We start from the raw sequence: 42,557 nt of genomic DNA, 5'->3' as shown, positions 1-42,557 counted from the left end.
AATCTGCAATTCGCCAGCTGGTTTACACTCGTTGGTTGCCATTTTAGAAACCGTTTTATTAATAGATAAACCAAAAGAAATCGGTAAACCTATTTGTTTCAATACCGAATGACGTAGTTCTTGAGCAAATTTCATGCAACCGAAAAATCGATCCATACCCGTCATATCTATATAATGTTCGTCTATACTTGCTTTTTCTAAAAGAGGTACTTTTTCCTGAAGTAATTCTGTAATCTGATGGGAATACTTACTATAATCTTCCATACTGCCCTTTAAAAAAACTGCATGCGGGCAAAGTTGACGAGCCATACGACTAGGCATAGCCGAATGAACACCAAATTTACGAGCTTCATAACTACAAGAAGCCACTACTCCCCTGTCCGATAAACCTCCAATAATTATAGGCCTACCAATCAAGCTGCTGTTTTTAAGGATTTCTACAGACACAAAAAAAGCATCCTGATCCATGTGGATGATATGTTTATCGCTATATTCCATAAATTACTAACAAATATAATACTAATATTTTTAGTATTAAAAATAAATTATCAACTAATAATAATAGTAGCGGTATACTGATTTTGAAAGGATACAGTTAGTACATGTTAAAATGAAAAGCTTGAAAATAAGCAAGATCAACCTTTATAAAATTAGTTTAACTTGTCGTTAACTATCAATTAACTATATACAAGGACGCTTGCGCTAGATGAGCAGAAGACAATAGGTTATAACAAAAGACCTGAGCAAATATTCGCCCAGTTTTAATTAAGTTGTTTTCTTCAAAAACTTATCAGCTTAGCTATCGGCCGCCTTAATGAAACAGGTTGAGGATAATTCTTCACATACCCCGTTCGTAATATAAACTGCACCGAATCATTTAAACCGATAGATGCCCTTAGACCTTGACGAACAGATGGTTCTTCCAGTATTTAGGTCATTGGATGTATGGCGATATTTTTATCTCTTACTTTTAAAAATAAGCGTTGCATCCGTCTACCAGTTTCAATCAGGCTGGCAACAGAAGCATCCTTACTTGTTAGTAAAAACCAGCCCCCAGAAGAAGCGACCTGTTTTTCGACCTGATGAATATTTTGGTCCCGAAAGCTTTTGCCCATTACATTGGATTTACCATAGAAGTTTCTGACTATCCAACCCGAAATACCTTCAATTTCCATACTGCCTGTGGTAAGGCCATCTCGATAGGTTTCAGCATCGGTATTGGAAAACCTGATCCAGTTGGCCAGTTCTTTTTGCGCTGCATTGCGATAAGATTGAATCCTATTGGCTTCAATGGTTTGCTCGTTAAGATAGTGGTATGCTTTGGCCGTTCGCTGTATAAAGTGAACGTAATCGGGTTCATTATCAATAAGCAGATGGACATCATCTGCTTTTAGCCCTTCAGAAAGTATGTTTGATCGTACTGTACGGCGCTGTAAAATACTAGTGCTGTTATACCTAAACAAATTGCCCGATCTGATCAGTTTTACATCCATTACTTTTTCATCCTGATTGGTGTTGGCCATTAAACTAAATTCACACCTATAGCCTCTATTATGAGCGGCATATTCCAAGTTCTGAATAAATGCACCAATAGATAAAATCGTTTCCCTTTGCATCGGATCTACAGCAGGCAACCATTTGCGCTTATCATTACAGATAATCCAATGCAAAGGCTCAATATACTTAATTAACCAGGGTTGTGTGTTATGTCCACTTGGAGCTAAGGAGGAAAGATATAGGATATGCTGCTCATCTGCTGTTAGTTGTGTTTTAACTTGGCTATCAGACCCTATATCTGCCCTCACAAAATTACTTTTATCGCTGAAGCCATAATAAGTTGCACCTGCAATAATAATTGTTCCTCCAGTTAGGCCTAAAAACTCTTTTCTGTTCATGATGAAATTTGGTACAAATCTGATAGTTAATACGCTACTAACAAATGACAAGCAGCATAAGAAGGTTTGATTTCCATCACTTGAACAGCATTGATGAAATGATTAGTCTATCCCAAATTTTAAATCACCCCCTATTTTTCCCAGTATTGTTTTCTCTTACCGAATTTCAACTTCTTTATTGAGTTTAATGATAATAAAGAGGATGAGTGAACTTAACAGGGCGCCAAAATAACACCATACCGAAGTGAGGTATTGCCAATAGATCAATGCAGTAAATATGTAAGACCCTACAAGTACCCATCCCAACAGCCTGAGCTGTTTATGGCTAGAAAAAAATGGAGAAACGGCTGTTGCCAGCATATAGGGAATTCCACGCAGCAACATGCTTTGAAATGGAAATTGAAGGGCATACTGAATGTGGTGCTCTTGTATCTTGGCAGTGGCTTCGAAGTTTAACAGTGCGTAGCCCAAATAGGCGGCGGTAAGAATTCCAATGCCCAAAAAAACAAGTAGGAACTTTCTTCTGACCGGTTCTTTTTCAAAAAGCAAGATAGCCAGTGGAACTAGTATAGGCCATACTAACTGCGCAAAGCCCAAGAATAGATAAATTGCCCATGGGAGCCAATGGGCATAAGCCGGATCCGATAGGCCTAACCAAACCACTCCTTCTAGGCTCTGCTGTACCGCAAATAAAATAGGGATACTCGATAATACATATTGGGGAACAGTTTTCGACTTTACTACTGCAGCACTACCTACCAGTAACAGGCCAACACCTGCTACAAAACTTGCCGGAGCAGAAAAACACATCAGCTATTTTTTTTAATGCCTAAACGCTAAAGCAAGCACAAGGTAACTTAATTAAACTGTTTCAGTAGTATAATTAGATATATCTTATAAATTTGCGAAATAGGAAGAATTAGCAAAATGGAATATAGCATGAAAATCAGCGTAACTAAACCAATTATATTCCTGCTCATCACTTCCAAATAGCCTTTCTTACCGTACCTTTAGGCATTTTAATAATGAGTTTACAATTGGCACGCCCCAAACATAGGCAATGCATCAGCAGAGCGGCCTTCAAGTAAATAAATTTAAAAAGAAAACACTACATATCACATGCAAAATATTAAGGTTCGGGTAAAAATAATACCGCAAGTATGGGATACGTATCAACAATTTGTTGAAAGTGCCATTTTATCCCCTAGCTATTCCAAAACATCAGAATCAGAACACATCTCAGATACTGTATTTCTACATGCAATTACGTATGGCATACCGTTAGGCTTAGTGGTAATTCTCTTCGGATTAGTATTAAATGCCAGAATAGGCATCAGTCCAATGGCAATGTATGGCCTATTTTTTTATCTGTTTACTGTTAGTATATCCCTCATACGTCAGATAAACCTGCCTTTGCGAAAGTTCTTATCCTCAACACCTCTAGTAATCATCGGCACCCTCTCGTTTTTATATCAAGGCATAACTAGTTCTGGATTTATTTACCTATTACTCTTTAGTGTTTTTTATGCGTTGCAGGTAAATGGCAGGTACGCGTATTTTTCCATTTATCTTAACATGATGGTCTGCCTTTTCATTGCTTGTATCATTAAATTTCATATCAATAGTGGAGTCGGCAATGCGTTGAACTTGAAAATATGGTTAAAGCAAACGATCAATTTCCTTTTTCTTAATATTGTAACGGTGGTGATGATTCGTCAAACGATAAAAAGCTTGAATCGAATTATACAATCAAAAATAGTGATGGAAGAAAATTTGAAGCAGGAAATTCTTCAAAAAACAGCGCTACATAGTTCACTAGATGCTACAGAAGATCGATATAAAAAGTTATTCCACATGAGCCCTTGTGCACAGCTTATCTTTGATACTGAATCGAAGCGTTTTATAAAAATTAATCAAGCAGCCTGCGCCATTTATGGATATTCAGAATATGAATTTCTTAAGCTGAAATTATCCGATATACTCATTCCCGAAGATCATCAGGATTTGATAAAAAAGATGGCAGACGAAAGCTCTGCAGACTTAAAAACGCCGCTATATTACAAACACATAGGTAAGGGCACTATCATGCTTGATGCGGAAATTTTATGGGGTGATATAGATTTAAGGGGTTCAAGAGCTACTTTGCTTATTGTGAATGATGTGACCTTGCAAGTTGCACAGTTTGGCGCTATCTCTAGGCAAAATACGCTATTGAAAAAGATAGTACATATTCAATCTCATAGTATTAGGCAGCCACTTACAAAAATTATGTCTTTAACAGAACTGATTGCGGATGAGCATGCAACTGAAACAAACCAACTCCTATTCGACTATCTTTCCAAATCGGCCAAGGAATTAGATCTACTCATTCATGAAGTTATAAAAGAAAGTGAGCTGATCTTAAAAGATCTAGACACCTCTGTACCCCCAATTGGTTAAGTGTTCCAAAAGATCACTTAAATCCATTTTAAAAACCTAGTTTTCCAAACAGGATTGGTAATAGCCATTACAGAAAACCAAAATACAATACTTTAATAATTGAGCGAGCCTTTGCCCTAAAAAATGTATATTTAAAAACCATTCCGTATTACAACGATTTTCCGTTACAAATCTTAATTTTTTCTTACTGCTTACCGCGACACTATGGCGACCTTATAGCGACCTTACCGCGACTTATGTTCTGGAAGAGTTCTTGTTTAGTTCTGTATTAGTTTGGGTTGCGTGCTGGTTTTGGTGTATACTGGTATTCAAAATTGTACATTTAGTAGAACAAGACTCGGACTAAGTAGGACGTTGATAAAAAGAAGATAATTTGCAAACACAAATGAATGTCGATGATGGTTAACTAAAATATCTCCGCTCTGAGGCGAGCGTCCTACTTTTGGCTAAATTAATCAACCTACAACTATTAAACTAATTCGCTTAAACCAATAAGTTTAGCCTAAATAACAAACTACACCCAGTCTATGCCCTTCTTAAGGTAGTTTTGAGTAATTTCTTCTTCGCTATTAGCTATAATTTGAGGATTGTAATTCCATTTAGCAGTTGGTGGCAAGCTCATTAAAATACTTTCGATACGGCCATTGGTTTCTAATCCAAACTTAGTACCTGCATCATACACTAAATTAAATTCGGCATAGCGGCTTCTGCGTAAATACTGCCATTCTTTTTGTTGATCTGTATAAGAGGTATCACGATTGCGATCTATTAATTCGGTATAAACAGGTAAAAATGTATTGCCAACAGCTTCTGAAAAACTCAATATCGAAGCAAAATCTAAACCTGTATTTTCTGGTTTTAGTCTATCGTAAAAAATACCACCCACTCCCCTTGTTTCTTCACGATGTTTGATGAAAAAATAGTCATCGGCTGTTGCCTTAAATTTAGGATAAAAAGAAGCATCGAAGTTATCGCAGGTTTGTTTTAAGCGATGATGGAAAAAGCGAGCATCTGTAGGGATAACATAATGAGGTGTAAGATCTATACCACCACCAAACCAACGTGTTTGCTCATCCATTTCAAAATACCTGATATTCATGTGTATAATAGGCACAAATGGGTTTTCTGGGTGCATAACGATAGAAACGCCAGTTGCAAAGAAGTCATCACTATCAACTTTAAAAGCTTTTTTTACTGCTTCGGGAAGCTTACCATGTACTGCAGAAAAATTTACACCACCTTTCTCTATCACGTTCCCGTTTTGCATAATACGGGTTCTACCTCCACCGCCTCCATCACGTTGCCAAAGCTCTTCTTCAAATTTTGCTTTTCCGTCTGCCTGAACCAAACCTTCGCAAATGCTATCTTGTATATGCTGATACGCTGCCGCTACTTCGTCCCTAAACATGCTTATTGTTTTAAAGTTGGAATGTTTGAAAGTTGAAAATTAACGTTGCAAACATTTTTATATCTGACACAAAGTTAAGGCTATTACTAGCTAATGCTAACTGAAAGTTTAGATAGTACATTTTTTTGACATAACCTCGCCCTATTAAAGTTCCTGTGATTTGTTCTGTACTATGCTCTCTCTGTCCTTTAGAATACTGTGTGGACGCAAATATTTAGTTTGTTTGTGCGCTATGCCGCAGGGCATCAAACTTTTGAAGCATCAAAAGTATGCAAAAATGCTTATCAATACCCTGATGTGCCTTTTCACATATTCCCACCCACACATCAAAAAAACAGCTTCACATCGTTTTGTTAGTTAGTTGTGAATGAAAGTATTTGCAAAATTGAGCACAAAACCACTACGTTTAAGGTTCGGAAGTGGTAATTGTTCTTTTGTACTACTGTTTTTTTGATTTGGCTGGCACTGGGTATTGACAATCGCTCTTGGCTCAGGGCAATGTTTTTTTGAATGGAACCTTGTAAATAGCCGAAGAAAGATGTTTAAAAAGATTACCCACACAGTAACCTTAAGGGGCGGGAATTAAATGTTGAGCTTAAACTTCTACGTAATCTAACTCTTTATGAAAGGTCTCCTTTAACTGACTTAAAGCTACCAATGCGATAATTACACAGGTAAAACCGACAATTAGTGCGCTTTGCAAAATCCCAACTTCGCCTTTTAAAAATTGAAAAGAAAGTGTAACCGCAATTACAGATCCGCGAATAAAATTGGGCACAGTTGTAGTTACTGTAGATCTTAAATTCGTGCCAAATTGTTCTGAAGCAATAGTGACAAAGGTGGCCCAATAACCAGATGCAAAGCCCAAAAATAAGCTTAACCAAATGAATGTTTCAGGACTTAGTCCTTTAGCATTTAAATACACAACAATTGCAACCGCTGTTAATAGCAAAAATATCAGCATTACTTTTTTACGTGATTTTAATAGTTGACATAAAAATCCAGCTACCACATCGCCTGTTGCAATACCGATGTAGCAATACATTACACCTTTTCCAGCATTTAAAATGCCTGTGGCACCTAATGCTTTACCAAATTCTGGAGAAAAAGTAATTAATACACCTACCACAAACCAAAGTGGTAAACCTATTAAAATACAGCATACATATTTTTTAAAACGACTAGCATTGTTAAAGAGCATCCACATATTACCTCGTTGCACAGTTGTTTCTTTTACATCCTTAAATAAACCAGATTCTGCTAAACCTACACGTAAAAACAATAATAATAAACCCATGCCACCCCCAATAAAGTAGCTAGTTTGCCAGGTGTAATGTCCGCCGATTAATGCAGCAGCAACAGCACCAAATAAACCAACTCCCGCAACAATCATGGTACCGTAACCCCTATTTTCTTTCCCCATGCTTTCGGTCACTAAGGTAATTCCTGCACCTAATTCGCCAGCTAAACCTACACCAGCTATAAAACGAATAATGGTATAGGCTGTTACAGAACTTACAAATCCGTTAGCAATATTAGCAAGTGAATACAATATAATAGAGCCAAATAATACACTTAATCGCCCTTTTTTATCGCCTAAAATACCCCAAAGAATACCACCAATCAGCATTCCAAACATTTGACTATTTATAATAGTAGCACCAATGCTTAGCATATCATCATCGGCTACGCCTAAATCTTTTAGACTTTTAACCCTAACTACCGAAAAAAGGATAAGGTCGTAAATGTCAACAAAATAACCTAGTGCGGCTACGATAACAATGAGGGTAATGTTTCGCTTATTTGAGGCGTTCATATAATACAGTTTGGAGCGATTAAACTACAAAAAATTATATAGAATTAAAAAGCCCTTCCTATAAAATAGAAAAGGCTTTAAAAATTAATTATTTAAAACGAAAAGCTTATTTTGGCATTAAAACACCATCAATAACATAGGTTACGCCATTGCTAGAAATTACATCTGCAATGGTAATGTTAGCGCCATTCACCATCCATTTACCATCTTTTGTAGTAATTTTAAGTTTCTGACCTTGAACAGTTGTTAATTCCATTCCATCTTTTAAATCGGATGATTTTAATGCTCCAGGAACTACATGATACGTAAGAATTTTAGTTAAATCAGCTTTCATAGCTGGTTTCATTAAATCATTTAAAGTAGCTGCAGGTACTTTAGCAAATGCTTCATTAGTTGGGGCAAATACTGTAAAAGGACCAGCCCCACTTAAAGTTTCTACTAATCCCGCTTGTTTAACAGCAGCAACCAATGTGGTATGATCGTTAGAACCCATTGCATTTTCTACAATGTTTTTAGAAGGAACCATCATTGCTCCACCTACTTCTACACCAGCTTCAGTACTCATAGTAGTATCAGCCATGGTAGTATCCATTGCGGTACTATCTGCCATTGAAGAACCTGTTTTAGTAGAATTACAAGCAGTTGCCATAGCTAAAAATGCTACACCCATTGCTACGCTTAAGAATTGCTTTTTCATAAAATTTTATTTTTGTTTTTAAGTTGTTGTTACCCTACTTACGAAACAAATCACTGAATGGTTTTTAACTTTATTAAATTTAAATATTGTGCATATTCTTCTTTCCAAAAAACTGAATAAAGCTTAAGCTTTACTCTTTGAGCAATGTTAATTAGAACAGCACAAGCATCTATATTTAGTATTATACCAAAGAGCGTGGCCTGAAAGAACGGCGAGCCAAGTGTAGGCCTAAGGGCGGAAGCATCGTTCTTTCTTGATCTGTTGTTTCTTTTCTATCAAGAGAAAAGAAAGAGCCCCTCAGTGGCGGCAAACTGAGGCAAGACCCCGTGTTGGAAAACCAATAACAGTAAAAAATCGCATCGGTATGCTTTTCACAAATTAAAAAATAATAATTAGAGGTTATGAAAAATCAATTTAACTATCGTGATGTATTTTTAATTTATCCAATAATTCTGGCGATATATTTTCAGCATACGCACCATAAGCATCAATTAAAACACCTTTTAAATTGCCAACTGGCGATGAAATCGCATAAATAACTGCACTGTCTCCAGGATCAGTCATGCCTTCGAAGCGATAAAATTCATCAATTTCAAATTCTTCTGGCATTAATTGAAGATCTAATGATTTACATTCAATGCAATCTTGGGCTAATGTAAAATCATATTCGTAGCCTCTTTTCTCTAAATCGGCAACTGCAGCGGTAAGTGTGTCATAAATATGCATAACACCAATTTACTACTATTTTTTAATAACGCCTATTAAAATAAATAACCCTTAACAATACGTCTATTATTAAGGGTTTACATTTACTTAAACATAGGTAGCCTAATGTTTTTTTCACGTAAATATGCTCACCATCCAGTGAGTGTAATTAATTAACTATTACGCTAACACGTTGGTAATTAAAATGTTTTACCCAAATCAATGAATATTCTTAAAGGTTTTACTTTTTATTATTCTACTATCATATACCTGAATACCTAGAATAAACTTTTAAAGCTCAATTCTATTTCTGATATTTAAGCATCATGATAGTTTCGGAAAAAACCCTTAAATGGGCTATGTGTTTATATCCTCCTTTATTATTTCAACGCATTTGGGTTAAGAAATTTCATCCTGATTTTAGAGGCGTCGATGTTAAAATTAGCAACAGCTTTTTAAACAGAAACTACAATGGTTCTATATTTGGTGGCTCAATTTATGCAGCAACAGACCCATTTTATGCTATTTTATTTGACCAACTTATGCAAAGGAGGGGTTTTAAAGTGCGAGTTTGGTTAAAAAGTGCATCCATCCAATACCTTAAACCAGGTTTAACAAGTTTGTATTTCACCTTAAAAGTTACTGATGAAATGATTGCCGAGGCTGAAGCATCTTTAACAGAAACTGGAAAATTTGTGAAATCGTACCCGATGGAATTATTTAATAAACAAGGCGAATTGTGTGCTACGGTAATGAATGAGATTTATTTGCGAAATAAATTTCCAGGAGAAAAACAGAGAGTTGCTATATAATTTAATGCTGAGCCATGAACATCAAAAGATTAATCCTAGAAGGCGAAAATGTGAGCTTGGACTTTAAAAAAACCATTAGCAACAACGAAAAAATTGCCAAAACACTGGTTGCATTTGCAAATAACAGAGGTGGTAAGTTATTAATTGGCGTGGCCGATGATGGCAGTATTAAAGGTGTAAAATCTGAAGATGAAGAAAAGTACATGATTACTAAATCGGCACATTTATTTTGCAAACCAGCCATAGAACCAAAGTTTGAAGAAATTTATGTAGATGACAAACTTGTTTTGGTAGTTGATATTCCTAAAAGCGATACCAAGCCACATTACGCATTAGATGATAACAAAAAATGGTGGGTATATTTTAGAGTTAAAGACAAAAGTGTATTGGCTAGTAAAATTATTGTTGATGTTTTGAAAGAGGGTAATCATGAGAATGGACAACTCCTCTCTTATTCAGAACATGAAAAAAAATTATTGAGTTACTTAGCAGAGCATGGTCGAATTACGTTAAAAGAATACAGCAAACTTACCCGCAGCGCTTATAAAAAAGCTCAAAAAATTATCGTTAGTCTAATTCTTACCGGTGTAATTTTACCACATACCTCAGAAAAAGAAGAATACTTTACAGCAGCAGATATAAAATAATTGAGTTTATTTTTATCATTCGACAAGTTCAGGATGACAAATAGAAATAAAAATGCGAATTTGCAAACCTTATGCTTAAAGCGCTCTACACTAAATACAAACCGTACTACAAAGAAAATCTTATTCTTGCTACTCCAATTGTAGTTTCACAAATTGGCCACATGGCCGTACATATTGCCGATAGTGTAATTGTCGGGCAGTTTGCGGGTACCGTTCAATTAGCTGCTGTATCTTTAGTAAATAGCCTTTTTACTATCATTATGGTGTTAGGCCTTGGCTTATCTTATGGTTTAACCCCATTAATCGCCAAACAAAACGGCAGTAAAAATTATAGTGAATGTGGTCGACTACTTTCTAATAGCTTATTAATAAATATCGTATCAGGTATTATCCTCTATCTATTATTGCATTTTGGAACCCTATCTATCATTGGTCATTTAGGACAATCACCAGAAGTTGTGGCTTATGCTAAACCCTATTTAGGTCTGCTCGCTTTTTCAATTATCCCTTTAATGGTGTTTCAAACCTTTAAACAGTTTGCAGAGGGATTAGGGTTTACTATGCAAGCCATGATGATCTCGATTTTCGGAAACATTTTAAACATTATACTCGGAATTATTTTTGTGAAGGGAATGTTTGGTATTGAACCAATGGGCGTTAAAGGCGTCGGTTTAAGTACATTAATTGATCGTACGTTAATGGCTTTGGTGATGGGTATTTATGTGATGAGATCCAAGAACTTTAAAGTTTACCTTGAGCATTTTAAACTGTATGCCATTGATAAAATTAGAAGTGTTCAAATTATTAAAATTGGGGCTCCTGTAGCCATGCAATATATTTTTGAAATTAGTGCATTTAGTGGTGCTGCCATCATTATTGGCACCATCGGTGCTGCGCCTCAAGCTGCTCATCAAATTGCAATTACATTGGCCGCGTTAACCTATATGGTAGCAAGTGGTATTGCTTCTGCTGCCACCATAAAAACAGGTAATTATTTAGGGCAAAAGAATTTCACAGATCTTCGTCGCTCTGCAATAGCAAGTTATCATGTAGTAATAGCATTTATGAGTTGTACAGCACTCCTATTTATTCTGGCCAATTCTCTTTTACCCTATTTATATACAAGCGATTTGAAAGTGATTGAAATTGCTGCACAATTATTGATTATAGCAGGCTTTTTTCAATTATTTGATGGCACACAAGTAGTCGGTTTAGGTGTTTTACGTGGTATTGGCGATGTAAATATGCCAACCTTTATCACATTTTTATCCTATTGGATTATTGGTATTCCATTAGGTTATTTATTGGGTTTTCATTTTGGTATGGGTGTAAGAGGCATTTGGTATGGTTTAACTTTTGGACTTTTAACGGCTTCAATTTTACTTTTCTTCCGATTTCAACATAGAACAAGATTATTAATTCAAACTTCATTAAATTAATTAAATTTGTATTTATATTTATATACATGAAAAAACGCATCTTAGTTGTTGAAAGCAATAAGGATATTTTAGAATTGATTTCAATAGTATTGGACGAAGCTGGATATGAATCTAGCCTTTATGCTAATGAAATAGATATATTCGAGCACATTACGAAATTTAAACCCCATGCTATTTTACTCGACATTGTTAGACCAACGGTACAAGGGACTGAACTTTGTCGCCAGATAAAAGCAGCTGAAGGAACCAGTCATATTCCAGTGATTGTATTATCAACCCACCCTCAAATAGAACGAGTAAAAGAAGTTTGTGCAGACGAAGTGGTACCAAAACCATTTGATATTGATACCTTATTAGAAACTTTGATAGATCAATTAGGCAGTACTAATTAATTTTTCCTAAAAGTTATTATCTCAAGTCTTTACATTTCAGCATTTTAAATTCGCATAGCTTTTAAGAGTATGCCAAACATTAGGTATGTGTTGTTGTTAGTCATTTTAGTACTAATAATATTCAAATGGTCGCCTTGGTATTACCTATCAATACATCAAATTCTAAAAAGCAATTACTTCATGAAGTAAACTCTTTGGAAACCATTCTAGTGAATGGCATTAAAACAGGTGATAAAAAAGCTATAAGTCAGTTGTATAAAATGTATTCTTCTTCCCTAATGGGGATAATTACTCGAATTGTGAAATTTGATGAGATAGCGGAAGATATTCTACAAGATACTTTTATTAAAATTTGGAAATCTATTGAACAATACGATGCTTCAAAAGGAAGATTATTTACCTGGATGGCAAATTTGGCTAAAAATACTGCTATTGATCATTTAAGAAGTAAGTATTGTTCAAATTTAGAGAAGACAGATGATCTAAATGAAATTCCTACACTTATACTTGATAAACAGAGTAATAATCAGTTTAACCCAGAAATAATTGGTTTAAAACAATTAATCCAAAACTTAAAACCCGATCAAAAGAATATTCTCGATTTGATTTATTTTGAAGGGTATACCCATGTAGAAGTCGCAGAAAGGTTAAATCTTCCTTTAGGTACAGTAAAAACTAAAATTAGACAATCTATATTAACGTTAAGGAAGTTCTTTAACGTGACAAAACCAATCATTAAATCGTTAAGGATTAGTTAAACATGTTCTTCATCATGTTTGTTAGGCTTTATTTCTCGCTGATTAAGCTCGTTTTCTAATTCCTTTTGGTCTTTTTTATTACGTTTAATGATAAAATAAACAAAGGCCAAAACCGCCACAATTACAATAGCTATGATTATAGTATTTACTTTCATCGTTAAAAAGATTAGACTTCTATTAAATCAAAAATACAATTAATTTGTTTCGTTAAAATTAACTAAATGTTAAGTGTTGGGTGTAGGGAAAAGTGTAGGCTGATAATTATTGTACTTTATTTTGGGTTTAATTTCGCCAAAATTAGAGAAGGAAACACCTAGCAATCTAATTTTTCTATCGCCTAATTCTAAATGATCCAATAATGTTTTAACGGTTTCTAATACCTGATCTAATTCTGTAATTGGGTTGGTAAAGGACATACTTCTTGTTATGATTTTGAAATCTCCGAACTTAACTTTTAATGTTAGGGTTCGGCCATATATTTCATAATGTTGTACCCGTTTAAAAGCAGACTTAGCAATTTGCACTAACCAATCAGTAAGCTCTTCCCCCTTGTCTAAATCGTAAGAAAAGGTATCTTCTGCACTTATAGACTTGGTTTCTTGGTGTGGCTGTACCTGTCTATTATCTATGCCCCTTACTATGTTATAGAAGAATTTCCCTGTTTTACCAAATAGCTGTACCAAGCGTTGTTCGGTTAATTGTTTTAAGTCTGCACCAGTGTGTAAACCTTGCCTTTTCATTTTCTCAGCAGTAACTTTACCAACCCCAAAAAACTTTTCAACAGGCAATTGTTCCATAAATTTCTCTAGCCGAGAAGGTCCAATGAATGTTAAACCATCAGGTTTATTCATATCAGAAGCAATTTTAGCAGCAAACTTGTTAATCGAAACTCCAGCAGATGCGGTTAACTGTAATTCGTCCTTAATAGCTTGTTTAATTTGTTCGGCAATGCTTATCGCAGATCCGATGTTTAGTTTATCTTCAGTGACATCTAAATACGCTTCATCTAGTGAAAGAGGTTCGATTAAATCGGTATAGCGACTAAATATTTCTCGTATTCTTTGAGAAACTTCCTTATAAGCCGCAAATCTTGGTCTTACAAATATGGCATATGGACAAAGTTGTTGTGCTTTTTTAGCTGTCATTGCAGAGCGGATCCCAAATTTGCGAGCTTCATAACTTGCAGTTGCCACCACTCCACCTCTACCTTCAGGTGACCCACCTACAACCAAAGGTTTACCTCTATATTCTGGAAAATCTCGCTGTTCTACCGACGCATAAAAGGCATCCATATCAATATGGATAATTTTACGAATCAAATTTCCACTTTCATGTTCCATGATTACTGCAAAACATACTGTTGGTACGCCCTATCTCCCCAAAACTGATAATCTTTATCTTGATACTTTGTACCATTAAATAGTAAACGGATAAAACCATTCTTTTCCACCAATACAGTATGATAAATTTTACCCTCTGGGTTTTTAATCAAAGAGAAATCGATGAGATGATTCAGATTATACCAATTCATCCGATCTGCCAAATCGTATTTCTTTAAGTTAAATTTGGTTTGCAAATCTTTAGCCATTAATTGGCTCCTATACCATGTTCCGCCAGTTGGCGATACCAGCGGTTTGCCATTATAAACCACCACGCTATCGTTGTATGCCATAACTTGCAAAGATTTATTCCTTGTTTTTAGCCAATTTGTAAGCTTCTCTTGATGCTTTTCCGTTTCGTAGCCATACGTTGCATCCAAAAAGCCAATGCGTTCTATAAAAGTTGGTATTTGAACTTGTGAATTGATATAACCAAAAATTAAACTTCCTCCTCCACTATGGCTACTTAATGTAATTTTAGGTTTATACTCTTTATAACGTTTTGCTAAACCATTAACCAGTTCACCTATTTGCTGATCTCCAGTTAAAAACTTCCTTCGCCAACCTGGCCAACTTTTTAATTCATTTTCTAAGTAAACAACAATGTAATTTGTGTTTCGATCTGCATTACGAATAAATGCAGTTTGGGCACCAATATGTTGGATATCAAAATGCCAATCATCACCATTGGTTAATTTTTTACCAAAAGTTTGCGCAGTAGTATTTCCGTTTGGTAAAGCAAATAAGATAAGTTTAGTGGGTTTTTTGGGATTTAACTGTGCGGGTTCATCAAATGTTAAAGTAATACCGCTGTCAATATTTACCTTCTTTAAGGAGAAGAAATATTCTTTAAAAGTAGCTTGAGCTTTTAAATCTGCTTTAAAAACAAATAAGCATAAGATTAGTAGATAGTACCTCATGCTAACAAATTTACAATAACTTCTTATTGTTTTTTAGCAGTTCTCCCTAAATTTACAACGGCTCCAACACTAAATACAGAATTGCCCGCATTTAAGAACTTGCGGTTTTTTAAACCAAAATTGCTTCCGCTAGTGTATTGTAATTGTACTTCATCGCTTAAAATCATTCGAGTAAAGAAAACTGGCTCTAAAAAGATATTATCTTCATTGGCTTGTTGTATGTTATTTCTGAAAAAATCATTGGTCTTAACGAAGCTCATACGCAACGCCGTACCAAAGTTTAATCCAAAGTTCACACCAAATAGGCGGAGGTTATCTCTCTTTTTAGAGCTATAATTCACCTGAATAAACTTCTTATCATATTTTGCTTTCTGATGATCTATACTGATTAGATTTTTGTTATCATCAAATTGTCTGAACAACCTATCGCTTTTACCACTACCAATACCTCCATAAATCTCTAATATTCGGTTTTTATTTGGTCCGAAAGTATTGAAATACCCTCCGCCAAACTCTACCATTTTATGTTTAATGTCTTTTTTGGTGCTTTCGTTGTTCATATAAGCACCGTTAGCCAGTATGGCAAAATGGTTGCTTACGGCGTAAGCCGAATTAAAATTAGCATTTCCTTTTAGTGAAATATGTGCACCAGCAGCAATTTCGCCTTGTGTGGTTAGCATAGGCGTATTAGGTACACTTGGTATGTAAATAGAAGAACAGCTGCTTAAAAAAAGAATAAGCAACACGGGGGTAAATCGTGAATATGTAATCATAGATGTAGTAATAACAGCTTTTAGATAGCAATTATTATACTAGCTGGTAAATTTTAGCACATCCATCATTCTATTAAACTCATCGTGAAGTGTTGCTTTTAACTGAATTCTTTGTGTGGTTACTGGGTGACTAAAGCTAAGTTCTGATGCATGAAGTAGCATAGTTGTCATTTCGAATTGTGTGGCAAAAAATCCATTCTGTTTATTGCAACCATGTTTTCTATCACCAATAATGGGATGAAAGATATGTGCAAAGTGCTTACGAAGCTGATGCATTCTCCCTGTTGTTGGTGTGGCTTCAACTAAAGAATAACGTGAGGTTGGGTGCTTACCAAAAGGAACTTCGATTTCCGCTCGTTGCAAAGTAACAAATGAAGTAAATGCTTCTTGTAATGTTCCATTTTCCTTTTTTAAGGGATAATCAATATCCAATTGGTCTGGTGCATAACCGCGTAAAATGGCTAGGTATTTCTTTTCGACTAAACTTTCTTGAAATTGTTTTTGCATAGCAATTTCTACTTCCTTGGTAAATGCAAAAAGTAAAAGTCCACTTGTTTTTCTATCTAAACGATGTACTGGATTAACATGCTGACCTATTTGATCGCGTAAAAGTTGTAAGGCAAATTCTGTTGCATCATTTGCTATTTTCGAACGGTGTACGAGTAATCCATGGGGTTTGTTAATGGCAATTAAATATTCATCTTGATAGATAATTTCTAGCATGTAGCGAAGGTAAGAATTTAATAAAATAAATCTCTCGCTACGCGGAAGGTATTGCAATGTGCATCTACAATGGTTTTAATATTAGGAGAATAGCCTCCCCCCATACTTACTTGAACAGGAACTTGATGCTGTATACAGGCTTCAAAAACTAATACATCGCGTTGCTTACATGCATTTTTACTGAGGGCTAGTTTACCTAAACTATCTGTTGCTAATACATCTACTCCGGCCAAATAGAATACAAAATCTGGTTGCTGTTTTTTAAATACATAAACCAAAGCTTCTTTCAATTTACTTAAAAAAGTTTCATCATCTGTACCATCTTCTAATGGAATATCTAAATCTGATTGTTCTTTTCTGAAGGGAAAGTTTTTAGCGCCATGCATCGAAAATGTAAAAACGCGTTGTTCATTTTGAAATATTTCTGCAGTTCCATTACCCTGATGAACATCTAAATCTATAATTAAGATTCTATTACTTAAATTATTTGTTAACAAATAGTTAGACGCAATAGCTTGATCGTTTAGTAAACAAAATCCCTCCCCCCAATTGCTACCTGCATGATGTGTTCCGCCAGCCACATTAAAAGCTACTCCGTTCTGTTGGGCAAACAAAGCTCCATCAATTGTTCCTTGTGCAATTCTAATTTCACGCTCTACTAACTTTGCGTTTAAAGGAAAGCCTATCCTACGTTGTTCTTTAGCTGGCAAAGTGAGGTTTTTGAGTTGTAACCAATAGTCTTTATCGTGTGTGGTTAAAATGTTTTCTTCCAGTGTTGGCTCTGGTGCAAATAAGTTTTCTTGTTGAATAGTGCCCTCATGAAGTAATTGAGCTGGTATTAATTCGTATTTGAGCATCGGAAACCGATGCCCTTCCGGTAAGGGATGTGCGTGTATGGGATTATAGGAGATTTTTAACATGCTTCTGAAAAATCAACTCAATATCTCTCTAACGTGTTTTTCAATGTTATTGCAAATTTCATCTACTGGTAAATCATTTGCGTCCTGATTAAATGGGTTTTCTATTTCTTCAGCTATTAACTCCAAACTCGCTAATACATAGAGAATAAAAGGCACAATTGGCACCACGAAATAACCTAAACTAAATACCCAACCAATAGGTAATGTTAACACGTAAATGAAAATGAATTTCTTGATAAAAGCACTATATGAATACGGGATTGGCGTATTTCTAATCCGTTCACAACCACCACAAATATCTGTAAACTGACTTGCATCCGTATTTAAGGTAATGAGTTGTTCTTGAGAGATTTTATTCGATTTTTGTAAAGCATATATTCTGCTTACCATACTTGTAGCAACTTGATTAGGAATGTGTTTACCACCATCAATCTCTATTAAAAAACTATCCTTTCCGAAATACTGTTTCTCCCTTAAATGTTCTTTTAAGGCAAATGCATATTTTGGAATGGCGTATTTAAAAAATTCAACGTCTTCTTGATCTAAGTTTAATGCTTTGATTTTGATAGCTAAATTTCTACTTACATTGGTTAATGCACCTAACAATTTTCTTCCGTCCCACCATCTATCGTATGAAGTATTAGTTCTAAAAACCAATAGCATGGAAATGACAAAACCTAAAAGGCTATGCATCATCCCTACATTCTTGATATAAGTAGTTTCCGCTAGTTTTAAATAATTAAGTTCTAGATACGCTAAACCAGCAGAGAAAGCTGCTACACTCAGCATTAAAGGCCATAATTTTCTAAATGTATCTGCTTTGTGAATGTGGAAGATGAAACTCATCCATTCCTTGGGATTGTAATTTATCATTTTATGGATTGGCTAATGGTTAATAACAACTCTCCAATTTTGTACACATCTTCAAAACTATTATACATAGGTACAGGACTTAAACGTATTACATTTGGTTCACGCCAATCGCCAAGCACATTGTGAGCAACTAATTCGTCAAATATTTTCTTTCCTTTTGCCTTTGCAATGATAGAAACCTGCGCCCCTCTGTCATCTTCTGTTTGAGGCGTTATTATTTTATACTGCTCCTCTCCTAACTTCTCATTTACCTGATTTATAATAAAAAATAAATAAGCAGATAAAGTTTTACTTTTTGTCCTTAGGCTATCCATAAAGCCTACTTTTTCGAATAATTGTAACGATGCATGGTATAAAGCCATTGGCATTACTTGTGTACAACTTACCTGCCAACCGTCGGCTCCAGCTTCTGGAATAAACCCTTTTTCCATTTTAAAACGTTGTTCTTCGTTATAACCCCACCATCCCGCAAAGCGATTTATAGGTGTATTGAAATGTTTTTCATGAACAAAGATTCCGCTTATCCCACCGGGCCCAGCATTTTGATATTTGTACGAACACCAGCATGCAAAGTCAACATCCCAATCGTGTAAGTGTAAAGGTACATTTCCAGCAGCGTGAGCTAAATCGAAGCCTACTAGTGCACCAATTTCATGTCCTGCTTTAGTAATTGCCGGCATATCAAACCACTGACCTGTAAAATAATTAACCCCCCCGAACAATACTAAGGCTATTTCCTCTCCATTATCTTCTATTGCTTTAATAATATTTTCGGTTTTTAGCGTGTATTCTCCTTCAGCTGGCTTTACTTCAATTATAGCATCCTTTGGATCGAATCCATGAAAACGCACCTGGCTTTCTATTGCATATTGATCTGATGGAAATGCACCAGCTTCCATGATTATTTTAAAACGTTTCGCCTTTGGCTGATAAAAGCTAACCATCAATAAATGAAGATTGACAGTTAACGTATTCATTGGACAAACTTCAATTGGTTTTGCACCAACTAGTGGTGCCATCATTTTTTTGAGCTCTTTATGATAAAACATCCACGGGGAATTTCCATCGAACCAACCTTCAACTGCTAAGTTTTGCCAGTTGTTTAATTGAACTTCTAAAACTTCACGTGCTACTTTAGGTTGTAATCCTAACGAATTACCGCACAAATAGATAAATGGTTTCTCATTTTGTTGAGGAAATAGATATTCATTACGCATTTCTCTGAGTGGATCTTGCTGATCTAAGGCTTGAGCAAAGGCTAAGTTATTCTCGAAATTCATGCTTCAATATTAACAAAAAAAAGCCTAACCATAAGGCTAGACTTTTTAATAACATCTTATTAATTACTAAAACTTTATCTTCTCGTGTTCTCCTAAATCAGGAGTATCGCCAGTTACAATTGCCTTTAACATATGAAATGCAACCACCATTTTGCTAGAACTTGAATCCCAATATTCAGCAACATTTGGGGTAACTTTAATTAAGATTAGGTTAGGGTCATCCGCTCCTTCTGGAAACCAAGCTTTAATAAATGGAGAAAAGTAAGCTTCTTTTCTGGCTTGATCGTCTACTAGCTCTGCTTTACCATTTACGTAGATATATGTATTGCTTGATGGTTCACTATAACCCAAATTAACTTCATTATCTCTTGAGATTTCTTTAGACTTTGGAGAATATTCATTTGTGAAAAACCAAATACTTCCATCTTCTTCAATTTTTGCTGTTCCCATTGGGCGACTATGAAATCCATCATTAGTGATGGTATTAAACATACAAATTCTAACTTTTTCTGCCATTTCTTTAAGTATGGCTATATTTTTTTCATTTTTCATGCTGATGTTTTTATTAATAAACATCAACTAAAATGAAATGGTTTTATTTTACTTAAGAATTCGGTTTACTCACAAACTTATTGCCCTTTATATAAAAGCGCCAAGGTAATAAGGCATGGTCTTCGGCATAATCTACACCAACTCGCGGTGAAGCTACTATTTGCTCTTCTTTAAAATGAACGCCGTTGTCTTCAATCCAAACTTCATCACCGAGTAAATCTTTACCATTTAGGTTTTTGTCAATCCCTAATGCTTTAGCTAATGCACCTGGACCAGCAGTAATTCTGGACTCCAATTTTTGCATATTTCTACGTTCCAGCATAGTTGAAAGTCCTTCTATAGGCTCAATACCGCGAATTAAAACCGCATTTGGATTGTTTTTAGTGTTGGTGACAACATTAAATAAATGATGAATACCATAACACAGATAAACATAAGAAACACCACCTGCTTCATACATAGTTGAAGTTCGCGGTGTAAAACGACCATTGTAGGCATGGGAAGCTTTATCTATAATTCCATTGTAAGCTTCTGTCTCCACTATTGTTCCACCAGTTAATTTACCATCAATTAAAGTAAATAATTGTTTTCCTAAAAGCTGAACAGCGAGATTGATTACATCTTCCTGTTGGTAAAAAGAATAAGGTAATTTAGGCATGTATTAAATTAACAATTTGATTTAAGTATTTAGCGTCAATCTCATCAAAATGAGCAAGATATTCACTATCCACATCTAATACGCCTAATATGTTTTTACCGTTGTAAAGTGGCAATACGATTTCTGATTTTGATGCAGAAGCACAAGCAATGTGACCAGGAAATTCATCCACATTTGGAACAATAATAGTTTCTTCTTTTTCCCAAGATGTACCACATACGCCTTTTCCTTTTTTAATTCTGGTACAAGCTACAGGGCCTTGAAATGGACCTAAAACCAATTCATCATTCTTAATTAGATAGAAACCAACCCAAAACCATCCAAACTGTTCTTTTAATGCAGCACAAACATTGGCCAAATTAGCTATTAAGTCTTTTTCTCCATAAAGCAAGGCTTCTATTTGGGGAATAAGTGATACATATTGTTCTTCTTTAGTACCAGTTTTTGTTATTGTTAAGTCTTCTGCCATTGGATTTTAATTGAATTACAAAGGTACAAAATGATTAAATAATCTGGTTTTGTAGCGAAGAATTAACATTTCTATTACTATTCCACATTGTGGTTTTACTTTAAACAAAATACTTAGATTTGACGATTATAAGCATTAACACAACAACATGAACAAGAAAACCTTATCAATTACTTTACTAGTTTTAGCTGGATTATTTCAGTTTTCTTATAGTCCACCTGAAGAAGGAATGTTTCCATTAAGTGAAATACACAAGTTAGATTTAAAAAAAGCAGGTTTAAAAATAGATCAAAACGAAGTTTATAATCCTAATGGAATAAGTTTGGTTGACGCTTTGGTAAATGTTGGAGGTTGTACAGGTTCTTTTGTTTCTAATGACGGTTTAATTATTACCAACCACCATTGTGCATTTAGCGCTGTACAATTAGCAAGTACGCCAGAACATGACTATTTGAACAATGGATTTGTAGCTAATGGTCGTGAACAAGAGATTGAAGCAAAAGGATTAACCTGCCGTATTACTGATAGTTATGAAGATGTATCTGATAAAGTTTTAGGTGCGGTTGCCCAAGTACAAGACCCTGCTTCACGATTACAATTAATCAATAACGTGATGAAGAACATTGTAATTGAAGCAGAAAAAAAAGATCCAAGTATTAAAGCAGAAGTCTCGGAAATGTTTATTGGCAAAAGCTATGTGTTGTTTCGCTATAAAACAATTCAGGATGTGCGGTTAGTATACGTACCTAATCGTAAAATCGGAGAATATGGTGGGGAAACTGACAATTGGGTTTGGCCACGTCATACAGGCGATTTTTCTTTTATGAGAGCATATGTATCAAAAGACGGTAAACCAGCTAAATATTCTAAGAATAACGTTCCATACACCCCTAAAAAGTTCCTAAAGGTTAACCCTAATGGAACTAATGAAGAAGATTTTGTTTTCATTTTAGGATATCCTGGAAAAACATTTCGTCATCGCCCTGCAGAATTTATAGATTACCAACAGAAATATCTTTTGCCTTATGTATCTGAATTATATGATTTCCAGAACACTACGATGGAAAATGTGGGTAAAAGAGATAAAATCACTGAGTTAAAATTAGCGACAAGAATAAAAAGGAATGCGAATGTAATGAAGAATTACAGAGGGAAGCTAAAAGGGATTAAAGGAATTGATTTAGTCGCACAAAAAAGACAAGAAGATGCTTCTTTAGCGCAATTCATTAATAACAATGTGGATGTAAAAGCGCAATACGGTAATTTAATGACTGATATTGATCAATTATACAAACAAATAAATGGCGATGCGTACCGCGATATGTGGTTAACTCAAATTTATACATCTACTAGTTTACTCAATGTTTCAAAACAGATCAATACATTTAAAACCGAGCTAGAAAGTCAACCAACAGCACAAAAGGAAGCTTATTTTAATTCAAACATAGACAAGTTAAAACAAGCTTTAATTGTAGTTTATGATGCTTTTGATATTGATGTAGATCGTAGAATTTTTAAGAAAATGATGGCTGATGCAGCAGTATTTACTTCAAACCAAAGAATTAGTGCGGTTGATAAAATAACAAGCAAAGGCACTAATAGTAATGCAATGATCGATGATTTTATTAATGATGCATTTGGATTGAGTAAGTTAAAAGACAAAAATTATGTATTCAATAACATTTTAAAATCTAGTAAATCTATTATTGATTATAATGACGGTCTATTGTTATTTGAAAAAGACATCACAAAGCAAATAGCAGAATTAAAGCCTGAAAAAGATCTTAGAGATGGCGTTTTAAATAAATTAATGGGCGATTATGTAAATGTAAAAGAGAAATTTTTGCAGAAAGGTTTTATTCCTGATGCGAATAGTACGTTAAGGCTTACTTATGGCCACGTTCGTGGCTATTCTCCAGCAGATGCCAGTTATATGGCACCATATACCAGCATTAAAGGAATTATAGAAAAAGGCGCAACTGGCAATCCTGAGTTTGAATATCCAGCTCAAATTAAAACAATATGGGAAGCCAAAGATTTTGGTCCATTTGCTAAAAAAGAACTTAATGATGTTCCTGTAGCATTTTTATACAACATGGATACGACTGGTGGGAACTCTGGTTCGCCCATTATGAATGCGTATGGAGAATTGATTGGAGTAAACTTTGATCGTGCTTATGAAGCTACCATTAACGATTACGCTTGGAATGAAAGTTATAGTCGGTCAATTGGTGTAGATATCCGTTACGTACTTTGGGTTGCTGCTAAAATAGATCATGCAGATTTCCTACTGAAAGAAATGGGTGTGAATTTATAATTAAAACTAATTATCATTTCTTAATGATAAGAAAAATAAAAAACTATGAGAATACTTGCTGAATTACCACACCCAGATTGTAAGATTACTTTGTTCAATATGAACCAAAAATACATTGTGAAATTTGAACAAGGTCAATTGGAACAAAGCTATAAATTATCAGAGCTTGACCTTAGCGGAGGAGGGGTGAATGAGATTTTTCAAATATTAGATGAAGCGTTTATGGCAACAGTAGTAGAGCGTTTCAAAAGCATGAGAGCTGATTTTTCTGCAGCCTATCAACGTCAGCAGTAATAGTTTATATAAAAATCATAACTTACTGTAAAATAGTATATTTAATTAGTAAACAAAATATAATATGGAGAAATAGACCATTTCTAACCTATCGCTCCTCTCCTTTTATTAATTGTTAGTTTAACAAAAAATATTTAACTAATTGATATTTAATAAAATAAATGTACTAACAAAATATAATACTGATTACATAAAATGCCAAATAATTGGGAGGTTTGGTATAAAAACAGCTATTTTAAAAATATTTAAATTAATTAATTATTCCGATTAAAATTGAATATTGCTACAATCAAACATTACCTAACCTTTGGTGTTATAGGATAATATTAAAATCATTATGAAAAAATATTACACACTCCTATTTCTTTCAATTCTATTTACAACCATCAAAATAAAAGCGCAAGAAACAGCAACAAGATCAGATAAACTATATACTATGAGCGGAATTGGTTTCGCCTTTCCGGTTGGGGAGACGAGTGATTACTTGAAACCAAAATTCTCTACATCATTAGGCTTAAATTTAGGCTTAGGAAATCGCGGATTGTTCTTTTACCCTAAAGTAAGTTTACATGCTTTTACGTTTAACGAAATTATTCCAGATGCTGGGTATAATCATGCCATACAAAAAGGAAGAGCAACAACTTATTTACTGAATGTAACGTTAGGGTATAGAAAAATGACTGGAAAATTTGCTTTCTATGGCTTTGCAGGTGGTGGTGGTGGATTTATCTTAACACCAAGAATAACTGTAAATACATCAAATCTACAAGCTGAACTTGATAATAAAACAAATGGAATTGGAACTATTGAAGGTGGAGCAGGCACAGAATATAACATTGGAGGTGCTGCTCTGTTTGTAGAAGCTAGTTATATGCATGGTTTTAGTGAAATCCAAAACCGAAGCTATAATGTTGCGCCAATTACTTTTGGGATTAAACCAAACTTGAGTAAGTTATTTAAGAAAAAGCAGTAATTAAGGTATTAAATCAATGTACCAGTAACCACTTTCTTTCTCATCTTGATTTGGACTTGGGAAAGTTTTGTATAGCTTCTCACCTAAGGAAAAGTCTATGGGTTTAGAAAACATTGGCCCGTCAAAAACGAACGTGTGAAATTCTCCATTTTCGCCACAAGGATCTATATGTTTTGGTAAGTCATTTAAAAAGGAATGATCAATTATTCTTCCACAGAAATCTTGCAAGCCATCTTGTGCACATACTGCAATAGTTTTATACCCTAAATCGATGAATTCCTTCACTAAGGCTAAGCTATCTCTTTTCCATAATGGAAAAACAGGCTCCATCCCTATTTTAGCCAATTGATTTTCTCGGTAAACTTTAAGGTCTTCTAAAAAGATATCTCCAAAAATAGAATGTGTAATTCCTTCAGCTTTTAAGTTAGACACATGCTCAAACATGGTTTTTTCATAAATTTCCATATCAGGCAATTCTGGTAATCGTACTTGAAACAAGGGAAGTTTTAAACTATTCGCTTGTTCAATCAACAAAGCCTCCCTTACACCATGCATTGAAATTCGATTAAAAGAACTATTAACTGTGGTTAGTAAATAGCGTACATCGAATAATTTTTGCTGTAAAACATGATGTAAAGCCAATGTACTGTCTTTACCACCACTCCAATTAAATACTGCAGGAATTTGTTTAGGCATTTGCTTTTAATAGTTTCGCGACTTCTTTTACTCCAGCAGTTGCTGATTTCTCGATTTTAATCAAATTATCATATTGATTAATTGAAGGTATTTTAGGATCGATAATATACTTTGGAATGTTTCTAGGTACAAAATCAAGTAATCCAGCAGCTGGATAAACAGCTAATGATGTACCAACAAGCATAAATATATCTGCTTCCTCGCAAATAACTGCAGCGGTTTCTATCATCGGTACAGCTTCACCAAACCACACTACATGCGGACGTAATTGTGAGCCTAATTCACAAAGCTCACCCATTTTTATTTCATCTCCTTTGATAGGGTAAAGTAAAGAAGGGTTGTTATCGGATTGAGCGAAAGTGATGATGCCATGTAAGTGTGTAATTTGCGTTGAGCCTGCTCGTTCATGCAAATCATCAATGTTTTGAGTAATAATTTGTACGTCAAAATCTTCTTCCAGCTTTGCTAATTCTAAATGCGCAAGATTTGGCTCTGCTTTTAATACCTGCCTTCTCCGCTCATTATAAAATTCTTGTACTAAAGTTGGATTTCTTTGCCAAGCGTCTGGAGTGGCTACATCATGTATGTTGTAACCTTCCCACAAACCATCAGAATCTCTAAAGGTTTTTATCCCGCTTTCAGCGCTAATACCAGCACCAGTCAAAACAACCAATCTCTTTTTCATTATACGAATTTAATAAAAAACCCTTTTGTACATCGCACAAAAGGGTTTTCTATCTTGTTTTTATATTTTAAGAATGTATAGGTCTATTTTTTAAGCTTAATGTTGGATATTTAGCTTTTAAACTTTCGAAAGCACCAAACATTACTGCAGAGTAGGCTAAAGTTCCATATAAGAAATTAAGTTCATAAGGAATTGCAAAAACTAAGCAAGACCAAAAACCAGCGAATGTTTGAGGATAAAACGTAGATCCGTACCAAACACCGAAATCAGAAACCACCCAATGAATTAAAACTCCAGTTAAACTAGCTGCTAAAACACGTTGGAAGTTTACTTTCTTAATCATTAAATGACCCACTAGCACAATTAAAGCAAAGGTGATGTAAGTATAATACCAACCTTGATAAAAGCCATAATCTTTACCCATTGTTAATGCAAGGCCTATATCGCTTAACAATAAAACTAATAATGGCAGTACAAAAGCATTAAATTTGTTTTTAAAATAAGCTCCACCAAATAAAGCCACAGCGCCTATTCCAGAGAAATTGGCTATTACACTAAAATCTGGTGAAAGTGGTGCAATAACCCTTAAACCAACAATTAGTAACATTAACAATAACAATACAAGTGTTCTAGAACTATTTTTCATTTCTTTATATTTCTTTATAATAATGTGCAAAATTAGCTTTTTAAATCCTGAATAAAAAATATTGAATTTATAGACCAACTGTTATTAAAAAATAGAAATCTTATCTTTAACTATCAAATACTAAGATTATGCGAAAATTATTTCTTTGTTTATTATTTCTAATTAGCTACCAAGCGATGGCACAAAAAACTGACACTTTATTTCTAAAAAAATTGATGGAGGATAAACCAGAGTTATTTTCTGGAATATTAAATCATCCGAACCATAATGAGGTTCAAGTTATTTACACACAAGTAAATAGAGATAAAAACAACAAACCAAGTTTTAAAACATTCAGCTATAATTTAAATGCAAAGCGATATTTTTATCCGGCTAGTACGGTAAAATTGGCTGGAGTTATTTTTGCATTAGAGAAAGTAAACGAATTAAAAAGCAAAGGGTTAAACGCAAATTTAAGCATGATTACCGACAGTAGCTTTAAAGGAGAAACTAAAGTATGGAGAGACGAAAGTGCGGCTAACGGGAAACCTTCATTAGCACACTACATTAAAAAAGTTCTGCTAACTAGCGATAATGATGCGTTTAATCGGCTATTTGAATTTCTCGGAAGAAGCGAGATTAATGGAAAGCTGAAGAAATATGGTTTAACTGAAAGTAGAATTTTAAATCGTTTAGCCATTGGCGATGGTGGCGAATCGGCAAGACACACCAATCCAATAGATTTTTATGATGGCGATAAATTAATTTATCATCAGCCTGAACAATATGATGCTAAAGATTATCCGTTAGAATTGAACAATTTAATTGTGGGCAAAGGTTATATGGATAGCAATGAGAAATTAGTAAATGAACCTTATAGTTTTGCCGACAAGAATGTTTTTACGGTTTCAGATCAACAATCTTTAATGAAACGATTAATCATGCCAGAAGCTTATCCTGTTAAGGAGCGATTTAATTTAACGGCCGATGATTACAAACTCATTTATACGTATATGAGTAAATATCCAACTGAAAGTGATTTTCCTAAATATGATGCGAAAGAGTTTTGGCCAACCTACGCCAAAATGTTATACTATGGAAGAGAGAAAAATGCGGTATTAGATCCAAATATTAGAATTTTTAATAAATATGGTGATAGTTATGGTTTTATCATCGACAATTCTTACTTCGTAGATTTTAAAAACAAAGTTGAATACTTTTTAACTGCTGTGGTACAAAGTAACGAAGACGGGATTTATAACGATGGCAAATACGAATATGAAACTGTTTGTTATCCTTTTATGAAAAATTTGGGTAGAACTATTTATGAATATGAGCTTAATCGAAGCAAAAAGCAATTACCAGATTTAAATAAGTTTAAGATGGATTATAGCAATAAATAATAATAGCCGCAGATGCGCAGATTTAAAAATTAGTATTAAGGTTATTCACCATAAAATAATCTGCGAATCTGCGGCTAAAACTTTTAAAAATTAAAGTTTACACCAGCATTCATATTAAAGCCCATTGTGTTGTAACCAATAATTTCTGTATATTTCTCGTTAGTTATGTTTTTCAAATCTGCGAAGATTTTAACACGTTTTTTAGCTAAAGCATATTCAGCGTAAAAATTGAACAAGTTATACGAGTCCAATACTTTATTTACCGATGGATAAGTACTAAAGTCACTATCTGTGCGCTCTCCAGTAAATCTGTAATTCGCACTTACATATAAGTCAGTTGTTGCTTGTACGCCTACATTTGCACCATACGTATGTTTTGGTCTGCGTAATAAAATATCAGAAACTACAGTTCCAGAAGTTTGTTTACCTTCAACATAAGCATAATACCCGTTTACTGAGAATATTCCTAATTTAACGCCTGGCTCTAGCTCGAAACCTTTATCATTCTGTTTATCTTGATTCAAATACCCATTAGCACCATAGATAATGGCATCAGTCATATTACGTTTAAAACCAACAACGCGAAGATTTACCTTTTCATTTAAGAAATTAAAATGTGCACCAGCTTCATAGCTTGTAGATTTTTCTGGTTTCAAGTTTAAATTAGCGCCATATTGACCAAATAACATTTCTAAAGTAGGTGCTCTAAACGCAGATGATACTGTCCCAAAAATCTTTACTTCTTTTGTAATATTAATACTTGGTGTTACAGCATAAGTAAAGTTCTCTCCATATTTATTATGCTTATTGTAACGACCACCAACTTCTAAATTAAACACGCTTAAATCATGCAAAAACAAAGATGCATAGGTGCTAAATAAATTTGCAGATGGTTCTGTATGAGTTGTTGCACCAAAATGAGTAACTGTTGTAGCTCTATTATCTAAACCTAAAAGCAGATTTAATTTATTGCCTAAGTTTTGATTATAAAAAACATCTACCAAATTCATGCTTCCTTCGTATTTACCCGAATATGTACTTATATAATCTCTAGAAGTATTTTCATGGCTATAATTTAACGTGATTTTTCCTTTATCTAATTGATAAATTGCATTTAAGCCACCATTAAAATGTTTTGAGACAGATGTGTTTTTTGCATCAGTAAAAGCATCATCATCGTAATCAAATTTACCATAGAAATAACGTAGAAATGGATTTACACTTAAGCGTTTATCCAATTGTAGTGAAAAATTAGCGTTTAATGCATCTTGTTTTAAACCATCTTTATCAAAAGCTTGTATATTTCCTACCGGATTAGCAGCTTCAGAAATACCATCAGTTTTAAAATGCGAATAGCTTAAGTTATATGTAAATGCATCCACTTTACTACTTAAGCCTATGGTACCTTTGTAAGAATTATAGCTTCCAGCACTAGCTACACCGTAAATATTGTTTCCTTTTTTACCAGATTTTTTAGTGATAATATTCACCACTCCTGCTACAGCATCAGACCCATAAATTGTAGATTGTCCTCCTCTTAAAATTTCAATGCGCTCAATTTGATCAATAGCAAACATGCGTAAATCGAAAGCACCACCATTTCCAGATGGATCAGTAACCAAAATACCATCAACTAAAATTACAGCATAAGCACTACCAGCACCTCTCAAAAATAGACTTTTGTCTTTTCCTGCATTACTTCCTACACCTCCAATTGTAATTCCAGCTTGCTGATTTAATAATTCAGCTAGATTTCTCCCACTACTACGAGCTAATTCTTCGCTCGTAATTACTGTTACTACTTTACCTGTTTGTGATTGTTTTTGATCGTTTTTTGTAGTTGTAATAACCACTTCATTAAGATTTTGGGCTTCTTGAGCCACGGCTTTGTTCCCCAATAGGGCTAACTGTACAAGTCCTAGACCTGCAGCAATTAATTTAGTTTTTTTGTTCATTTGTTGTGAGTTTTTCACACACAGCAACAGAATCAGAATAGAAATGAGGTATTAAAAAAGTCCCACTCCTAGCTTCAATCCCCGAAAGCTATGAAATATTAAACTTTTAGGCAGGTCTTCTGACTTACTCCGGTTTCTCTGTCTTCCCATCCGCTCGATGCGAAAAGTGACGTTAGATTTGAAAAACTTGTTTAGAGCTTACAGCTGCGGGACAGTTACAGAATTACACTGTATTCCCTTTTAATTCCGATATTAAATCGGAAACCAAAAAGCGATGCAAAGGTATATTTTAATTTGTAATGAAGAAATCAGATTTATTTTTCATTTAGCAACTGTTGTTTAATAGTTTCTAATTGTTCAGCTTCTTCTTTCGGTAAAACTGGATATTTTAAATTAAGTGATTCTAAAGTTTCCTCAATTATTTGACTAATAGCTAATCTGGCATACCATTTTTTATCTGCCGGAATTATATACCAAGGCGCAGTATCTGTTGAAGTTTCTTTAATCGTTTCTTCATAAGCAGCCATATATTCATTCCATAAGGCTCTTTCTTTTAAATCGCCAACAGAGAATTTCCAATTTTTACTTGGCTCATCTATCCTATCTAAAAAACGTTGTTTCTGTTCGCCTTTAGAAACATGCAGAAAGAATTTTAACACAACTGTTCCATTTGCAGTAATGTGTTTTTCAAAATTACGGATGCTCTCATATCTTTCTTTCCAAAATTTCTTACCAATTTTTTTTACATCATCGATTCCAGGAATATTCTCACTTAAAACATATATTGGATGTACTTTACAAACCAAAACATTTTCATAATGTGAGCGATTATGAATGCCAATTTTACCTCTTTCGGGCAAGGCTTTAGCATGTCTCCATAAAAAATCGTGACTATACTCTTCGCTATTAGGAGTTTTAAAGCTATATACTTGACAGCCTTGTGGATTTAAGCCAGACATGACATGTTCAATTGCACTATCCTTACCTGCCGCATCCATAGCCTGAAAAATAACTAATAAAGAATGAGAATCTGATGCATATAGAGCTTCTTGATAATCTTTTAACTCTCCTTTAACACGTTCAAGCTCTTCTTTACCAGCTTCTTTGTCTAAATGACCATCGTAAGTAGTGCTGTAATCTTTTAATGAAAATTTACTTCCGCCTTTAGCTAAATATTTTTTTGTATTGGTTTTCATGGTAAAATGATTTATATTTTTAAATATAGACTAAAATTTAAGCAAATTAAATACGTTAATTTGTACTATAGTTTTAACACAATTTAACAGATAATATTTCACGTTTTTTCCATCTTTATCCCATGTTTAAAGAAATAAAAAATAGATACGTTCGCTATATCACACTTTTTGTATTTTTCATAGTTATTTTCTTTTGTGCATTACAACTAAATTTCTTGTGGCTCTTTGGCTACTCTCCTTCTTATAAGGACATTAAAAAACCTGCACAACGTGTTGGTTCAGAATTATATACTTCAGATGGAAAATTAATTGGCCGTTATTTTAAAGAGAATCGCACACCTGTTAACTATAACGAAATATCACCCAGCATAATTAATGCTTTAGTTGCCACCGAAGACGTTCGTTTTTATAAACACTCCGGCATTGATATTCAAGCTGTTGGTAGAGCTGTTGTTGGTATGGGAAAAGATGGTGGCGCAAGTACAATAACACAGCAATTAGCAAAAAATTTATATCGAACACGTTATAGTAAATCGTCTGGCCTTGTTAAACATATTCCTTTGGTAAGAACTTTGGTTTCTAAACTAAAAGAATGGATGACGGCCTTAAAATTAGAATCAAATTATAGCAAAAACGATATCATTACCATGTATTTAAATACGGTTTCATTTGGTAATAATACATATGGTATAAAAACAGCATCGAGAATATATTTCGATAAAGAAGCTAAAGAATTATCCACAAACGAAGCCGCATTACTAGTTGGTATGCTAAAAGGCACCTCATTTTATAACCCACTTAAATATCCAGAAAGAACATTAGACCGAAGAAATACAGTTTTAAGTCAAATGAATAAGTATAAATATTTAAGTAACGATAGCCTAACATTACTTTCTAAGCAACCAATGCAATTAAAAGAAGGTAAAATGCAAGATAGTAGCGATGGCGATTCTTATTTAAGAGCTGCTGTTGACAAATATTTGGAAAAATGGTGCGAAGAGAACAATGTTGATTTATATGAAGATGGTTTAAAAATCTACACAACTATCGATTCTAAATTGCAAGGTTACGCCGAAGAAGCTGTAAAAGATCAAATGAGAATTTTGCAAAGACGATTTTATAACGTTTGGGGAAATGAAGATCCTTGGGAAGATTCAGAACGCAAAAAAGTAGATTATCCGGATAGAGCAAAAAAGAATTTACCTATTTACGCTTTATTAAAGAAGAAATACAACAACAATACCGATTCTATTGACGCTTACTTCAGTAAGAAGAAAAAAATGAGAATCTTCTCCTACAAAGGCGATAGAGATACATTGTTTTCAACCATGGATTCTATCCGTTATTACGGTAAAATTTTAAATACTGGAATGATGACTATGGAACCAAAAACTGGAAAGATTAAAGTTTGGGTTGGAGGTATAGATCATAAATTCTTCAAATACGATCACGTTAATCAAGCAAAAAGACAAGCTGGATCTACTTTTAAACCTTTTGCTTATTTAGCTGCTCTAGAAAGTGGTATGAGTCCTTGCGATAAATTTGTAGACAAGCCCGTTAAAATACCTTATCAAAAGGCAGGAAAAACAGAATACTGGGAGCCAAAAAATGCTGATTGGAGTAATAGTTATCAAGAAATGTCTTTACGTTGGGCAATGGCAAAATCGGTGAATACCATAACTGCCCAGGTAACGGAAAAAGTTGGATGGGATAATGTAGTAAAATGGGCACATGAGTGTGGCATAGAAAGTAATTTAGCTTCAGTTCCTTCAGTAAGTTTAGGACCAAATGATGTTTCTGTATTTGAAATGGTAAAAGCTTATGGTACTTTTTTAAATGAGGGTGTAAAAACTGACCCTATTTTAGTAGAACGAATTACCGATCAAAATGATAAAATAATTGAAGAATTTACACCTAAAACTAAACGCGTATTAACAGAAGAAATAGCTTGGCTAATGTTGTATATGTTTAGAGGTGGAATGGACGAACCAGGAGGAACTTCTCAGGCTTTATGGGAATGGGATTTATTTAAAAAGAATAATCAAATTGGTGGTAAAACGGGTACTTCTTCAGATTATGTAGATGCGTGGTATATGGGTATTACCAAAGACTTAGTGACTGGTGTTTGGGTGGGTTGCGACGAACGTACTGCTCATTTTCAAAATGGTGATCAAGGTGAAGGTTCCCATACAGCCTTACCAATTTTCGCTAAGTTTATGGAAAAAGTGTACCATGATCCAAATAGTGGATATACCTACGGCCCTTTTCCAAAATCAAAAGTAGAAATTACAAGAGAAATTAATTGTCCAACACCTCGTCAACAGATTGATACAACTGAAGTAGATAGTACACAAGTTGATTCATTAGACATGAGTATTCCAATTACGGATGAACAAATACCAGTTGTCAAACCAGAAACTGAAGTTCAGAAAACTGAGGAAAAGAAAAATAATGAAACAGCACCTAAACAAGCTCCCGTTACACCTGTTGTTCCATTAACTAAAAAAGAAGAAAGAGAATTACGTAGAAAACAGCGTCAAGAAGAAAAAGAAAAAAATAAAAACGGCGGAGGTTAGTTATTTGTATTTAAAACTAAATAGCATACTTTTTCGTAAATTAATACTTTATACTGTTCTTAAAAATTTATAACTATGAATAGAAACTCTACTTTGATAAGGAAGCCCTTGTTAATTCTATTATTTATTTTGGTGTCCGTTTTTTCGGTGCAAGCCCAATATTTTGGACAGAATAAAGTAAGATATAAGAATGAGGATTTTAAAGTGCTACATACACCTCACTTTGAAATTTACTATTACATTAAGAATGAAAAACTTTTAAAAAACTTTGCCCAAGATGCGGAAACATGGTATAAAATGCATCAAGAAGTTTTTCGTGATACTTTTCTAACTAAAAATCCAATTATCTTATACAATAATCACCCTGATTTTCAGCAAACAACAGCATTAAATGGAGAAGTTGGTATAGGAACGGGAGGTGTAACTGAGGCGTTAAAAAATCGAGTTATAATGCCTATAATGGATATAAAAAGTCAAACTAGGCACGTTTTAGGGCACGAATTGGTGCATGCTTTTCAATATCACCTTTTGCTAGAGAAGGATTCAATAAGCTTAGAAAATGTTGGAAATACTCCTTTATGGATGGTAGAGGGTATGGCAGAATATTTATCTGTTGGAAAAAAAGATGCCTTTACCTCTATGTGGATGCGTGATGCGTTATTAAATCGCGATATTCCTTCTCTAAAAGACTTAACAAACTCTAATAAATACTTCCCTTATCGTTATGGTCAAGCATTTTGGACGTTTGTAGGCTCACTTTACGGAGATACGACAATCGTTCCATTATTTAAAGCTACAGCTAGATTTGGATATGAAAACGGAATTAAATATACGTTCGGATATGATGATAAAACATTGTCTGGTTTGTGGAAAAACTCTATTGAACAACATTACAGGCCTTTATTAAAAGCTGATAGTTCTCAAATTAAAATTTCAGGAACTAAAATTATTGATAATAAAAATGCTGGTAACATGAATGTGGCGCCAGCTATTAGTCCAGATGGTAAATATTTAGCTTTCCTTTCAGAGAAGGATTTATTCGGTATAGATTTATTCCTAGCCGATGCCAAAACTGGAAAAATTCTTAGAAAATTGAGTAGTCAGGTCGCAAATTCACATATTGATGATTATAATTTTATAGAATCTGCTGGAGCTTGGTCACCCGATAGCAAACAATTTGCCTTTAGTATTTTTAGTAAAGGTAAAAATCAAATGCTTGTAATTGATGTAGCTAATGGCGCTACCCTATTTCAAACAGACATGGGTAAAGTAGAACAATTTGGTAATTTAACTTGGTCTCCAGATGGAAAAGAAATTGCCTTTTCTGGAATGGTAGAAGGACAGAGTGATATTTTTTCTTACAATATGAGTACGAAAGAAGTAGCTCAGATTACCAATGATGATTTTTCTGATTACGCACCGAGCTTCTCTCCAGATGGTAAAAAAATAGTTTTCTCATCTGATAGAGCCGCGATAGCCAGCGGAAATATTAATGCTGTTAATCCAATTAATTTAACCGTTTATGATATTTCAACTAAATCATTGACCAACATTCCAGTTTTTCCTGGGGCAAATAACTTAAATGCACAGTTTTCTGGAGATAGCAAGCGTATATTCTTTTTATCAAATCGCGATGGTTTTAGAAACTTATACGAATACACTTTAGGCGATAATACAGTAAAACAACTGACGGATTATTTTACAGGGATAAGTGGTATTACAGAGTTCTCTCCTGCTATAACAGTTTCTAGAAATGATGATATTGTATATAGCTATTATCGCTATCAACGCTATACGCTATATAATTCGCCATTAAGTAATTTTAAAGCTAAACCTGTTGGCGCACAAGATGTAAATTTTGATGCAGCGATACTACCTCCAATGGAAAATGTTGGAGTAAATATTGTAAACTCTAATTTAGGCAACTTTGATCGCTTTGAGAAAATAACTACTGATTCAATGAATGTTGTTCCATATAGAGCAAAATTTCGTTTAGATTATTTAGCGAATAGTGGCGTAGGTGTTTCTGCAAGCAGATTTGGAGCAGGTGTACAAGGTGGTATTATTGGTATGTTTAGTGATATATTGGGCAGAAATCAAATTATCGCTAACCTTTCTATAAATGGAGAAATTTATGATTTTGGAGGATTAATTGGTTATATCAACCAGAAAAATAGAATTAACTGGGGAGTTGGTATTTCTCATATTCCGTATGTTACGGGTTTTAGAAGTATAGGTGTTTATAATCCTTCATCAGGTGCAGATCCTATTGATACAGTAAGTACTAATATTTTACGCACATTCGAAGATAAACTTGAATTGTTTGGTTCTTATCCTTTTAACAAAATCCATCGTTTTGAAGCTGGTGTTGCTGGCTCTTATTATAGCTATCGATTAGATAGATTTAATAACTATTATCAATCTGGCACTTATCCTTATGGATATTTAGGTTCAGATCGACAAAAAGTATCGAATGCTCAAGCCACAAATACATTGGGAATTCCATTAGAACCATTTGCTATTTTCCAAACGAATGCATCATTTATTGGAGATAATTCAATATTTGGGGTTACCGCTCCTTTGGACGGTTTTAGATATAGAATTGGTGTTGAAAAATATTTTGGAGATTTTAGTTTTACAGCTGTTACGGCAGATTTAAGAAAATACTTTAGAGTAAAACCAGTTACTTTTGCAGTACGGGCATATAATTACATGCGTTTAGGTCGAGATGGAGAAAATCTTTATCCGTTGTATGCTGGATACAGTTATTTAATAAGAGGATACGAAGCAAATTCATTTTATAATAGTAAAGTAGCAAATACTGGAAATTTTGATATCAATCAATTATCTGGTAGCAAACTAGCTGTATTTAATTTTGAAGTTAGATTACCATTCACAGGACCTAAAAAATTAGCTCAAATTCCATCTAAGTTTTTATTTACAGATTTGAATCTATTTTTTGATGCAGGTTTAGCTTGGACTGAGGATTCGAAAGTTTCTTTCAAAGGTGAACCAAATGGCATTTTATTACCAGATGGTACTCCTGCAGAACGTGTACCTGCAATAAGTGCTGGAGTTTCTTTAAGAGTAAATGTATTTGGTTATTTTGTAATTGAACCTTATTACGCTATTCCTTTCACACGTTCAGACGTAAAAGTTGGCGTATTTGGATTAACCTTTGCTCCTGGTTGGTAGTATAATTCAGCATAGTATTAAAAGCGTCTCGATTAAACCGAGGCGCTTTTTTTATGATAAGATACTTAATGGTAAAGCTACTTGAGTATTCAATTTCTGATGAGAAAGGATATTTTCAAAATCCAAACCAATAGTTAAGTCAATCCAATCTGGATTACATGAACGAACAATTCTTTCTTTCTGCATTCTAGTGAAACGGCTCACCAATTTAAAACGGCTTAACGCTTGAACTTCAGTTTTAAATTCTTCAAAATAAACCAAGCGAGTTAATTGTTGGCCGCTGTCAAAAAACAAGTTTGGCATTTGTTTATAAAAATCAAGTGTTTTGATAAGGTCTGCACTCATTCCTACGTGTAAACTTGTACGATTTCTGTCGGTTACGATGTAAACAAATTTTTTCATGGCTTCTCGGCTTAAAGATTAAAAACTAAATTAATTAGATAAATGTTTGTACTTTTAATAAATATTACTAACTTTATGAGCACAATAATACTAACAATTTTAGTAAAAACAAATTTATTTTAAAATTATTTTTTATGTCAAACATTTCATCAAACCTTAAATACTTAAGAAAGAAAAAAGGTCATACACAGCAACAATTCGCTGATGCTATGGAAATTAAGCGTTCATTAATTGGAGCCTATGAAGAAGATAGAGCGGAACCAAAATATGACTTACTAAAAAAAATAGCAGAATATTTTGATTTAACGATTGATGAATTTATTAATGAAAGTATAAATGATAATTGGAAACCGAAACCAAAAAGCCAAGGCTCTAATTTAAGGGTATTAAGTATTTCTGTTGATCAAAACGACAATGAGAATATAGAATTGGTACCTGTAAAAGCTAGTGCAGGTTATTTAAATGGTTTTTCTGATCCACAATACATTCAAAATTTACCAAAATTTCAGCTTCCCTTACCTGCTTTAAGACAAGGTACATTTAGGGCATTTGAAATTATGGGAGATTCTATGTTACCGATACAACCAGGAAGCGTAATTATTGGAGAATACATGGACAATTGGAATGATGTAAAAACAGGAGAAACGTATGTTATCATTAGTAAAAATGAAGGTGTAGTTTACAAAAGAGCAGGCAATCGGTTTAAAGAAAACAAAGAATTGAAATTAATTTCAGATAATAAAGTATATGATCCATACGCAATAGATGCAGACGATATTTTAGAGATTTGGAGAGCAAAGGCATATATATCTACCACGTTACCTGATCCTACTCCAGAGCCAACTATAGAAACATTATCGAGCATGATGGCTCAAATGCAAAAATCAATCTCTCAATTAAATAAAAATTAACACTTTTTAACGTATTGCTTTTAAACTGTTTAGACTTTTTTATATCTCACTAATAAAAGCAACGTATATGAAAAAATTAATTCTAAGCATAGCAATTGTAGTAATTGGATTTACTTCAGTTTATGCACAAGACAGCACTCGAGTAAGAAAAGCACCCAAAGCTGCTAAATTTACTGCAGAGCAAAGAGCAGAAATGGCTAGTAAAACCATGCAACAAAAATTAGCGCTAACTGATGACCAAAAACAAAAGGTTTATCAAGTAGAGTTAGATCGCATTAAAAAGAATGATGAATGGCGTAAAGAAGATAAAACCACCGTGAATGGTAAAACAGAAGAACGCAAAGCTTTTCTAAAAGCAAGCAAAGAAAAAATGGATGCTATTTTAACAGCTGAACAGAAAAAAACTTTGGCTGCATCTCGTGATGAAATGAGAGCAAAAATGAAAGATAGAAAAGGACCAAAAGGCCCACATCGTGGTGACAAAACTCCACCACCTGCACCAACGCCTCCTGCAAATAATTAGAAATTAAAAGAGCCCCGACATTTTATCGGGGCTTTTTTATCAATGCAAAGAAATGATAATCAACTACTTTAGATAACCACCAGCATTTAAAAAATCTGCCCAAACTTTATATCCCCCTGGAATAAGATGCAAACCATCTTTGGTAAGTTCTGCTCTTAAATGGTTATCCTTGTCTAAAAATTGAGGATACAGATCTATAACAGTCACTTTTTTAGCTTTTAACTTTCTAATTTCGCTGTTTAACCAAAGAATATGATCATCCTTACCGTAATGATTTTTGAATTTCTCGAATGATGCATTGACTGGCAATAATGTATTGAAATAGATATGAGTTTTCTTAGATCCCTTTCTAATTCGTTCTATAATTTTCTTATAATTACCTAAAATCACACTGTCGGGTATATTTCTAGAAACATCATTTATTCCTATTAGGATAAATATTTTAGAGGGTTTTCCGTCAATTACATCTTGTAAACGCTCTAAAACTCCAAATGTAATATCACCAGAAATACCTCTATTTTTCGCCTGTGGCAAACCTAAAAGTTTAGCCCAATCTGTACCAGCGGTAATGCTATTTCCTAAAAAGATATAATCCTTTTTTGATTTTACATCAGCCCTAAATTTTGCAACTTGTTCTACATATTTTCCTGGGCGATAGGTACTATCCCATTTTACAGTTTGGGCACCAGCTTGATTAAAAGCAATTACAAAAATTAACCCTATTGCTAATAATAACTTATTAAAATTTGTTTTCATACAGAATAAAATTAATGAGATAATGGTGTAAGATTAGCTAGGTTTTTCTTTTCTCTATTCCAAGTAAATGATGTAAATATAATTGCCAAAACACAAGATAAACTTATGCCTATTAAAGCAAAATCCCATCCATTATATTTAACGATATAACCAACTCCTGTATTTGCTAACTGATCTCCAATAAAATAACCGAATAAGCCTGTCAAACCAGCAGCCGTACCAGCGGCCTTTTTTGGTACTAAATCTATTGCTTGTACACCAATTAACATTACAGGACCATAAATAAAGAATCCAATTGCCCAAAGTGAAACATTTTGTATGGTGTGGTTTTCTCCTGGATTTTTCCAATAAACTAACACAGCTATTAATGTCATAGCCATATAAATAATGGTTACTGGAGCTCTCCTACCTTGAAATAATTTATCGCTAATTATACCACAAAGAATTGTACCAGGAATAGCTGCCAATTCATAAAATGAAGATGCCCAGACAGACTGATCTGGTGTATAGCCTTTTGCCTCTTGCAAAAATAATGGCGCCCAACTTACAATTCCGTTCCTTACTACGTAAACAAAAGCATTGGCAATTGCTATATACCATAACAAACGGTTATTAAATACATATTTAAAAAAAATATCTTTTGCAGAAAATTCTTTTTCTTGTGTTTTCGCATCATAACTTTTAGGGTAATCATTATTATATTCTTCTATTGGTGGTAAACCAACTGATTGTGGCGTATCTCTTACCAAAAGTAGCGCCACTAAAGCAAATATAATAGAAACCAAACCTGGGAAATATAGCTTAGCATGCCAGTTTGAAAATAATTCTATCGCTAAAATAGTTAATGGGCCTGCAAAAAATCCACCTGCATTATGTGCTAAATTCCAAAAAGACATCACTGTTCCACGTTCCCGAACTGAATACCAATGCGCTACTACACGACCGCAAGCTGGCCAGCCCATACCTTGAAACCAACCATTAATAAATAATAAAATGAACATTATCGCAACTGAAGATGTTGCGAATGGGATAAGTCCCATAAAAATCATCGTAAAGGCTGATAAAACCAAACCAATAGATAAGAAATATCTTGCATTGCTCCGATCAGAGACATTACCCATTAAAAATTTACTAAAACCATAGGCGATAGAAAGAGCTGAGGCTACAAGTCCAAGCTGGCCAGTATCATAACCTTGGTTTTTAAGATCGGGAATTGCAAAAGAGAAATTTTTCCGCACAAAGTAATAAGCCGCATAACCAATAAAAATTCCAATAAAAACTTTAATTCGTTCTATACTATAAATTGATTTTACTTTAGCATCTGGCAATAAAGGTTTATGGGCCGCAGGAGCCGGGAAAATTCTAAAACTCATACTTGGTTAGTTGTTGTTAGTTGACTTCATTTATTTCTAAGACCACACTGGTTAAAGGATCTGGGTTATTCTTATTTGTTTCAATACCAATATTCATCAGGTATTCTCCATTATAGATTTTATCATTACATGGCAAAGCCGATTTTACATTAGGAATTAAATTTATCTCTTTAATCTTATATTTTTTTAATGGATCTAAACCTTGGAGTTTAACTGGAGAAAATATTTCTCTATATCTAGAACTTAAGCAATAAGCAAATAATACAGCTTGTGTTTTTGCTCCATTACTGTACATCAAAACAGCTTTATTGTTTTCGTAAGGAGAAACCAAACGATACAAATTACCTTGATAAATTGTAGGACTAATTCGTTTATAATTGGCTAAAGATTGCTGACTAAACAATAGTTCATCTTTGGTAAACTCGTTTACATCAATATCGTACCCTAATTTATCCATCATTGCAACATCTGTTCTAAACTTTAAAGATTGTTTTCCCCAACTGGTGATGTGGTTTGCAATTGTATTTGCTGGAAAAAAATAAGAATATCCCCATTGGATAAAAACCCTTTCTAGTCCATCAGTATTGTCGCTTGGCCAAAATTCTGTAAAATATTTTAGGGCGCCATAATCAACTCTACCACCGCCTCCTGAGCAAAGCATAATTGGTATATGAGCATATTTTTTTCTTATTCTTTCTAAAACGGAGTAAAGTGCTTTGGTGTATTCTATGTATAAATGGGATTGATTATAACCTAGATAACTTGAATAACCATTTGTAATTGTCCTATTACAATCCCATTTAATATATGCCAAGGTTGGGTTTTCTTTGAATAAATCATCAACAATTTTAAACACGTAGTCTTGTACTTTGGGATTGGTTAAATCAAGTACCAATTGGTTACGTTGGTAATTTTCAGCTCGGTTTGGCAATTTTAATATCCAATCGGGATGCTTCTCATACAATTCACTTTTGGGGCTTACCATTTCTGGTTCTAACCAAATTCCAAATTTAATTCCCTTTTCTGTTGCTGCCTTTACTAAATAAGAAACTCCATCTGGCAATTTCTTTTTATCAGCCATCCAATCGCCTAAACTTGTTTTGTCGTTATCGCGAGGATATT

The 42,557-nt window shown here is 34.1% G+C and carries 40 protein-coding genes, 1 pseudogene and 1 riboswitch; of the genes and pseudogenes, 14 read left to right on the top strand and 27 right to left on the bottom strand.

Annotated elements, in window-relative coordinates:
* The 3 genes and pseudogenes from WC622_RS10705 to WC622_RS10695 all read right to left on the bottom strand — a co-directional run.
* Positions 1-498, bottom strand: a pseudogene (locus tag WC622_RS10705) (DNA polymerase IV); the annotation flags it as partial.
* A 431-nt stretch (positions 499-929) separates the two neighbouring features.
* Positions 930-1,895 carry a nitroreductase gene (locus WC622_RS10700; RefSeq protein ID WP_372819680.1) on the bottom strand — a complete coding sequence of 322 codons (966 nt, stop codon included), beginning with the start codon at positions 1,893-1,895 and terminating at the stop codon, positions 930-932.
* A 156-nt stretch (positions 1,896-2,051) separates the two neighbouring features.
* Positions 2,052-2,705 carry a DUF6629 family protein gene (locus WC622_RS10695; protein ID WP_372819679.1) on the bottom strand — a complete coding sequence of 218 codons (654 nt, stop codon included), beginning with the start codon at positions 2,703-2,705 and terminating at the stop codon, positions 2,052-2,054.
* Positions 2,706-3,014: 309 nt separating this feature from the next.
* On the opposite strand from WC622_RS10695, the gene WC622_RS10690 reads away from it, so the two are divergent.
* Positions 3,015-4,334: a PAS domain S-box protein gene (locus WC622_RS10690; protein WP_372819678.1), complete on the top strand. Its 1,320-nt coding sequence runs from the start codon at positions 3,015-3,017 to the stop codon at positions 4,332-4,334.
* A gap of 514 nt (positions 4,335-4,848) precedes the next feature.
* On the opposite strand, the gene hemF is transcribed toward WC622_RS10690, so the two are convergent.
* From hemF to WC622_RS10670, 4 genes are all read right to left on the bottom strand, one after another.
* Complete coding sequence (hemF, locus tag WC622_RS10685) at positions 4,849-5,742, bottom strand: oxygen-dependent coproporphyrinogen oxidase (RefSeq protein WP_372819677.1); 894 nt, start codon at positions 5,740-5,742, stop codon at positions 4,849-4,851.
* 595 nt (positions 5,743-6,337) lie between these two features.
* On the bottom strand, positions 6,338-7,558 hold the full coding sequence (locus tag WC622_RS10680; RefSeq protein WP_372819676.1) for an MFS transporter: 1,221 nt from the start codon (positions 7,556-7,558) through the stop codon (positions 6,338-6,340).
* Positions 7,559-7,664: 106 nt separating this feature from the next.
* Positions 7,665-8,255 (bottom strand): fasciclin domain-containing protein, encoded by a 591-nt coding sequence (locus tag WC622_RS10675; protein ID WP_372819675.1) that lies wholly within the window; start codon positions 8,253-8,255, stop codon positions 7,665-7,667.
* 414 nt (positions 8,256-8,669) lie between these two features.
* Entirely contained in the window at positions 8,670-8,981 is a 312-nt protein-coding gene (locus WC622_RS10670; protein WP_372819674.1) for a phosphoribosylpyrophosphate synthetase, read from the bottom strand.
* Between the two features lie 305 nt (positions 8,982-9,286).
* Between WC622_RS10670 and WC622_RS10665 the strand changes: the two genes are divergently transcribed.
* The 5 genes from WC622_RS10665 to WC622_RS10645 all read left to right on the top strand — a co-directional run bounded on the left by WC622_RS10665 (position 9,287) and on the right by WC622_RS10645 (position 13,008).
* Entirely contained in the window at positions 9,287-9,772 is a 486-nt protein-coding gene (locus tag WC622_RS10665; RefSeq protein WP_372819673.1) for a PaaI family thioesterase, read from the top strand.
* A gap of 14 nt (positions 9,773-9,786) precedes the next feature.
* A complete protein-coding gene (locus tag WC622_RS10660; RefSeq protein ID WP_372819672.1) occupies positions 9,787-10,419 on the top strand; it encodes a helix-turn-helix domain-containing protein in 633 nt (210 codons plus the stop codon).
* A 71-nt stretch (positions 10,420-10,490) separates the two neighbouring features.
* Complete coding sequence (locus WC622_RS10655; RefSeq protein ID WP_372819671.1) at positions 10,491-11,858, top strand: MATE family efflux transporter; 1,368 nt, start codon at positions 10,491-10,493, stop codon at positions 11,856-11,858.
* A 26-nt stretch (positions 11,859-11,884) separates the two neighbouring features.
* The gene (locus tag WC622_RS10650; RefSeq protein WP_372819670.1) at positions 11,885-12,250 is read left to right on the top strand and encodes a response regulator; all 366 of its coding nucleotides are present in this window, start codon (positions 11,885-11,887) and stop codon (positions 12,248-12,250) included.
* A gap of 125 nt (positions 12,251-12,375) precedes the next feature.
* The gene (locus WC622_RS10645; protein WP_372819669.1) at positions 12,376-13,008 is read left to right on the top strand and encodes an RNA polymerase sigma factor; all 633 of its coding nucleotides are present in this window, start codon (positions 12,376-12,378) and stop codon (positions 13,006-13,008) included.
* On the opposite strand, the gene WC622_RS10640 is transcribed toward WC622_RS10645, so the two are convergent.
* The 11 genes from WC622_RS10640 to WC622_RS10590 form a co-directional block, all read right to left on the bottom strand.
* A complete protein-coding gene (locus WC622_RS10640) occupies positions 13,005-13,163 on the bottom strand; it encodes a hypothetical protein (RefSeq protein WP_372819668.1) in 159 nt (52 codons plus the stop codon). The two genes, WC622_RS10645 and WC622_RS10640, sit on opposite strands and share 4 nt — an antisense overlap.
* 69 nt (positions 13,164-13,232) lie before the next feature.
* A complete protein-coding gene (dinB, locus tag WC622_RS10635; RefSeq protein ID WP_372819667.1) occupies positions 13,233-14,348 on the bottom strand; it encodes a DNA polymerase IV in 1,116 nt (371 codons plus the stop codon).
* A 2-nt stretch (positions 14,349-14,350) separates the two neighbouring features.
* Positions 14,351-15,307, bottom strand: coding sequence for a hypothetical protein (locus WC622_RS10630; RefSeq protein ID WP_372819666.1), 957 nt, complete (start codon positions 15,305-15,307; stop codon positions 14,351-14,353).
* 23 nt (positions 15,308-15,330) lie between these two features.
* Positions 15,331-15,987: a hypothetical protein gene (locus tag WC622_RS10625; protein ID WP_372819665.1), complete on the bottom strand. Its 657-nt coding sequence runs from the start codon at positions 15,985-15,987 to the stop codon at positions 15,331-15,333.
* A 132-nt stretch (positions 15,988-16,119) separates the two neighbouring features.
* Positions 16,120-16,803, bottom strand: a complete 684-nt coding sequence (locus WC622_RS10620) for a pseudouridine synthase (RefSeq protein ID WP_372819664.1) — start codon at positions 16,801-16,803, stop codon at positions 16,120-16,122.
* 17 nt (positions 16,804-16,820) lie between these two features.
* Positions 16,821-17,723 (bottom strand): histone deacetylase, encoded by a 903-nt coding sequence (locus tag WC622_RS10615; protein ID WP_372819663.1) that lies wholly within the window; start codon positions 17,721-17,723, stop codon positions 16,821-16,823.
* A 12-nt stretch (positions 17,724-17,735) separates the two neighbouring features.
* Positions 17,736-18,596 carry a bestrophin family protein gene (locus WC622_RS10610; RefSeq protein WP_372819662.1) on the bottom strand — a complete coding sequence of 287 codons (861 nt, stop codon included), beginning with the start codon at positions 18,594-18,596 and terminating at the stop codon, positions 17,736-17,738.
* The gene (gene kynU / locus WC622_RS10605; protein WP_372819661.1) at positions 18,593-19,876 is read right to left on the bottom strand and encodes a kynureninase; all 1,284 of its coding nucleotides are present in this window, start codon (positions 19,874-19,876) and stop codon (positions 18,593-18,595) included. The genes WC622_RS10610 and kynU overlap by 4 nt, the downstream gene beginning before the upstream one ends.
* A gap of 66 nt (positions 19,877-19,942) precedes the next feature.
* Entirely contained in the window at positions 19,943-20,428 is a 486-nt protein-coding gene (locus tag WC622_RS10600; protein WP_372819660.1) for a pyridoxamine 5'-phosphate oxidase family protein, read from the bottom strand.
* Positions 20,429-20,480: 52 nt separating this feature from the next.
* Positions 20,481-21,086 (bottom strand): DNA-3-methyladenine glycosylase, encoded by a 606-nt coding sequence (locus WC622_RS10595; RefSeq protein ID WP_372819659.1) that lies wholly within the window; start codon positions 21,084-21,086, stop codon positions 20,481-20,483.
* Positions 21,079-21,555 (bottom strand): GAF domain-containing protein, encoded by a 477-nt coding sequence (locus WC622_RS10590; protein ID WP_372819658.1) that lies wholly within the window; start codon positions 21,553-21,555, stop codon positions 21,079-21,081. The genes WC622_RS10595 and WC622_RS10590 overlap by 8 nt, the downstream gene beginning before the upstream one ends.
* 148 nt (positions 21,556-21,703) lie before the next feature.
* Here WC622_RS10590 and WC622_RS10585 point away from each other — a divergent pair, with 148 nt between their 5' ends.
* The 3 genes from WC622_RS10585 to WC622_RS10575 all read left to right on the top strand — a co-directional run bounded on the left by WC622_RS10585 (position 21,704) and on the right by WC622_RS10575 (position 25,139).
* Entirely contained in the window at positions 21,704-23,872 is a 2,169-nt protein-coding gene (locus tag WC622_RS10585; protein WP_372819657.1) for a S46 family peptidase, read from the top strand.
* A gap of 45 nt (positions 23,873-23,917) precedes the next feature.
* On the top strand, positions 23,918-24,166 hold the full coding sequence (locus tag WC622_RS10580) for a hypothetical protein (protein WP_372819656.1): 249 nt from the start codon (positions 23,918-23,920) through the stop codon (positions 24,164-24,166).
* 337 nt (positions 24,167-24,503) lie between these two features.
* Positions 24,504-25,139, top strand: a complete 636-nt coding sequence (locus WC622_RS10575; protein ID WP_372819655.1) for a hypothetical protein — start codon at positions 24,504-24,506, stop codon at positions 25,137-25,139.
* Here the strand turns inward: WC622_RS10575 and WC622_RS10570 are convergent, their stop codons facing one another.
* The 3 genes from WC622_RS10570 to WC622_RS10560 form a co-directional block, all read right to left on the bottom strand.
* On the bottom strand, positions 25,140-25,835 hold the full coding sequence (locus WC622_RS10570; protein WP_372819654.1) for a diphthine--ammonia ligase: 696 nt from the start codon (positions 25,833-25,835) through the stop codon (positions 25,140-25,142).
* Positions 25,828-26,520: an NAD-dependent deacetylase gene (locus WC622_RS10565; RefSeq protein ID WP_372819653.1), complete on the bottom strand. Its 693-nt coding sequence runs from the start codon at positions 26,518-26,520 to the stop codon at positions 25,828-25,830. Before WC622_RS10565 ends, WC622_RS10570 begins: the two co-directional genes overlap by 8 nt.
* Positions 26,521-26,587: 67 nt before the next feature.
* A complete protein-coding gene (locus WC622_RS10560) occupies positions 26,588-27,166 on the bottom strand; it encodes a DUF6580 family putative transport protein (protein ID WP_372819652.1) in 579 nt (192 codons plus the stop codon).
* Between the two features lie 128 nt (positions 27,167-27,294).
* Here WC622_RS10560 and WC622_RS10555 point away from each other — a divergent pair, with 128 nt between their 5' ends.
* Positions 27,295-28,548 carry a serine hydrolase gene (locus WC622_RS10555; RefSeq protein ID WP_372819651.1) on the top strand — a complete coding sequence of 418 codons (1,254 nt, stop codon included), beginning with the start codon at positions 27,295-27,297 and terminating at the stop codon, positions 28,546-28,548.
* Positions 28,549-28,631: 83 nt separating this feature from the next.
* Here WC622_RS10555 and WC622_RS10550 read toward each other — a convergent pair whose 3' ends face one another.
* Positions 28,632-30,503, bottom strand: a complete 1,872-nt coding sequence (locus tag WC622_RS10550; protein WP_372819650.1) for a TonB-dependent receptor plug domain-containing protein — start codon at positions 30,501-30,503, stop codon at positions 28,632-28,634.
* 91 nt (positions 30,504-30,594) lie between these two features.
* Positions 30,595-30,787: riboswitch (cobalamin riboswitch) on the bottom strand.
* A gap of 30 nt (positions 30,788-30,817) precedes the next feature.
* On the bottom strand, positions 30,818-31,699 hold the full coding sequence (locus WC622_RS10545; protein WP_372819649.1) for a polyphosphate kinase 2 family protein: 882 nt from the start codon (positions 31,697-31,699) through the stop codon (positions 30,818-30,820).
* Between the two features lie 122 nt (positions 31,700-31,821).
* Here WC622_RS10545 and WC622_RS10540 point away from each other — a divergent pair, with 122 nt between their 5' ends.
* Complete coding sequence (locus tag WC622_RS10540; protein ID WP_372819648.1) at positions 31,822-34,275, top strand: transglycosylase domain-containing protein; 2,454 nt, start codon at positions 31,822-31,824, stop codon at positions 34,273-34,275.
* A gap of 75 nt (positions 34,276-34,350) precedes the next feature.
* Positions 34,351-37,470 carry a basic secretory protein-like protein gene (locus tag WC622_RS10535; protein WP_372819647.1) on the top strand — a complete coding sequence of 1,040 codons (3,120 nt, stop codon included), beginning with the start codon at positions 34,351-34,353 and terminating at the stop codon, positions 37,468-37,470.
* Positions 37,471-37,521: 51 nt separating this feature from the next.
* On the opposite strand, the gene WC622_RS10530 is transcribed toward WC622_RS10535, so the two are convergent.
* Entirely contained in the window at positions 37,522-37,872 is a 351-nt protein-coding gene (locus WC622_RS10530; protein WP_173269060.1) for a GIY-YIG nuclease family protein, read from the bottom strand.
* Positions 37,873-38,006: 134 nt separating this feature from the next.
* On the opposite strand from WC622_RS10530, the gene WC622_RS10525 reads away from it, so the two are divergent.
* Positions 38,007-38,783, top strand: coding sequence for an XRE family transcriptional regulator (locus tag WC622_RS10525; RefSeq protein ID WP_372819646.1), 777 nt, complete (start codon positions 38,007-38,009; stop codon positions 38,781-38,783).
* Between the two features lie 67 nt (positions 38,784-38,850).
* Positions 38,851-39,306 (top strand): hypothetical protein, encoded by a 456-nt coding sequence (locus tag WC622_RS10520; protein ID WP_372819645.1) that lies wholly within the window; start codon positions 38,851-38,853, stop codon positions 39,304-39,306.
* Between the two features lie 63 nt (positions 39,307-39,369).
* Here WC622_RS10520 and WC622_RS10515 read toward each other — a convergent pair whose 3' ends face one another.
* The 3 genes from WC622_RS10515 to WC622_RS10505 form a co-directional block, all read right to left on the bottom strand.
* The gene (locus WC622_RS10515; RefSeq protein WP_372819644.1) at positions 39,370-40,062 is read right to left on the bottom strand and encodes a GDSL-type esterase/lipase family protein; all 693 of its coding nucleotides are present in this window, start codon (positions 40,060-40,062) and stop codon (positions 39,370-39,372) included.
* Between the two features lie 11 nt (positions 40,063-40,073).
* Positions 40,074-41,435 carry a glycerol-3-phosphate transporter gene (glpT, locus tag WC622_RS10510; RefSeq protein WP_372819643.1) on the bottom strand — a complete coding sequence of 454 codons (1,362 nt, stop codon included), beginning with the start codon at positions 41,433-41,435 and terminating at the stop codon, positions 40,074-40,076.
* 16 nt (positions 41,436-41,451) lie between these two features.
* Positions 41,452-42,557 (bottom strand): alpha-galactosidase (locus tag WC622_RS10505; RefSeq protein ID WP_372819642.1); only part of this gene is annotated, 1,106 nt, incomplete at its 5' end.

It is taken from the genome of Pedobacter sp., assembly GCF_041662865.1.
Classification (GTDB): domain Bacteria; phylum Bacteroidota; class Bacteroidia; order Sphingobacteriales; family Sphingobacteriaceae; genus Pedobacter.
This window is presented reverse-complemented; position numbering and strand designations above follow the sequence as displayed.

Excerpts from the sequence above, each read along its gene's own strand:
- WC622_RS10700 (WP_372819680.1), bottom strand. The coding sequence starts at position 1,895 with ATGAACAGAAAAGAGTTTTTAGGCCTAACTGGAGGAACAATTATTATT.
- WC622_RS10695 (WP_372819679.1), bottom strand. The coding sequence starts at position 2,705 with ATGTGTTTTTCTGCTCCGGCAAGTTTTGTAGCAGGTGTTGGCCTGTTA.
- WC622_RS10690 (WP_372819678.1), top strand. The coding sequence starts at position 3,015 with ATGCAAAATATTAAGGTTCGGGTAAAAATAATACCGCAAGTATGGGAT.
- hemF (WP_372819677.1), bottom strand. The coding sequence starts at position 5,742 with ATGTTTAGGGACGAAGTAGCGGCAGCGTATCAGCATATACAAGATAGC.
- WC622_RS10680 (WP_372819676.1), bottom strand. The coding sequence starts at position 7,558 with ATGAACGCCTCAAATAAGCGAAACATTACCCTCATTGTTATCGTAGCC.
- WC622_RS10675 (WP_372819675.1), bottom strand. The coding sequence starts at position 8,255 with ATGAAAAAGCAATTCTTAAGCGTAGCAATGGGTGTAGCATTTTTAGCT.
- WC622_RS10670 (WP_372819674.1), bottom strand. The coding sequence starts at position 8,981 with ATGCATATTTATGACACACTTACCGCTGCAGTTGCCGATTTAGAGAAA.
- WC622_RS10665 (WP_372819673.1), top strand. The coding sequence starts at position 9,287 with ATGATAGTTTCGGAAAAAACCCTTAAATGGGCTATGTGTTTATATCCT.
- WC622_RS10660 (WP_372819672.1), top strand. The coding sequence starts at position 9,787 with ATGAACATCAAAAGATTAATCCTAGAAGGCGAAAATGTGAGCTTGGAC.
- WC622_RS10655 (WP_372819671.1), top strand. The coding sequence starts at position 10,491 with ATGCTTAAAGCGCTCTACACTAAATACAAACCGTACTACAAAGAAAAT.
- WC622_RS10650 (WP_372819670.1), top strand. The coding sequence starts at position 11,885 with ATGAAAAAACGCATCTTAGTTGTTGAAAGCAATAAGGATATTTTAGAA.
- WC622_RS10645 (WP_372819669.1), top strand. The coding sequence starts at position 12,376 with ATGGTCGCCTTGGTATTACCTATCAATACATCAAATTCTAAAAAGCAA.
- WC622_RS10640 (WP_372819668.1), bottom strand. The coding sequence starts at position 13,163 with ATGAAAGTAAATACTATAATCATAGCTATTGTAATTGTGGCGGTTTTG.
- dinB (WP_372819667.1), bottom strand. The coding sequence starts at position 14,348 with ATGGAACATGAAAGTGGAAATTTGATTCGTAAAATTATCCATATTGAT.
- WC622_RS10630 (WP_372819666.1), bottom strand. The coding sequence starts at position 15,307 with ATGAGGTACTATCTACTAATCTTATGCTTATTTGTTTTTAAAGCAGAT.
- WC622_RS10625 (WP_372819665.1), bottom strand. The coding sequence starts at position 15,987 with ATGCTAACCACACAAGGCGAAATTGCTGCTGGTGCACATATTTCACTA.
- WC622_RS10620 (WP_372819664.1), bottom strand. The coding sequence starts at position 16,803 with ATGCTAGAAATTATCTATCAAGATGAATATTTAATTGCCATTAACAAA.
- WC622_RS10615 (WP_372819663.1), bottom strand. The coding sequence starts at position 17,723 with ATGTTAAAAATCTCCTATAATCCCATACACGCACATCCCTTACCGGAA.
- WC622_RS10610 (WP_372819662.1), bottom strand. The coding sequence starts at position 18,596 with ATGATAAATTACAATCCCAAGGAATGGATGAGTTTCATCTTCCACATT.
- kynU (WP_372819661.1), bottom strand. The coding sequence starts at position 19,876 with ATGAATTTCGAGAATAACTTAGCCTTTGCTCAAGCCTTAGATCAGCAA.
- WC622_RS10600 (WP_372819660.1), bottom strand. The coding sequence starts at position 20,428 with ATGAAAAATGAAAAAAATATAGCCATACTTAAAGAAATGGCAGAAAAA.
- WC622_RS10595 (WP_372819659.1), bottom strand. The coding sequence starts at position 21,086 with ATGCCTAAATTACCTTATTCTTTTTACCAACAGGAAGATGTAATCAAT.
- WC622_RS10590 (WP_372819658.1), bottom strand. The coding sequence starts at position 21,555 with ATGGCAGAAGACTTAACAATAACAAAAACTGGTACTAAAGAAGAACAA.
- WC622_RS10585 (WP_372819657.1), top strand. The coding sequence starts at position 21,704 with ATGAACAAGAAAACCTTATCAATTACTTTACTAGTTTTAGCTGGATTA.
- WC622_RS10580 (WP_372819656.1), top strand. The coding sequence starts at position 23,918 with ATGAGAATACTTGCTGAATTACCACACCCAGATTGTAAGATTACTTTG.
- WC622_RS10575 (WP_372819655.1), top strand. The coding sequence starts at position 24,504 with ATGAAAAAATATTACACACTCCTATTTCTTTCAATTCTATTTACAACC.
- WC622_RS10570 (WP_372819654.1), bottom strand. The coding sequence starts at position 25,835 with ATGCCTAAACAAATTCCTGCAGTATTTAATTGGAGTGGTGGTAAAGAC.
- WC622_RS10565 (WP_372819653.1), bottom strand. The coding sequence starts at position 26,520 with ATGAAAAAGAGATTGGTTGTTTTGACTGGTGCTGGTATTAGCGCTGAA.
- WC622_RS10560 (WP_372819652.1), bottom strand. The coding sequence starts at position 27,166 with ATGAAAAATAGTTCTAGAACACTTGTATTGTTATTGTTAATGTTACTA.
- WC622_RS10555 (WP_372819651.1), top strand. The coding sequence starts at position 27,295 with ATGCGAAAATTATTTCTTTGTTTATTATTTCTAATTAGCTACCAAGCG.
- WC622_RS10550 (WP_372819650.1), bottom strand. The coding sequence starts at position 30,503 with ATGAACAAAAAAACTAAATTAATTGCTGCAGGTCTAGGACTTGTACAG.
- WC622_RS10545 (WP_372819649.1), bottom strand. The coding sequence starts at position 31,699 with ATGAAAACCAATACAAAAAAATATTTAGCTAAAGGCGGAAGTAAATTT.
- WC622_RS10540 (WP_372819648.1), top strand. The coding sequence starts at position 31,822 with ATGTTTAAAGAAATAAAAAATAGATACGTTCGCTATATCACACTTTTT.
- WC622_RS10535 (WP_372819647.1), top strand. The coding sequence starts at position 34,351 with ATGAATAGAAACTCTACTTTGATAAGGAAGCCCTTGTTAATTCTATTA.
- WC622_RS10530 (WP_173269060.1), bottom strand. The coding sequence starts at position 37,872 with ATGAAAAAATTTGTTTACATCGTAACCGACAGAAATCGTACAAGTTTA.
- WC622_RS10525 (WP_372819646.1), top strand. The coding sequence starts at position 38,007 with ATGTCAAACATTTCATCAAACCTTAAATACTTAAGAAAGAAAAAAGGT.
- WC622_RS10520 (WP_372819645.1), top strand. The coding sequence starts at position 38,851 with ATGAAAAAATTAATTCTAAGCATAGCAATTGTAGTAATTGGATTTACT.
- WC622_RS10515 (WP_372819644.1), bottom strand. The coding sequence starts at position 40,062 with ATGAAAACAAATTTTAATAAGTTATTATTAGCAATAGGGTTAATTTTT.
- glpT (WP_372819643.1), bottom strand. The coding sequence starts at position 41,435 with ATGAGTTTTAGAATTTTCCCGGCTCCTGCGGCCCATAAACCTTTATTG.